The organism is Streptomyces sp. NPDC005799, assembly GCF_040630525.1.
Lineage (GTDB): Bacteria > Actinomycetota > Actinomycetes > Streptomycetales > Streptomycetaceae > Streptomyces > Streptomyces griseorubiginosus_B.
The window spans coordinates 57,466-102,539 of the sequence record NZ_JBEXXQ010000040.1 but is presented as its reverse complement, the minus strand read 5'-3'; the positions used below and the strand labels follow the sequence as shown (position 1 = coordinate 102,539).

The following is a 45,074-nucleotide window of genomic DNA, read 5'->3' as shown; positions in this document are numbered from 1 at the left end:
ACGTTCGGCTGCGTCCGCCTCGTCTACAACAAGGCGCTGGAGGACCGCACGCGGGCCTGGTACGGCGAGCAGCGCCGGATCTCCTACGTGCAGTCCTCGGCCGCGCTGACGGAGTGGAAGAAGACGGAGGAACTGGCCTTCCTGACCGGGGTGTCCTCCGTGCCGCTGCAGCAGGCGCTGCGGCATCTGCAGGCGGCGTTCGGCAACTTCTTCGCCAAGCGCGCCCAGTACCCCCGCTACAAGAGCCGCAAGACCTCCCGGGCGTCGGCGGAGTACACCCTCAGCGCCTTCACGTGGCGTGACGGGAAGCTGACGCTGGCGAAGATGGACGAGCCGCTGGACATTCGCTGGTCGCGTCCCCTCCCCGAAGGGGCGGAGCCGACCACGGTGACCGTGTCCCGTGACGCGGCGGGCCGCTGGTTCGTGTCCCTGCTGTGCCAGGACACCCTCATCCCGGCGACGACGAACACGGTCGGCCTGGATGCCGGGATCACCTGTCTGGTCACCCTGTCCACCGGAGAGAAGATCACCAACCCCCGGCACGAACGCAGGGACCGCGCACGGCTGGCCCGCGCGCAGCGGCAGATGTCGCGGAAGGCGAAGGGCTCGGCCAACCGGGAGAAGGCCCGGCGCAAGGTCGCCAAGGTTCACACGCGGATCGCCGACCGACGCCGCGACTTCCTGCACAAACTGTCCACTCGACTCGTCCGTGAGAACCAAACGGTCGTGATCGAGGACCTGACCGTCCGCAACCTGCTGACAAACGGCAGGCCCGCGCGCGCCATCTCGGACGCGGCCTGGACGGAGCTGCGCATGATGCTGGAGTACAAGTGCGCCTGGTACGGGCGCGAACTCGTCGTGATCGACCGCTTCTTCCCCTCCAGCAAGCTGTGCGGGGCCTGCGGCACGGTCCGCGGGAAGCTGCCGCTGAACGTGCGTGAGTGGACGTGCGAGTGCGGCGCGGTGCATGACCGGGACGTGAACGCGGCACGCAACATCCTGGCCGCCGGGCTGGCGGCGTCTGCCTGTGGAGATGGTGTAAGACCTCAACGGGAGTCCTCCCGGACGGGGCGGTCGTCGGTGAAGCAGGAACCCCAGCGGGCGACCGCTGGAATCCCCCGCCTTTAGGCGGGGGAGGAAGTCAAGGCAGGTCTTCCTCTTCTTCGGTCGGATGGCCGGGGGGTGCGCTCGTCGGCGGCGCGTTGTTTGTCGGAGGGATGCCGCTCAGTCGGCGGGTACGCCGACGTCGCTCCGCTCCGGCGCGTCGGTGCTCTGGTCGGGGAAGTCACGTCGCCGCATCAGGGCGAAACCGAGAAGCCCGCCCACGATGGCGACGATCCCGCCGACTCGCATGACCAGGTCGAGCCCTGCGATGAAGGCATCGTTGGCGGTCTTGGCGACGAGGGCGCGCTGTTCGGGTGGCACGGCGCCGGCCACCTCGGTGAGCCGGCCGGCGGAGACCATGTCCGTCAGCTTGGCCGTCTCCGGTGCGGGCAACCGGCCCGCGGCGTCGATGGCGCCCGAGAAGTCGTGCGCCATCCGGTTGTGGGCCATGGAACCGAAGGCGGCGATCCCCAGGGCGACGCCGCCCTGCTGGAAGGTCTCGCTGATGCCGGACGCCATGCCGGCCCGGGACAGCGGCACCAGGGACACGGCCGCCGAGGCACGCACTGGGTTGAACACGCCCATACCGAATCCGGCGAGCAGCATGCCGGGCAGCAGGGCCGTCCACTCGGAGTCCGCGGTGATGTCGCGGGCGGCCAACATGCCCAGCCCGAGCGCGACACAGCCGATCCCGACCAGCAGCCGGGCCGGCATCCGATCGGAGAACGTGCCCGCCACGGCCGCCGCGACGAACAGCGCGAGCGTGAGCGGCAGGTAGCGCACTCCGGTGCCGTACGCCGAGAAGCCGAGGATGTACTGCATGTACAGCACCTGGAGCAGGATGGCCACGTTCAGTGCCGCGTTGGCCGCCACGGTCGCGATCCCGAGGCCGTTGAAGGAGCGGTTGCGGAACAGGTCCAGGTCCAGCATCGGCTCCGGCGTGCGCCGTTCGATCAGGACGAACAAGGGCAGCAGGGCGGCGGCACCCACGAAAAGGGCGACGATGAGCGGGTCCGTCCAGCCCTGTGCCTCGCCGCGGATCAGGGCGAAGACGAGCATGGTGAGCGCGACCGAGAAGACGATGAGACCGAGCCAGTCGATCCGCTTGCTGTTCGGGTCGCGGGACTCGGCGGCCCGGGCCAGCATGACCGCCATCACCAGGAAGCCGATGGGTACGTTCAGCAGGAAGATCCACCGCCAGCTGACGGCGGTGAGCGCGCCGCCGATCAACGGCCCGAGTGCGACGGCCAGTCCCGTGACGCCGCCCGAGATGCCGAAGGCGATGCCGCGCTGCTTGCCGTGGAAATGGTTGGCGATCAGCGCGGGTGAGACGGCGTACATCACCGCACCGCCGACGCCCTGGACGGCCCGGGCGGCGTTGAGCATCCCCGTGCCGGTGGCCAGGCCGCACGTCAGAGAAGCCAGAGCGAAGATCCCGAGCCCGATGACGAAGACGCGACGTCGCCCGAGCCGGTCGGCCAGGGTGCCGGCCGCGAGCAGGAACGCCGCCAGCGTCAGGGCGTAGGAGTCGATGACCCACTGAAGGTCGAAGAAGCTGGAGTCCAGTGAGCGCTGCATGTCGGGCAGGGCAACGTTCACGACCGTCACGTCGAGCAGCAGCATGAACGTCGCCACTGAGACGGCGCCGAGCATCCACCATTTGTTGGGGCGCGCAAAGGAGTTGCGGGGCGGGTCCGGCGTGGGCTTGGTCGTCGTACCGATGTCGCTGTCGGCCATCTAGGGCACTCCGGAGGGGGGAAGAACACGGAGGGAGACGTGGACACACCTGGGGCGTGCACACGTGGCCGAGACTAGGGAGCCGACTGACAGCGGCAGACCAGCCCAGCTGCAGGGGAACTTCAAGAATCTGTGCGGCGGACATGACGTCCGCGACTGAACGGCTGCGGGTCTCCGTACGTACTAAGGACGTCAGTAGATAAGAAGACATCAAGGGAGAACCCAGTGTCCCGCCACCGTATCGCTCTCGCCCTGGCCGCCGGCGCGGCCTCGACGCTGCTGCTCGCCGCCTGTGGCTCGTCAGCCGGCAGCTCTGCCGACACCAGTGGCGCCGCGCCCGCGGCCGGGGTCGGGTCCACCGCTCCGGCGGGCGGCGGCACCACCGCTGCGGCCGGCAACGGCGGGAGCGGCGACATGGTCAGTACGAACATGCTGATGGCCAAGCAGATGTCCGGCATGGGGACGGTCGTCACCGACGCCAAGGGCTGGACGCTGTACCGCTACGCCAAGGACCAGGTGAACATGTCGATGTGCACGGACAGTTGTGCCCAGACCTGGATGCCGGTGATGGCGGACGGCAGTGTCCAGGGGATGGGCGTGCAGGCCAAGATCGGCACGGTGGCCCGGAATGACGGGATGAAGCAGGTCACCCTGGCCGGCTGGCCGCTGTACCGCTACATGGGTGACACCAAGGCCGGGGACATGAACGGACAGGGCAAGAACGGCGCATGGTCCCTCGTCACACCGGCCGGCAAGATGATGGCCATGTCGGACGGTGCGTCTTCCTCGCCCGCGAACGGCTCGGGCGCGAGCCCCAGCATGTCAGGCATGCCCGGGATGTAGGGGTCGGCTCCCTGTGTCACCGTGGCGGGGATTAGTACGAGGCGGGCCACGCGGCACCAGGGGTCCGCTCTCGTGCTCTGGAAGCAAGTGCACGAGATACCCCGCCCGGGTATAGTGGCGGTCATGGTCGAAACAGGTGGACGCGGAAGGCGATGAGGGCAGCGACGAACCGACGCCCCGTAGCCCGCGGCGGCGCAGTGCGCTGGACGTGGGCCGCTGTCGTCGCGCTCCTGGCCGCACTCGCCGTGCTCGCGCACCATGACATGACCGCCGCTGCCCTGCGTGGCCCGGCCATGAGCGCGATGCCCGGCATGGACCACACCTTTGCGGCCATGACGTCGACGGCCGCCGAAACCGACCACGGCGAGGCCCTGCAGACCGAAGCCCCGGCCACGGACGACGACGGCGGCGCCTGCTCGGGCCCCGCGATGCAGCACTGCTCGTCCGGAGACGTGGGCACGCCCCAGTTGCTCGTGCCGCCTTCCGCCGTGCCTCGGGTCGGCCATGGCGACGCCGCGTACGCCCTGCCGGCCGGTCACGGGCCTCCCACCGTGTCGCACCACGCGCCCCCTGACCTCTCCGTCCTCTCCCGGCTGTTGATCTAGGCCGTACCCCGAGGGCTCATCCGCTGCGTTCGCCATCCGTATGCGAGCGGAGCCGCCCTGACGTACCCCGATCAACGGCACATCGTGAAGAGGACTCCCATCATGAACAGCATCAACCGCCGCTCCGTCCTGCTGGCCGGAATCGGCGTCGCCGGTGCGGGCGCGCTCGCCGCGTGCAGCAGCGGCTCCGGCGACTCCGGCTCGGGCGCCCTGGTCAACCCCTCGGGCTCTGCGGTCGCCGCGGCCGAGAAGAAGCGCAGGAGCACGGGCCGGACCCGGAACGTGACCCTCACCGCCGCCCGCGCCATGCTCGACCTCGGGGGCGGGATCATGGCGAACAGCTGGGCCTTCAGCGGCCGGACGCCGGGCAAGGAACTGCGCCTGTCCGTCGGCGACACCCTCGCCGCCGAGCTGTCCAACCAGCTCCCGGACAAGACCACCACCTCCATCCACTGGCACGGCATCGCCCTGCGCGCCGACATGGACGGCGTGCCCCCGGCCACCCAGGCCGCCGTGCGCTCCGGCAGCAACTTCACCTACCGGTTCATCGCCGACGCCCCCGGCACGTACTTCTTCCACCCGCACGTCGGCGTCCAGCTCGACCGGGGCCTGTACGCCCCGCTGATCGTCGAGGACCCCAAGGAGCCGTTGTCGTACGACGACGAGTGGGTGGTCGTCCTCGACGACTGGGTCGACGGCGTCACCGGCACCCCCGACGAGGTCTTCGCCGAGCTCAAGCAGGGCATGGGCGGCATGGACATGGGGGACATGGACACGGGAGGCATGGACATGGGCGGCTCCAGTCCCAGCCCGAGCAGTTCCTCCGGCGACATGGGGGACATGGGCGGGATGGACATGAGCAGCATGAGCATGAACGGCGGGACCTCCGATGCGGCGGGCGCCTCGCCGTCCGCCTCCGGCGGCATGTCGATGAGGTTCATGCTCATGGGCGCCGAGAGCAAGCTGCTCGGCGGTGACGCCGGCGACGTCAGGTACCCGTACCACCTGGTCAACGGCCGCGTCCCGGCCGACCCCGACATCTACACCGGCAAGCCGGGCAAGCGGGTGCGGCTGCGCATCATCAACGCGGGCGGCGACACGGCGTACCGGGTGGCGCTCGGTGGTCACCGGCTGACCATCACCCACACCGACGGCTTCCCGGTCCGGCACCAGCAGGTGGACGCCCTGCTGGTCGGCATGGGCGAGCGGTACGACGTGCTGGTCACCCTCGCCGACGGTGTCTTCCCGCTGGTCGCCCTCGCCGAGGGCAAGGCCGCGAGCGGCATGGCACTGGTCCGCACCGGCTCCGGCAGCGCGCCGAAGCCCACGGTCCGTCCGCAGGAGCTGGACGGCATGATCATGACCGCCTCGCAGCTGACGGCGGCGGACGACGTCCGGCTCGACTCCAAGAAGGCCGACCGGGTGCACCGCATCGAGCTGACCGGCAGCATGGGCAGGTACGACTGGGGCATCAACGGCAAGCGGTTCGACATGAACAGCCCGACCGCGAACCCTGTCCTGGTGAAGCAGGGCGAGCGGGTCCGGCTGGACTTCGTCAACAAGACCACCATGTGGCACCCGATGCATCTGCACGGTCACACCTACCAGCTCGGCACCGACGGCCCGCGCAAGGACACCACCATCGTGCTGCCGAAGAAGACGGTGTCCGTGTTCTTCGACGCGGACAATCCCGGCCAGTGGATGATGCACTGCCACAACGCCTACCACGGCGAGTCGGGGATGATGGCGCTGGTGGCCTACCAGGCCTGACACGTCCCGATGGGCTCCTCCCTCCGCACGGTTCAAGCGGTGCGGAGGGAGGAGCCCTGGGCCGGGAAGGGTGTTGTCAGACGCGGACGCCGAACATGAAGGGCCCGCCGATGGTGCCCATCGACTCGTAGCGCACGTTGGTGCCGGTGCGCGGGGCGTGCAGGATCTGGCCGTTGCCCGCGTAAAGACCCACGTGGTGCAGGTCGTTGAAGAAGAAGACCAGGTCGCCGACCTTGAGGTCGCTGACCGAGGTGATCCGGGTGCCTATGGTGGCCTGCGCCTGCGAGGTGCGCGGTATGGAGACACCTGCCTGGGCGTAGGCCCAGGACGTCAGTCCCGAGCAGTCGAAGGAGGACGGGCCGGTGGCGCCCCACACGTAGGGCGTGCCGATCCTGCCCTGGGCGGCCTGGAAGGCGGCGGCGGCCCGGCCGGAGGCGGACGGGGTGCTGCCGAGGTTCACGCGCTCGGTGGAAGAGCGGTTGGCGCGGTCCTCCTCGGCGGCGAGCGTCGCCTTCTCCTGGGCGGTGAGGCTGTTGAGGAGCTTCTGTGAGGCGGCGAGTCTGCCCTGGACCTCCTTCTTCTTCTTGCCCAGTTCGGTGCGGGTGGCCGCGAGGTCCTTGAGTTTCTCGGTGGCCTCGGCGCGCTGCTGGGCCAGTGCGCGCTCTTTCTCCTGGATCTGCTTCAGCGTCGCGACCTGCTTGCCGCTCACCTGGTCGAGGGCCGACGCCTTGTCGAGGTAGTCGTCCGGGTCGGAGGAGAGAAGGAGCTGTACGGAGGGATCGATGCCGCCGCTGCGGTACTGGGCGGTGGCCATGGCGCCGATGCTGTCGCGCAGCGCGTTGAGCTCGCCCTGACCGCGGGCGACCCTGTCCTGGAGGGCGGAGATCTCCTTCTGCAGCTTGTCCTGCTTCTCCTTGGCCCCGTCGTACTCCTCGGTGGCCTTCTCGGCCTCCTCGGACAGAGCGTCGACTCTGGCCTTGACTTCGTTCTTGCTCGGCTTGACGCCCGGCGCGGCGGTGGCGGCCTGGGCGCTGAACGCGACGGCAGCGGCGGCGGCCGAGGTGAGCACGGTCACACGGGTGCGACTGGGTTGCTTCGGTCGACGATGCGTTGTCATCCTCTGACGACTCCTCCGAGATGCGCTGCCACATGTGATCATGTCTTCGTTGCAACTTAGTAGATTCGTAGATTGGCTGGCAAGCCGCACCGGTGAGATGCAGCGCGTGGGTGGCCGAGGAGGATGGGAGCGCCGTCAATCGTCCGTGCGTTTACCTGCGTTGCGCAGGGCCTTGCGGAGTGCGGCGAGTTCGCCGGGTGCCATCTTGTTGATGAAGTGGGTGAGTGCCACGGGGCGGTCCTCGCTGGCCTCGAGGGCGTCCTCCATGAGGGCGGCCGCGTACTCCTCACGGGTGCGCACGGGCTCGTACAGCCAGGCCCGGCCCTCCTTCTCCTCGCGCAGCAGCCAGCCCTTGGTGTGGAGGATGTTGGCCACGGTCATCACCGTCGTGTACGCGACGGGCCGGGTGCGGTTGATGTCGTCGACCACCTCGCGCACGGTCGCCGGCCGCCGCCATCTCCAGAGGCGGTCCATGATTTCTGCCTCCAGCTCCCCGAGCCGCCGCATGACCGTGTCTCCCTCTCCGCTGTGAATCCCACGCCAATCGTAGAGTGCGGGCGCGCTGCCGGGAGTGTGAAGGGTGCGCACGGCCGACCGTGGCCTCGGGGGGTGTGCGACTCCCGTCCAGCAGCGCGAGCACCGGTCCACCGGCCAGGCCGGGTACCACGGAAGCCGGCCACCGGTGACGCGGCTTTTCATCGCCTTCCGGCCACTGCCGCGCTGTCGCGCAGGAAATCCGCGAAGGCCTCGGCGGCCGGGGTCAGGGCGTGGTCGCTCATGCGGACCAGGAGGATGCGGCGCACCGGGGCGGGGGGTAGCAGGGGAAGGACGCTGACGCCTCCTCGGATGCCCTCCAGGGCCAGGGTGGGGGCGAGGGCGACGCCGATGCCGGCGGCCACCATGGCCTGGGCCTCCTGGTAGTCGTGGGCCTCGTAGGCGATCTGCGGCTCGAAGCCGGCCGCGCGGCAGCTGCGGGTGAGGGCCTCGGCCACCGGGTGGTGGTCGGCGCGGGTGATCCACGCGTCGTCGGCGCAGTCGGCGAGTGCGGCCGACGGGCGGCCGGCGAGGGGGTGGTCCTGGCCGACGAGGAGGGCGGGAGGGTCGTCGGCGAGCGAGGTGACGACGATGTCCTCGCGGTCGATGCGGTTCCAGTCGTAGTCCCACATCAGGGACATCTCGATCTCGCGGTTCTCCAGCATCGCCCAGAGCCCCGCGATACGGGCGCTGCGCACCGTCAGCCGTACCTCGGGGTGCGTCCGGCGGAAGGCGATCACGGCGCGGGGGAGGAGGGAGGCGCCGACGGTGGGGAAGGTGCCGACGCGGAGGGTGCCGGCACGCAGTCCGGCGAAGTCGGCGAGTTCGTTCTCCGCGGCCGTCAGTTCGCGTTCGATCCGCTCGCCCCGCTCGGCCAGCGCGCGTCCCGCGTCGGTGAGGGTGACGCCCCGCGCATGGCGCTCGAGCAGCGGCTGCCCTGCTTCCGCTTCCAGGCGGCTGACCTGCTGCGACACCGCTGACGGCGTGTAGTTGAGGGCACGGGCGGTCGCCGTGACCGAGCCCCGTCGGGCGACCTCGGTGAAGAGCAGGATGCGCCGGACGTCGAGCACCTCGCCACCTCCAGCATTCACTTCAGCTTAATACCCATGCAGATTTCCGAGATTGTACTTCACGCTAGCCGCGGCCACTGTGGATCGCACCAGGCACGGAAGTGCCGTAAGGCTTTCCCCAAGGAGTCTGTTGTGTTGCGTCTGCAGGGCGAGATGATCCGCGGAGGTACCAGCAAGTGCTGGATCTTCGACCACCACGACGTGGTGGCGACCGGCGTCGACGCCGACACCCTGCTGCTCGCTGCCTACAACGCCGCCGACCCCCGCCAGATCGACGGCGTCGGCGGTGCATCCTCCACCACCTCCAAGGCAGCGATCGTCCGCACCTCGACGAGGCCGGGCGTCGACGTCGAGTACGCCTTCGCCCAGGTCGGCATCGGCGACGAACGCGTGGAGTGGGCCAGCAACTGCGGCAACTGCGCCACCGCCGTCGCCCTGTACGCCGTCCACAACGGCCTGGTACCGATCACGCCGGACTCGACCACGGTCCGGATGCTCAACGTCAACACCGGTGCCCGGCTCAGCGGCACCATCCCCACCCCCGGACAGGCCGCCCCCGACGCGGGAACGGCCCGGGTGCCCGGCACCGCAGCGCTCGGAGTGCCGGTGCTCCTCGGCTTCGAGGACCCCGCGGGCACCTCGACCGGCAGGGTCCTGCCCACCGGCCATGCCGTGGACACCCTGACCGGGCCCTCCGGCACCGTCGAGGCGTCCCTGGTCGATGCCGGCGCGCCGGCGGCGTTGCTGGAGGCCAAGGCGTTCGGACTCGACGGCAGCGAGTCCCTCGCCGACTTCGCCACGACGGTGCCCGCACTCACCGTGCTGCGCCGGCAGGCCGCCCTGGCCATGGGACTGGCCCGGGAGACCGACCCCGTCAGCCACGCCGTCCCGAAGGTCGGAGTGGTCGCCCGTCCTGTCGCCTACCGCACCACCGACGGCACCCTCGTCCCACAGGACGAGTACGACCTGGCCGTCCGCATGGTCTCCATGCACGCGCCCCACCCGGCGATCGGCCTCACTTCGGCCGTCGCGCTGGCCACCGCAGCCGCCATCCCCGGCACCCTCGCCCACCGCGTCGCCCGGCAGACCGCCGACGGGACGCTGCGCCTGGGCACCCCGGCCGGTGTCATCACAGCCCGAGCCGTCCCCGCCGCGGACGGCGCGTCCCCCACGGTGCTGCTGCACCGCGCCGCCCGCCGCATCGCCCGAGCCGAACTCCTCGTTCCCGTCCTGGAAGGACGCCCCGCATGAGCCGCAACGACGCCGCCCCGGGTACCGCCACCGCTCCACCCGGCCGCCTGCGCAGGCTGCTGTCCCTGCTCTACGTCCAGTGTCTGATCGGCGTCCTGGCCGGGGCCGCCGTCGGCTGGCTGTGGCCGTCGTTCGGAGCCGATCTGAAACCCCTGGGCGACGGGTTCATCGCGCTGGTCCGCATGATGATCGCACCCGTCATCTTCTGCACCGTCGTCCACGGCATCGCCTCCATGGGCAACGCGCGCGCCGTCGGCCGGGTCAGTCTCAAGGCGCTGATCTACTTCGAGGTCCTGACGACCGTCGCCATGGTGACCGGTCTGGTGGTCGTGAACGTCGTCCAGCCCGGCAGCGGGCTGCACGTCGACCCATCGAGCCTGTCGGTCAAGGGTCTGCCGCCGGAGGCGACGGCGAGCCACGAGAGCGTCGCCGCCTTCGTCCTCGCCATGATCCCTGACACCCTGCTCAGCGCGCTGACCGGCCACGAGATCCTGCCCGTGCTGCTGGTGTCGGTGCTGTTCGGCTTCGGCCTGAACGCCGCCGGCGGGACGGGCCGGGGAATCACCGAGGGCGTCGAGAGACTGTCGAGGGTCCTGTTCACGCTCATCCGCTGGATCATGCGGCTGGCCCCGATCGGTGCCTTCGGTTCCATGGCCTTCACCATCGGCAACTACGGACTGGAAACGCTGCGCCACCTCTTCCTGCTGGTCGGCTCCTTCTGGCTCACCGCCCTGTTCTTCGTCCTGGTCGTGCTCGGCGCCGTCATGCGCGTCAACGGCCTGCGCCTGCTGCCCTTCCTCCGCTACATCAAGGAGGAACTGCTGATCGTGCTCGGCACGTCGTCCTCCGAGCCGGTGCTGCCCCGCATGATGGCCAAACTGCAGCACGCGGGCGCCTCGAAGCCAGTCGTCGGAATCACCCTGCCGGCCGGGTACTCCTTCAACCTCGACGGCACCGCCATCTACCTGACCATGGGCTCCGTTTTCCTCGCCCAGGCCCTCGGCATCGACCTCAGCCTCACCCAGCAACTCTCCATGCTCGCCGTCATGCTGCTCACCTCCAAGGGCGCGGCCGGTGTCACCGGCTCCGGCTTCATCGCCCTGGCGGCCACCCTCAGCGCCGTACCGCACGTGCCCGTCGCCGCCCTGGCCCTGATCTTCGGCATCGACCGCTTCATGTCCGAGGCCCGCGCCCTGACCAGCGTGGTCGGCAACGGGGTCGCCACGCTGGCCGTGGCCAAATGGGAGGGTCAGCTCGACGAGGAGCGTGCCAGGGCCGTCCTGCGCGGCGACCTTCCGTTCACGCCAGTGCCCGAGGCCGAGCACACCGCCGTCCCGCAGACCGACCCCGCGGCCGGAGCGAAGCCCGAAGCGACCGATCCCGAGGCTCCGGCCGGAAGGGACCGCGAACCGGTGCCCGCCGCGGGCTGACACCGCCTCACCGCCGGTCCGGAGCAAGAGCTCCGGACCGGCCCTTGCTCACCGTTCCTCACGGCCCGGCCGGATGACACGTGCAGTCCCCCCGGCCGAGCAGCCGGGCGCGGTGCAGGGTGTCGCGCAGGTGGACCTGGGTCCACAGCCGAGCCACGTGTCCACGGGAGCCGAAGAATCCGCTGAGGAGGATGCTCGCGTCGAGGTTGACGACTTCGTGCCACCAGCGGGCCGGTACGTAGAGCACGTCGCCGGAGTCCAATTCGACGAAGAAGAAGTCCTCGCCGTGCGTCCCGACCGACCTGTCGGCCGCCAGTTCCTCGATACCCGTGCGCGACAGACGCGCCCAGGCGTCGTACTTGGGGGAGAGCGCACCGGCGCGTTCGACGGTGCCGGGGCGCGCGAGGAGGAAGCGTTTCGTACCGGTGATCTGGACCGCGCAGTTGTCCAGCAGGTCCTGGTGGAGGCCGGTCCGAGCGCGGGCCGGATCGATCCAGAAGCTGCTGGAGGTGACGGTCCCGCGCGGCAGGAAGGGGAGGTCCTCGATGTCGTCCCAGAGGGCTGGGTGTTCTCCCTCGATCGCAGCGGGCGGGCCGCGGTCATCCCGTGGCTGCGGCGGCAAGCAGTCTGGACGCACCCCGCCGACGATGGGGGGTGTCGATCAGCCGCTGTGTCCGTGTCGTGACCGCGGCTCCGCCCCCGGCCCGGTCGTGGCGCCGCCGTACGTCTCGTGGCGGTGGCTGTGAAGCGGGCCGTACGAGACGGTTTGCCGCGCAGTGGGCCGCTTGCGGCGATCCGTCGCGGAATTCGCTGAACAGTTGAGCGCTTGTCATCCGCTCATCACGATGTGCCTGTCAAGTGCCCGACGGCAGACCTCGGGCCTCAGCGCTGCAGAAGCGAGTCCAGCATGGTGCATGTCCGTGCGTCCCTGTCTCAACTGCCCGCCTACGTCCCGGGCCGCAAACTGCCCGGGGCCATCGTTCTGGCCAGCAACGAATCGCCCTTCGGGCCGCCGCCCGGGGTAGCCGGCACCCTCGCGGAGGCGGCGGGCGGTGTGTCGCGGTATCCCGATCTGAACGCCACCGACCTCGTGCAGGCCCTGGCCGCGCGCCACGGGGTCGATCCGGACCGGATCGCTGTGGGCGCCGGATCCTCCGAGGTCTGCGGACAGTTGCTGCACACGGTCGTCGGCCCCGGCGACGAGGTCGTCTTCGGCTGGCGCTCCTTCGAGGCGTATCCGATCCTCACCGCGGTCGCGGGCGGAACGGCCGTGAAGGTGCCCCTGCGTGGTCACACGCTCGATCTCGACGCCATGGCCGCGGCGATCACCGACCGGACCCGGCTGGTGTTCGTGTGCAACCCCAACAACCCCACCTCCACCGCGCTCGGTGAGCGGGAGCTGCTCGACTTCGCCGACCGGGTGCCGCGGGAGGTGATGATCGTCGTCGACGAGGCGTACCGGGAGTACGCCGATCCCGCCCTCGTCCCCGACGCCCTCGCGCTGTTCGGCGACCGGCCCAACGTGGTGGTGCTGCGGACCTTCTCCAAGGCCTACGGCCTGGCGGGGCTGCGTGTCGGCTACTGCGTTGCGCCGCCCGACGTAGCCGCCCATGTGCGCAAGACCCAGGTGCCGTTCAGCGTCGGCGCCCTCGCCCAGCGCGCTGCCGTCGTCGCCCTCGGTGAATCCGCCGAGGTCGCCCGACAGGCCGCGCTGACGGTCGCCGAACGCGAGCGTGTCACCCGGCGGTTGCGTGCGCTGCATTACAACGTCCCCGAGTCCCAGGCCAACTTCGTCTGGCTGCCGCTCGGCGACGACAGCGCGGACTTCGCCGTGCACTGCCTGGCCGGGCGGGTGGTGGTCCGCCCGTTCTTCGGCGAGGGCGTCCGGGTGACGATCGGGCTGCCGGAGGAGAACGACGCCCTGCTGGCACTCGCCGCCACCTGGAAAGGCTGAAGGCCGTGCGCCCCAGCGCCTACGAACGGCATCGCGAACTGCTCCAGAGCGTCGTCACCGCCCTCGCCGCCGGAGAACGCCGACGGCCCTTCACCGAGTCGACCGGCCAGGACGCGGGGATGAGATCGACCCGCACCGCCGGAAAGGTCTTCGACTCCCTGCTGGGACGACCCTTCGACCTGGGGCAGCCCGGCGCACACGGCCACGTGCGCACGGAGTCGTCGCCGTACGGCATCGGCCTGGACATCGCCTATCCCCGCTGCGAACCGGCCGAGCTGGTCGCCGCGGCCGCACGGACCGCGGCCGGATGGCGGGCCGCGGGGCCCTACCAGCGCGCGGGGCTCGCCGTGGAGATCCTGCGCCGGCTGAACACCCGCAGCCACGAGCTGGCCCTGGCGGTGCACCACACCACCGGCCAGCCGCTGGCGACCGCCCTCGGCGCCGCGGGGCCGCGCGCCCAGGACCGTGCGCTTCAGGCCGTCGCGCAGGCCTTCGCCGAATCGGAGCGCGTCCCGGCCGACCTGCCCCCGGAGAGTGCCGGACCCCGCGGACGGCCGCTGGCCCTGCGAGGCACCTGCACCCTCGTGCCCCGCGGGGTGTCGTTGCTCATCGGCTGTCCCGACTTCCCGCTCTGGAACGGGCTCCCCGGGCTGTTCGCCAGTCTGGTGACCGGCAATCCCGTCGTCGTGGCTCCTCACCCGCGCTCGGTGCTGCCACTGGCGATCACGGTGCGAGTGGCCCGGCAGGTGCTGGCGGAGGCAGGACACGACCCGGACGTCGTCACCCTGGCGGTGGCGGAACCGGAGCGCCGGCTGCACCGGCGGCTGGCCACGGACCCGGCCGTGCGCATCGTCGACTTCACCGGCTCCGCGCGCATCGCGGGCTGGCTGGAGCAACACGCCCGCCAGGCAGCCGTGTTCGCCGACCGGACGGGACTGAACACCGTGGTCGTGGACTCCACCGACGACTACCGGGGCCTGGTCCGCCACCTCGCCCTCTCGCTGTGCCTGTGCAACGGCACGGTGCGCACGACCCCGCAGAACATCCTGGTGTCCGAGCAAGGCTTCGAGACCGATGACGGTCGTAAGACGCTGCGGGACCTCGGCTCCGACCTCGCCGACGCCGTGGACCGCCTGCTCGCGCATCCCACACGCGTGGCACGGGTACTGGGCGCGATCACTGCTGACGAGGTGCGTGACGCCCTCACGGAGGCCGCACGCCGGGCCGGTCCTGCACGCCTCCGCCGCCGTGGTCCATCCCGACCATCCGCGTGCCGACACACGCAGCCCGCTCCTGGTGCGGCTGCGCGCCGCGGACGAGGCGGTCTACACCCGGGAATGGCCCGGACCGGTCTCTTTCCTGGTGGCGACCGAGTCGACCTCGCACGCTCTGGCGCTGTTGCGCCGTACCGTGGCACGGCACGGCGCGCTGTACGCCGCGGTGCACTCCACCGACCCGCTGGTGCTGGCGGCCGCCGAGGCGGCGGCACTGGACGCCGGGGTGGATCTGGTGGCGAACCTCAGCGACCTGCCCGCCGGCCCCTCCTCGGCGCTCACCGAACTACCGGGCGCCGGCGCCCACTTCGTCACCGGACGCTTTCGCGTACTGCGCTCCCGCTGGCACGCCTCGCCGGTCGCATCCGCGCCCGCTCCGGCGCCGGAAGCGTTCACGGTTGCCTTACCGGCGCCCGAGGGGGAGGCCGTGCCCGACCACGGCCTCGTCGTCGAACTCATCGACGTGTGAACGTCCCCCTGCTCAGTCGGTCCAGGTGGCGCCGCGCCCGCGTACCTCGTCGAAGACGAGCCAGGTGCGGCTGGAGCGCACTCCCGGTACCGCCTGGATGCGCTCCAGTACGACCTGGCGCAGCGCGATGTTGTCCGGTGTGCGCACCAGCACCAGGACATCGAAGTCGCCCGTCACCAGGGCGACATGCTCCACGTATGGGATCTCACGCAGCTCGCGCGAGATGTCGCGCCAGGCGTTCTGCTCGATGCCCAGCATCACGTAGGCACTCGTTCCGAGACCGGCCCGTTGTGCGTTCAGCTGTGCGGTGAAGCCGGTGATGACGTCCTCGGCCACCAGTCTGCCAATGCGGGTGTAGGCGTTGGCTCTGGAGATGTGGACCTGCTCGGCGAGGGACCGGACCGAGATCCGGCCGTCGTCGAGGAGCCGGCTGAGGATCTGCCGGTCGATGTCGTCGAGCTGCACGGCAGTTCGTCCGGCCGTCACCCCCGGCGGCACGCTTTCGTCGGACACATTGCTCTCCCGTCATGCTCAATTCGACAGTTCATCGCCTATTCGGCGGAGCTATTGAACACATATTCCGTGATAGCCACCATTCTCCTGTCAAGTGTCCAGAGAAAGCGAGTGCCCTCCATGTCCGTGAAGAGCCTCCGCCAGACCGTCCAGGGCCTCCTGCCGGCGCCGGCGCCGGTACGGTTCGTGGCCGAGGACGGCACGCCGGTCGCCCGACGGCCGGCCGACTACGCCGAGCCCCCGGTCGAGGTACTGCGCGAGGGCTACCGGCGGATGGTCATGGGACGCCGGTTCGACACCCAGGCGACGGCCCTGACCAAGCAGGGCCGGCTCGCGGTCTACCCCTCCAGCCGCGGCCAGGAGGCCTGCCAGATCGGTGCCGTCCTCGCGCTGCGCGCCGACGACTGGCTGTTTCCCACCTACCGGGACTCGGTGGCTCTGGTCACCCGGGACATCGACCCGATCGAGGTGCTGACGCTGCTGCGCGGCGACTGGCACTGCGGCTACGACCCCGCCGCCACCCGGGTCGCCCCGCAGTGCACCCCGCTGGCCACGCAGGTGCTGCACGCCACCGGTATGGCCGAGTCCCTGCGCCGCACCGGCACCGACGGCGTGGCGATGGCGCTCGTCGGTGACGGCGCCACCAGCGAGGGCGACTTCCACGAGGCGCTGAACTTCGCGGCCGTCTTCCGCGCGCCGGTCGTCTTCTTCGTTCAGAACAACAAGTACGCGATCTCCGTGCCGCTGGCCCGGCAGACCGCGGCGCCCGCGCTGGCGTACAAGGGCATCGGCTACGGCGTGCGCTCGGAGCAGGTCGACGGCAACGACCTGGTGGCCGTCCTGGCGGTGCTGACCGCCGCGGTGGAGCACGCACGGGCCGGGGGCGGTCCGGTCCTGGTCGAGGCGCACACCTACCGCATGGACGCGCACACCAACGCCGACGACGCCACTCGCTACCGGGGGGACGACGAGGTCGAACGGTGGCGGGCCGCCGACCCGGTCGACCGGCTGGAGGCGTACCTGCGATCGCGGGACGCACTCACCGACGAGGACGTCGCGGCGCTGCGGGAGGAGGCCGAGGAACTGGCCGCACGCGTGCGCACGGGCATGAACGCGGACACCGAGATGGACCCGATGGAGCTGTTCGACCACGTCTACGCCGAACCGACGCCGCAACTGCGCGAGCAGCGTGCCCAGTTGGCGGCCGAACTGGCGGCGGCCGACGCCGCTCCGCACGACCAGGAGGACTGAACCCCGATGACCAAGGTCACGATGGCGCAGGCGCTCAACACCGCCCTGCGCGACGCGCTGCGCGAGGACGAGAAGGTCCTCGTCTTCGGTGAGGACGTCGGTCCCCTGGGCGGGGTGTTCCGCATCACCGACGGGCTGACCCGCGACTTCGGCGAGCAGCGCTGCTTCGACACCCCGCTCGCCGAGGCGGGCATCGTCGGGCTGGCGGTCGGCATGGCGATGGGCGGGTACCGGCCCGTGGTGGAGATGCAGTTCGACGCCTTCGCCTACCCGGCCTTCGAGCAGATCGCCTCCCACGTCGCCAAGCTGCGCAACCGCACCCGCGGACGGATCGGCCTGCCGATGGTGATCCGCATCCCCTACGCCGGCGGGATCGGCGGAGTGGAGCACCACTGCGACTCCAGCGAGGCTTACTACGCGCACACCCCTGGACTGAAGGTCGTCACCCCCGCCACGCCGCAGGACGCGTACTGGCTGCTGCGCGACGCGGTGACCGACGCCGACCCCGTCGTCTTCCTGGAGCCGAAGAAGCTGTACTGGTCGCGCGAGGAGGCCGACCTGAAGACACGACAGGCACCGCCGTTCGGCCGGGCCGCGGTACGGCGCGCCGGCCGCGACGCCACGGTGATCGCCTACGGTCCGTCGGTCCCGGTGGCCCTGGCGGCGGCCGAGGCGGCCGCCGACGACGGCATCGACCTCGAAGTCGTGGACCTGCGGACCCTGGTCCCCTTCGACGACGAGACGGTCACGGAGTCCGTCCGCAGGACGGGACGCTGCGTGGTCGTGCAGGAGGCCCAGGGCTTCGCCGGAGTCGGCGCGGAGATCGCCGCAAGGGTCCAGGAGCGCTGTTTCCACTCCCTGGCCGCGCCCGTTCTGCGGGTGGCCGGGTTCGACATCCCGTATCCGCCGCCGAAGCTGGAGCACGCCCACCTGCCCGGCATCGACCGGGTCCTCGACGCCGTCGACCGTCTGCAGTTCGCCGACGAGCCGGACACCCGCCACCTGCCGAAGGGAGCGGTCGCATGAGCACCGCGACGGCGCAGGAGCAGCTGTTCCGGCTGCCCGACCTCGGGGAGGGACTGACCGAGGCGGAGATCATCGATTGGAAGGTCGCCGTCGGCGACACGGTGAGCATCGACCAGATCGTGGTCGAGGTGGAGACCGCCAAGGCAGCCGTCGAGGTGCCCGTGCCCTACGCCGGCACCGTGCTGCGGCTGCACGCCGAGTCCGGCAGCGCGCTGGGGGTGGGCGAACCCCTCATCACCGTGGGAGCGAGCGCCTCCGGCGGGGCAGAGAACACCGGCTCACGTCCGGGCGAGAAGGCCGCCGAGCGCTACCGCGAGGAGGAGCAGGCCGGATCCGGCAACGTGCTGATCGGCTACGGCACCGGTCATGAACCGGCGCCGCGCCGTCGCCGCCGGCGCGCGGCCACGACGTCCGCCGGCGGCCCGACGGTCGCGCCCGCCGAGCACGCGCCCCGCGCCATCTCACCCCTCGTACGGCGCATGGCCCGGGACCACGGCATCGATCTCACCGCCTTGCGGCCGTCCGGTCCTGCCGGAGTCGTCCTGCGACGGGATGTGGAACGCGCCCTCGCCCAGGGCGCCCGGAACCCGCAGGAAGCCGCCCCCCGGGAGGAGCCCGTCTCGAGCGGTCCCGTGCGCATCCCGTTGCGCGGTGTCCGCCGGGCCGTGGCCGACAAGCTCTCCCGCAGCCGGACCGAAATCCCCGACGCCACCACCTGGGTCGACGTGGACGCCACTGGACTTCTCCAGGCCAAGAAGGCGCTGGAGGCAGCCGCACCCGGCCGTCGCATCGGGCTGCTGGCACTGCTGGCCCGCATCTGTGTCGCGGGCCTGCGCCGCCACCCCGAGCTGAACTCCTCGGTCGACACCGAACGGCGGGAGATCCTGCGCCACGACGAGGTGCACCTCGGCTTCGCCGCCCAGACCGACCGCGGGCTGGTCGTCCCGGTCGTCCGTGACGCCCACCGGCTGACGACCGTCGAACTCGCCGTGGAACTGGCCCGGTTGACCGAGCTGGCCCGCGAGGGGAACCTCCCGCCCGACCGGCTGACCGGCGGAACCTTCACCCTCAACAACTACGGCGTCTTCGGTGTCGACGGCTCCACGCCCATCATCAACCACCCCGAGGCCGCGCTCCTCGGCGTGGGCCGCATCGTCGACAAACCATGGGTCGTCGACGGCGCCCTCGCCGTACGCAAGGTCACGCAGCTCTCGCTCAGCTTCGACCATCGGGTCTGCGACGGCGGAGTGGCCGGCGGCTTTCTGCGCTTCGTCGCCGACTGTGTGGAGCGACCGGCGATCCTTCTCGTCGACGTCTGATCCGACGCGCCGTCTCTTCCTCCTTCCGCCTGGGCCCACCACACCCACCTATCTACCGAACGTTCGGCCTGGAGAGTCATGTCCACCGACCATCACCCCGACTTCTACGCACGCCACGCGGACCTCCTGCACCAGGCGGTGGAACGCACCACCGACCGCTGCTACTGGACGCCCTACCCGGAAACCCCCACCGACTCCGCGTACGAAGGCGGAGCCTCCGACCGCGGCGAGGCCCTGTTCCGCGATCTCCTCGACCGGCACTTCGCGCTCGACGGACACCCGACCACCGGCACCGTCCCGGCCGCCGAAGTCTCGCCCTACGGCTTTCCCCTCGGCATCAGTTACCCACACCTGGTGCCCGAGTTCGCCGTGGCCACCGCCAGGACGGCGGCCACGGCCTGGCGCGCCGCGAGCCCCGACGTCCGCGCCGGAGTGGCAGCCGAGATCCTGGCCCGCCTGAACGCCGCCAGCTTCGAGATCGCCCACGCGGTCCAGCACACCACCGGCCAGCCCTTCGTCATGGCCTTCCAGGCGGGTGGCCCGCACGCCCAGGACCGGGGACTGGAAGCAGTGGCCCACGCCTGGGAGGCACAACGCCGCCACCCGGCCACCGCACGCTGGAGCAAGCCCCGGCGCCGCGGCGGCCCACTGGTCATGGAGAAGACCTACACGCCGGTCGGCCGCGGCGTGGCGGTCCTCATCGCCTGCAACACCTTCCCCACCTGGAATGGATACCCCGGCTTCTTCGCCAGCCTGGTCACGGGCAATCCCGTGGTCGTCAAGCCGCACCGGCGGGCGGTGCTGCCGCTGGCGATCACCGTGCGGATCGCCCGCGAGGTGCTGACCGAGGCCGGCTTCGACCCGGACGTGGTCCTGCTGGCCGCCTCGGGTCCCGAGGAGCGCACCGCTCCAGCCCTGGCCACCCACCCCGAGGTACGGATCGTGGACTTCACCGGTTCCAGCGAGTTCGGCGACTGGCTGGAGGCCAACGCCCGTCAGGCCGCCGTCCACACGGAGAAGGCCGGCCTGAACACCGTCGTCGTCGACTCCACGGACGACTACAGCGGAATGCTGCGCAACCTCGCCTTCTCCCTGGCGCTCTACAGCGGCCAGATGTGCACAACCCCGCAGAACATACTCGTCCCCCGCGACGGCTTCCCCACCGACCAGGGACCGCGCACGGCGGACGACTTCACCGCCGATCTGGGCTCGGCCCTGGACGACCTGCTCGGCGACCCGGCCCGCGCGGCCGCCACCCTCGGAGCCATCGCGAACGGCGGAATCCTCGCGCGCCTGGAAGAAGCGGCAGCCCTGGACCGTACTGCCCATCCCTCGCGCGCCGTGGCCCACCCCGACCACCCCGACGCCGTCGTCCGCACCCCGCTGGTGGCCCGGCTCGACGCGGAGGCCGACGTCAAGACTTACACGAGTGAGTGGTTCGGACCCGTCTCCTTCGTCATCGCCACCGACGACACCCCGCACTCCCTGCGCGTCCTGCACGACACCGTACGACGCCACGGCGCCCTCACCGCCTGCGTCCACACGACGGACGACGGCGTGCTGGCGGCGACCCGCGCGACGGCCCTGGAAGCCGGGGTGCACCTGTCGGAGAACCTCACCGGGGGCGTCTTCCCCAACCAGTCCGCGGCCTTCAGCGACTTCCACGGCACCTCGGCCAACCCGGCCGCCAACGCGGCGCTGACCGACCCGGCGTTCGTCCACGGCCGGTTCTCGGTCCTGCAGTCCCGCCGTCACCCAACCGCAGAGGAGCACGACGATGTCTGACGAGGTCTATCTGATCGACGGCGCCCGCACCCCGCTGGGGCGCCACCGTGGTGCACTGGCCTGCGTACGCCCCGACGACCTGGCCGCCCTCGTCGTCGGCGAGGCGGTGCGGCGCTCCGGCATCCCGGCCGAAGCCGTCGACGAGGTGATCCTCGGCGCCGCCAACCAGGCCGGCGAGGACAACCGCAACGTGGCCCGCATGGCGGCACTGCTGGCCGGTCTGCCCCACCGTGTGCCCGGATACACCGTCAACCGGCTGTGCGCGTCCGGCCTGACGGCCGTGGCCTCCGCCGCCCAGACGATACGGGCGGGCGAGGCCGACCTCGTGGTGGCCGGGGGAGTGGAGTCGATGACCCGCGCCCCCTGGGTGATGGCCAAGCCGGGCACGCCCTGGTCCCGGCCGCCCGAGATGCACGACACGCCCCTCGGCTGGCGCTTCACCAACCCTCGCTTCCCCGCCGACACCACCCTGTCGATGGGCGAGACCGCCGAGGAACTCGCCGCCCTGGACGGCATCACCCGCCTTGAGGCGGACGCCTTCGCGCTGCGCAGCCACCGGCGGGCACAGGCCGCCCAGCGAGCCGGCCGCCTGGACCGGGAGATCGTCCCGGTGGCGGTGACGGACGGCGAGGCGACCCGGGACGAGGGACCGCGGCCGGACACCACGCTGGAGAAGCTCGGCGCGCTGCGCACCTCCTTCCGCAGCAAGGGAATCGTCACCGCGGGCAACTCCTCGCCCCTGTCGGACGGGGCGGCGGCCCTGCTGGTGGCGAGCGGGGCAGCGGTCGAGCGCCACGGGCTGACTCCCCGCGCCCGGGTCGTCACCGCCGCCTCGGCCGGAGTCGAGCCGCGCCTCATGGGGCTCGGCCCCGTGCCGGCCACTGCCAAGGCGCTGGACCGGGCGGGCTGGAGCGTGGACAACGTGGACACGATCGAGGTCAACGAGGCGTTCGCCTCCCAGACCCTGTCTGTCATCCGCAGGCTGAAGCTGGAGGAGGACCGCGTCAACGCCGACGGCGGCGCCATCGCGCTCGGCCATCCGCTGGGCTGTTCCGGCGCCCGCATCGTGCTCACCCTCCTCGGCCGCATGGAACGAGAGAACGGCCACCGGGGCCTGGCGACCATGTGCGTGGGCGTCGGAATGGGCGTGTCGATGCTGGTGGAACGCGTATGAGCACGAGCGCCGACACCACCTACGACACCCTGCTCGTCGAACGGCGCGCGGACCGGGTCGTCGTCACCCTGCATCGCCCCGAGGCGCGCAACGCCATCAGCGGCCGCATGGTCACCGAACTGCACCGGGTGTGCGAGGAGTTGGAACACGACCCCAAACTCCTGCTGCTCACCGGCCACGGCGGGGTGTTCGCCGGCGGCGCCGACATCGCCGAACTGCGCGAGCGCGGTCGGCACGAGGCGATGCAGGGCATCAACAGCCGCCTCTTCGAGCGGATCCGCAGACTGCCCATGCCCACACTGGCCGCCGTGCCCGGCTGGGCGCTCGGCGGCGGCGCCGAACTGGCCTATTCCTGCGACCTTCGTATCGCCGGACCGGAGGCGGTCTTCGGCAACCCCGAGCCCGGTCTGGGCATCCTCGCGGCCGCCGGTGCGTGCTGGAGACTGCGGGAACTGGTCGGCGAGTCGGTGGCCAAACAGGTCCTGCTGGCCGGCCGCACGCTCGACGCGCCGGCCGCGCTCGCCTGCGGACTGCTCATGCACGTCGTACCGGCGGACCGGCTGATCGCCGAGGCGCACGCCCTGCTCGACCGCATGGCCCGTTCCTCGGCACTCGCCCTGCGGCTCACCAAGCTCGTCACCGACGCCCCCGGCGCCCATCCCGTGGCGGACGACCTCGCCCAGGCAGTGCTGTTCGAAGGCAGCGACAAGAAGGAGCGCATGACGCGCTTCCTGGAGAAGAACGGAGGACGGACATGACCACGGCAGCGGTACCGCCCGCCAGGGTGGGGGTACTCGGCGGCGGGCGGATGGGCGCCGGGATCGCCCAGTCCTTCGCAGCCGCCGGATCGTCCGTGACGGTCGTGGAACACGACGCCGCCGCAGCAGCCACCGCCCACGACCGCATCGCCGCCGGACTGCGGCTGGCCGCCGAGCGCGGGGGGCTCGACGGATCCGCTGCCCGGGCGGCCACGGGCCGGGTCACCGCCGTGGCCTCGGTCGCCGAACTGCCCCACGGCACCCAGCTCGTCGTCGAGGCGGTGCCGGAGGACGTGGCGCTCAAGGCCGGCCTGCTCGCCGACGCCGAACAGGCCGTGGCGGCGGAGTGCGTACTGGCCAGCAACACCAGCTCCCTGCCGGTGACCGAACTGGCCGCGGCTCTGAAGCGCCCCGCGCGGTTCCTGGGAATGCACTTCTTCAACCCCGTGCCCGTCTCCACCCTCGTCGAACTGGTCACCGCGCCCGACACCAGCGAGGAGACCCTGACAGCGGCGACCGGCTGGACCCGCGCGCTCGGCAAACAGGAGATCGTCGTCAGCGACTCGCCCGGCTTCGCCAGCAGCCGCCTCGGTCTCGCACTCGGCCTCGAAGCGATCCGCATGGTCGAGGAGGGCGTCGCCGACCCGGAGGCCATCGACACGGCCATGCGCCTGGGCTACAAGCACCCGATGGGCCCCCTGCGCCTCACCGACGTGGTGGGACTCGACGTACGTCTCGCCATCGCCGAACACCTGCACACCACCCTCGGACAGCGCTTCGCACCACCCCGGCTGCTGCGCGAGAAGGTCGCCCGCGGAGAACTGGGCCGCAAGACCGGACAGGGGTTCTACTCATGGCACTGAACGACAGCCCCGCCGCCCCCGCCCAGGAAGGCGAACAGCACCACCCCGACACCTACGGCGTGGCGTACGACATCACCGACGCCGTGGCCGTCATCGAACTGCGCGGCCCCACGGGCGCCAACGCGCTCGACGCGCACCTGCGCAGCGCACTGCTCACGGCGGCCCGCCGCCTGACCACGGACGCCGCCCGCGGAGTGAGGGCGGCGCTCATCACCGCACGCGGCAAGAACTTCAGCGTCGGACAGGACCTCACCGAACACGCCCGGCTGCTGAAGACGGCGCCCACCCGGGCGTTCGCCAACCTTCCCAACGACTACAACCCCCTGGTGAAAGAGCTGACCGCGCTGCCCATCCCGCTCGTCGCGGCCGTCGAGGGCACCTGCGTCGGAGCCGGACTCGGCATCGCGCTCTGCGCCGACCTGCGCGTCGCCGCCGAGAGCGCACGCTTCGCCACCGCCTTCACCGGCCTCGCACTGGCCTCCGACTCCGGAGTCGCCCGCGCCCTGGCCCGCCAGCTCGGCCCGTCACGCACCGCCGCACTCATGCTCCTCAACGAGCCCTTCTCCGCCCGGGACGGCGAACGCTGGGGTTTGGTCCAACGGGTCGTACCCGACGGCACGGCCAGGGCCGAAGGCCTGGCCATGGCGCGCTCCCTGGCCGACGGACCCACCGCCGCCTACCGGGAGATCAAAGCACTGCTGCGAGGCGCGGGCTCAACACCTCTGCAGGCGACGCTGGAACGCGAGGCCGTCGTCCAACGGCGCCTCGGCGCCACCCAGGACCACCACGAAGCCGTCACAGCCTTCCTCGAACGCCGCGGCCCCATCTTCCGCGGCCGCTGACCCACCCAGCCATCACGTACGACGGGACAGAACTCCCATGAACAATCCCACGGGCACGCCCCCCGGGGCCCGCACCCCCGAGTCGGCCTTCGAGGACACCATCGCCCGCGACCAGCGCATCGAACCCCGCGACTGGATGCCCGACGGCTACCGCGCCACCCTCATACGGCAGATCGCCCAGCACGCCCACTCCGAGATCATCGGCATGCAGCCGGAAGGCGAGTGGATCACCAAGGCACCCTCGCTGCGCCGCAAGGCGATCCTGTTCGCCAAGGTGCAGGACGAGGCCGGCCACGGTCTGTACCTCTACTCGGCGGCCGAGACCCTCGGCGCCGACCGCACCGAGCTGACCGAGCGGCTCTGCGAAGGCCGCCAGAAGTACTCCTCCATCTTCAACTACCCCACCCGCACCTTCGCGGACGTAGGAGTGATCGGCTGGTTCGTGGACGGCGCCGCCATCTGCAACCAGGTACCGCTGTGCCGCACTTCCTACGGCCCCTACGGCCGCGCGATGGTGCGCATCTGCAAGGAGGAGTCCTTCCACCAACGCCAGGGCTACGAACTCCTGCTGACCATGATGCGGGGCACCGACGAGCAGCGGGCCATGGTGCAGGACGCCGTCGACCGCTGGTGGTGGCCGTCCCTGATGATGTTCGGGCCGCCCGACGACGACTCGCCCAACTCCGTTCAGTCCATTGCCTGGAAGATCAAACGGCACTCCAACGACGAACTGCGCCAGCGCTTCGTCGACATGACCGTCCCTCAGGCCGCGAAGCTGGGCGTCACCCTGCCCGACCCGGAACTGAAGTGGAACCAGCAGCGCGGGCACCACGACTTCGCCACCCCCGACTGGACGGAACTGCGGCGCGTGATCTCCGGAGACGGGCCGTGCAACGACGAACGGATCGCGCGACGAAGAGCCGCGCACGAAGGCGGCGCCTGGGTGCGCGAGGCAGCGGCCGCCCATGCCGCCAAGCAGGCCCACCGGGCACGGGAAGGAGCGGCGGCATGAAGGAGCCCAAAGCCACCGACACCCGATGCTCGGAGCCGGCGCGGGGTGAGTGGCCGCTGTACGAGATCTTCGTCCGCGGCAAGCGCGGCCTCAACCACGTCCACGTCGGCTCCCTGCGCGCCGCCGACGACGACATGGCTCTCCTCCACGCCCGCGACCTCTACACACGACGCAACGAGGGAGTGAGCATCTGGGCGGTGCGCTCGCGCACCATCGCCGCCTCCACCCCCGACGAGAAGGACGCCTTCTTCGCACCCAGCGGCGACAAGGTCTACCGCCACCCCACCTTCTACGCCATCCCCGACGACGTCCCCCACATCTAGGAACCGCACCATGAGCGACGAGGACCTGCACGCCCACCACGACGACACACGGTGGGCGTTCGGTACCGGATTCACCGATCCGCTGCACGGGATGGACCAGGCCGTGCCCGACGGTGTCGACGCGAAAGCCCTGGCGGCCTGCTGCCTGGCACTGGCCGACGACGCCCTCGTGTCCGCCCAGCGGCTCGCCGAGTGGTGCACCCGCGCCCCCGAACTGGAGGAGGAACTGGCCCTGGCCAACATCGGCCTGGACCTCCTCGGCCAGGCCCGCCTGCTGTACGCGAGGACCGGTCGAGCCGACGGGTCGGGCCGCGGTGAGGACGCCTACGCGTACTTTCGTGACGCGGCGGACTTCCGCAACGTACGCCTCGCCGAACTACCGGGCGGCGACTTCGCGTTCACCATCGTCCGGCTGCTGATCCTGTCCAGCTGGCGGCTCGCCCTCTTCGAGGCCCTCACCAGCGCACCCGACCCGGTCCTGGCCGCCATCGCCGCCAAGAGCGTCAAGGAACTTGCCTACCACCGCCGTTACGCCGCCGAGTGGACCCTGCGGCTCGGTGACGGCACGCCGGAGTCGCGGCAACGCGTGGAAGCGGCCCTGGACTCCATCGCACCCTGGCTGCCGGAACTGCTGGCCGACCGCACCGCGGCTCAACTCGGCGCCGCTCCCGCCGCCATCGCCCACCGCACCCGGTCGGAACTCACCGAAGTGCTTCAGGCGGCCGGACTCAACCGAAACGGGGCCGACCTCCACGACCAGGCCCCTCTCACCGCCCTCGCCGGCTCCGGCCGGGACGGAGTCCACACCGGGCACCTGGCACCCCTGCTCGGGGAGTTGCAGTGCGTCGCCCGCGCCCATCCCAGCGCGACATGGTGACGCCCGCGGAACGCGCCTGGCGCACCGCCCGCGAGGTACCCGATCCCGAGCTGCCGATGCTGACGCTCTACGACCTCGGCGTGCTGCGCGACGTCGAGGTGACACAGGACGGCAGGGTCGTCGCGCGTCTGACGCCGACCTACTCGGGCTGTCCGGCCATGGCGGAGATGCGCGCCGAGGTCGCCGCCCGGCTGCGAGCGGACGGCTTTCGCGAGGTCGAGGTCGTCACGGTGCTGGACCCGCCGTGGACCACCGACTGGATCAGCCTCGAGGGCCGCCGCAAGCTTGCCGAACACGGCATAGCACCACCGGGGCCGATGGGCGGCGGGGAACCTGTCGTGCTGCCAACGCCCGTCTTCCGGCCGTTCACGCCGCAGACCGTGACCTGCCCGCGCTGCGGCTGGCCCGACACCGAGGAGATCTCCCCTTTCGGCTCCACCGCCTGCAAGGCGCTCAGGCGATGTCGCGCCTGCCTCGAGCCGTTCGAGCACATCAAGGACTTCTGACTTGGCTTCTCCCCCAGCTGAAGCAGGGAGATTCTTCCCTCGCGGGTTGAGTTTTCTGGTTCTCAGACAGCAGCTGCCCCGAACCAACGGCAAGGGACGTGGGTACGCCCAGCAGTCTTACGCCAGCTCCACAGACCTGACATCCCGCCAGCCCGGCGGTAGGCCCGGCCAGCTTGGCTATCGCCGACCGGACGCCAAACAAACTACCACTTACCTGCGGCCGGTTGGCAGTGAACGCCGATCCGCCCTGGCGGCGAATCGGCTTGCCCTGCCCTGCTCCGCAGAAGTCCGTTTCCTCCCCCGCCCCAAGGCGGGGGTATCCACGGAGGAATCCCGATGACCGACTCCGCCATCACCACCGCTGCACGGGCCCGCCGCCGTCCGGCCTTTCACGCCCTGCGCGTCGCCGCCGTCGAGCCGCTCTGTGCCGACGCAGCCGTCCTCACCTTCGACATCCCCGACCAGCTGGCGGGGGAGTTCGCCTTCCGCCCCGGACAGTGCCTCACCCTGCGCCGCGAGTTCGACGGCCGTGACGAGCGGCGCTCGTACTCGATCTGCTCACCGGCCGGGACGCCGCCCCGCATCGGTGTGCGCGCCGTCCCCGGCGGGCTGTTCTCCTCCTGGCTCGTCCACGGCGTACGACCGGGGGACACCCTGCATGTGATGGGTCCGGCCGGTGCCTTCACCCCCGACCTCCGCGACCCCGGCCGTCTCGGCCACCATGTACTCGTCGCCGCCGGCTCCGGCATCACGCCGATGCTCTCCATCGCCGCTTCCGTCCTCGGCGCGGACGACACCTCACGCGTCACCCTGCTGTACGGCAACCGTCGTACCGGATCGGTGATGTTCGCGGACGAGCTCGCCGACCTCAAGGACCGCCATCCGGCCCGCTTCCATCTCGTGCACGTCCTCTCCCGTGAACCGCGCGAGGCGGACCTGCTCTCGGGACGCCTCGACACCGGGCGGCTCACCGCGCTGATCGACGGCCTCATCGACGCCCGGGACGCCGGCCACTGGTGGCTGTGCGGCCCGCACGGCATGGTCCGCGACGCTCGGGCCGTCCTGTCCGGACTGGGTGTGCCGGCCGACCGCGTCCACCAGGAACTGTTCCACGCCGACGAGGAGCCTCCCGCGCGGACCACGGGCGACGAGGACGGCACCACGGACGGCCAACCGACCAGCGAGGTCACCGTTCTCCTGGACGGCAGAGCCACCACCTTCCCCGCCTTGCGCCGGCACAGCGTTCTCGACGGCGCCCAACAGGTCCGCCCCGACCTGCCCTTCGCGTGCAAGGGCGGAGTCTGCGGCACCTGCCGTGCCCTTGTCACCCATGGCCGGGCCGACATGCGCCGCAACTACGCGCTGGAACCGGCGGAGGTCTCCGCGGGCTACGTCCTCACCTGCCAGACCTTCGCGGCCTCCGACACGCTGACGGTCGACTTCGACAGCTGAGACACGACGCCGGTCGCCGAGGTCGACAGGGTGTCCCAGCCGTGGGGGAGGAGTGTCTGTGAGATACGCCGATGGCCCGAGCGTGTCCTGTGAGGTCCACGTCGAAGCGGCTCCGTCGCGGGTCTGGCACCTGGTGACCGACATCGCCCTGCCGGCCCGTCCGAGCCCAGAAGTGCAGCGGGCGGAATGGCTCGACGGAGCGGAGCGGCCGACTGTGGGGGCGCCCTTCGTCGGGTACAACCGCCACCCCCTGGTCGGCGAGTGGCGGACCGTCTCGCACGTCGTCGAGCTGGCGGACCAGCGGGTGTTCGGCTGGGCGGTCGTCGATCCCCACGGCCGGTTCGGCTCCCGGACGCCGGCGTCGGCGAGGCCGATGGCCACGTGGCGCTTCGAACTCGTACCCGCAGCGACCGGTACCAGACTGCGGTAGGTCGCCCGTATCGGGCCGGGCCGTTGCAGCTTGGCGATCGACCGCGCCCCGGAACGGGAGGAGGCGATCGTGGCCCTTCGCATGAGCGAGCTGCGCACCCACATGGAAGCGATGTTGCGCGGAGTCAAGGCACTCGCCGAACCGCGACCCAGGCCGCCGACCGGTCCCGCGCCCTGACGAACCGAGCCAGGCTGTCACCGGCCGGCAGCGCCGGCCGGCCGACTCACCAACTGGCCTTGCGGTGCAGCTCCCACATCATCATGATCGTCGAAGGGTCGAGGGCCTGCTCGCCACCGGCGATGTCGTCGCTGGCCGCGATGTACTGCCGCCCCTGCCACAGCGGGATCAGGCGGGCGTCGGCGACCAGGATCTGCTGGGCCTTCTCGAAGTCCTCGACGACCTGGGCGCGATCGCTCTCGGCGCGCGAGTCGGGCAGCAACCTGCCGGTGATCACGGGGGAGGTGTAGGGCGTACCGAGGGTGTTGTGGGTGCCGACGAAGGGGTCGATGAAGTTGTCGGCGTCGGGGAAGTCGGGGAACCAGCCGCGCCCGAACACCGGGTACTCGCCTCTCTGGTAGCCGGCGACGTACGTCTTCCACGGCCGGCTCCTGAGGGTGATCGCGAACAGGCCCGAGGCGTCGAGCTGCCGCTTGAGCTCCTGGAACTCCTTCGCCGTCTCCGAGCCGTAGCGGTCGGTCGTGTACCAGAACGTGAGCGGGACGCGCCGGGTGATGCCGGCACCGGCAAGGATCTTGCGCGCTTTCGAGATGCTGGGGTTGCCGTATGCGTCGAAGTAGCCGGCGGTGTGGCCGGTCAGTCCGGCGGGGACCATGGAGTAGAGCGGGTCGACGGTGCCCTGGTAGACCTTGAAGACGATGGCGGGACGGTCCACGATCTGGGCAACGGCCTTGCGTACGGCGGGGATTCCGGCCCATGGGGCCTTGGGGTTGAACACCAGATAGTTGATGTTGATGCCGGTTCCGTCGATCAGTTGCAGGTCGGAGGAGTGGTAGGCCTGCAGGGCGACGATGTCGGACGCGGCGAGACCGCGGTAGGTGACATCGATCGCACGCGAGCGCAGGGCTGCGACCATCGTGGCCGAGTCATGGAAGTAGCGGATGGTCACCGCGTCGTTCTGCGTGTCGGCGAAACCCTGGTAGTGGCCGTTGCGGATCAGTTCGGCCTGCTTGCCGTCCTGGTAGGAACTGAGTGTGTACGGGCCGGACCCGACCACCGACTGTCCCGTGCGCAGCGATGTGGCGGGGTAGTCGTCCGGGTCGACGATCGACATGGCCGGGGTGGCCAGCACGAACGGGAAGGTGGCGTCGGGCTTGTTGAGGTGGAAGACCACCTCGTGATCGCCGAGCGTCTGCACCTGGTCGAGGCTGCCGAGGAGCCCGGCCGGGCCGCTGGGTGCGTTGATGGTCCGTATCCGGTCGATGGAGTACTTGACCGCCCGTGCGTCGAGCGGGTCGCCGTCGCTGAACTTCAGGCCGGAGCGCAGCTCACATCGGTAGGTGCGGTTGCCCGAGTCCGTGAAGGCGCAGTGCTGGGCGGCGTCGGGTTGGGGGGTGATGGCGCCGTTGGGGTAGGCGAGCAGGGTCTGGTAGATGTTCCGGAACAGTTCCCAGGAGCCGTCCCAGGATCCGGCGGGGTCCAGGGTGCTGGGGGCGCTGGTCGTCCCGACGACGATGGGCCTGCCGGCCCCCGCGCCGCTGCCGGAGGCCATTGCGCACCCCGTCGCCAGGGACAGGGCCGCGACAGCGGCCACTCTTCGCAGGAATCGGTTCTGCTTGCCCACACGCGCACACTCCTCGGGCCCGCCGTTCAAAGGTCGGCAGAACGTACTGAGCGCCGCCACGGCCCGGACCACCGCAAAGGGGCCCTGTTGCCGGAATGTGCTGTGTGGGCACCGCCGTCCCGGTGTGTCCGCCACCGCTCGCCCCAGGAAGCGCCTGCTGGATCGCCCCTGTGACGTTTCCGTGACCGCCGGGTGTGGGATCGTGCTCCCTCGCTTCAGAGCCTGCGCATCTGCCAGCCCCATGGGCACCGGTGCATGGAAGTCCACGTCCGGTGCGTGCGCAGGGCTCGTGGGTGTCTGGTCCGGCTCGGGACGGGGCAGTGTGGACGCGAGACCTGGTGCGGAGGGGAGGCGGGGCCGGTGCGGGTGGTCGTGACGGGTGCGTCCGGGTTTCTGGGCGGCATGCTGGCTGAGCGTCTGGTGCGGGCGCGGGAGTTGGGGGGTGTTCCGGTCGACCGGCTGGTGCTGGCCGACCAGGTGACGCAGCCCGACCGCGCGCTGGTGGCCGACCCGCTGGTGGAGGTGGTCCGCGGGGACCTGGCCGCCTGCTGCCAGGACCTGTTCGCCCAGCCGGTGGACGTGGTCTTCCACCTCGCGGCCGCGGTGTCCGCGGCTTGTGAGGCGGACTTCGAGCTGGGCCTGTACGCCAACGTGGACGCCACGCGAGCCGTTCTCGACGCGGCCCGGGCGCAGGCGGCGGCGGGCGGGCCCGTGGTGCGGCTGGTCTTCGCCAGCAGCATCGCCGTCTACGGCTCCAGTCCCGACCTGCCGCTGCCATCGGTGGTCAGCGAAACCACGCTTGCGTTGCCGCAGTCGAGCTACGGCAGCCAAAAACTGATGTGCGAGCAGCTGATCACCGACATGACCCGCCGTGGCCTGCTCGACGGCCGGGTCGCTCGGCTGATGACGGTGGCGGTCCGCCCGGGTGCCCCCAACGCGGCCGCCTCCAGCTTCATCTCCGCCCTCATCCGCGAACCGCTCGCCACCCGGCCGACGGTCTGTCCGGTCGACCCGGCCCTGCGCGTGGCGGTCGCGTCCCCGCGCCGCACCATCCAGGCGCTGACGCATATTGCCGAGGCCGAACGCGGCACCGGCCCCGGCCGGCTGAGCTGTGTGCTGCCCGTCAACCTGCCCGCGCTGACCGTCTCCGTGGCCGAGATACTGGCCGCGCTGCGAGAGGTCGCCGGAGGGGACGTGGTGGACCTGGTGAGCCTGGCACCCGATCCGGCCATCGAAGCCATCGTCGGCTCGTGGCCGGCCGTCTTCGATTCGGGGCGCGCTGCCGCACTGGGCCTGCGGCCTGATCCGAGCTTCTTGAGCGTGGTCAGGGACTACGTCGCCGATCACCGAGACGCCGTAACCGCGGTCCTGCTGTGATCACCGCAGGTGAGAAATCCGGCGACGGTCCCTGACATCCCGCGGATACTGGTCGGCCATGGATGAGGTCGAGGTCGTCGTCGCCCATTCCGAGCGCGCGACCTTGCGCGTCGGCGATGTGTTTTTGAAGGTGGACGCCGATCAGGCGCGCATCGACGCCGAGGTCGAGGCGATGTCCATCGCGCCGGTGCCGACCCCGCAGGTCCTGTGGCGCAAGCCGCCCGTGCTGGCGCTCGCCGCGCTGACCGGGACGACGCTGGGACGCCTCGGCGGGCCGTCGACCGGGTCGCCGACGGCATGGGCCGCGGCGGGCGCCGCCATCCGGAAGGTGCACGACGCGCCCCTGCCGCCGAAGCTCGGCAGGGCCGGCCGGAGCGTCAGTGCACTGGTGGCGGAGCTGGACGACGAGTGCGAGTGGCTTGTGGCGAATGGCGTCCTGCCGGGGGACCTGGTCACTCGCAACCGCCAGGTCGCCGAGGCCGCGCTGCGGCCGTGGACTCCGGCGTTCACCCACGGCGACCTGCAGATCGCCCACGTCTTCGTCGACGGAGACGAGGTCACGGGCATCATCGACTGGTCCGAGGCGGGGCGGGGTGACGCCGTGTACGACCTCGCCACCTTCACGCTCGGACACGAGGAGCATCTGGAGGACCTCATGGCCGGTTACGCCGCCGACGTCGACCTCGACGTGATCCACGCGTGGTGGTCGTTGCGCAGCCTGCTGGCCATCCGCTGGCTGCTCGAGCACGGTTTCGACGCGTTCGCGCCGGGGTGCGAGGTCGACGTCCTGAGATCCCACATGTGAGGACGTCCGGGCCGGTACTGATCACTCCTCGTGCCGGCCGGCTGAATCTCGGCTTCGGATTCGCCGGTTGCGGCTTCGGCGCACTCGGATGGGTCGGCCCACGGCGCGCCTGCTCCTGGTGGCGGTGGGTGTCCTGGACGCGGAGGGCGACGGCTTCTCTTGCCTAGGCTATCGATATTCGATAGATTCCCATCGTGATTCGATGGGAGGACAGGTTGTGGGAAAGCTGACAGTGGCCGCGCTGCGTGCCGTGCTCGTGATGGTGTTCGTCGGGACGCTGTTCATCCAGGCGTTGATGGTGTGGGTGTTGGTGGGCGGGAGCGATCCGGAAGACGGCACACTCCCGCTGACCGCGTTTCGCATCGTCACGATCGTGGGCATGGTGTCGGTCCAGGTCGCCGTCGTCTGCGTCGGGCGGTTGGTGGCGATGGTGCGACGCGGCACCGTGTTCTCCCACACCGCCTTCCGGTACGTGGACGGCGTGATCGGTGCGATCGTGGCCGCTGCCCTCCTGTGGTTCACGGTCACGGCCATCAACGCACCCGGACAGCGCGACGACCCGGGCGTCACCCTCATCATGGGCGGCATCGGCGTGGCCATCCTCGGCGTCGCTCTCATCGTGCTCGTGCTGCGGATGCTGCTCGCCCAGGCCGTCGCGCGCGACGTCGAGGCGACGCAGATGCAGGCCGAGCTGGACGAGGTGATCTGATGCCGATCGCCGTCGACATCGACGTGATGCTGGCCAAGCGGAAGATGTCCGTGGGCGAGCTCGCGGACCGCGTGGGCATCTCACCCGCCAATCTGGCGGTCCTGAAGAACGGCCGCGCCAGGGCCGTGCGCTTCACGACGCTGGCCGCGCTGTGCGAAGTGCTCGAGTGCCAGCCGGGCGACCTGCTGCGCTGGGAGGCCGAGGACCTGGCCGGCGGATGACCGGCGCTGGTCCCGGTGACTCGGTGCGGGGCAGTAGCGGGGGTGCTCGGCCGCGGTTCGTCGCCCCGCTTCCGTACCCTGGCGCCATGCGCATGCGCCCCACCCTGAGTTGGACTCCCTCCGAGGACCTGCCGCCCGGTACGACGGATCTGCGGCCGGTCGTCGACGCCTTGCGAGCCGGCGGTGTGCTGGTGCTCAGTGGTGCGGGCATGTCCACGGAGTCCGGCATCCCCGACTACCGCGGTGAGGGCGGGAGCCTGAGCCGGCACACGCCGATGCTGTACCAGGACTTCACGGGGAGCGCCCGGGCGCGGCGCCGGTACTGGGCGCGCAGTCACCTCGGCTGGCGCGCCTTCGGGCGGGCCCGTCCCAACACGGGGCACCGTGCGGTCGCCGAGTTCGGGCGGCAGGGGCTGCTCGCGGGGGTGATCACCCAGAACGTGGACGGGCTGCACCAGGCCGCCGGAAGCGAGGGCGTCGTGGAACTCCACGGGAGCCTGGAGCGGGTGGTGTGCCTGGACTGTGGCGCCCTCAGCCCGCGGCGTGAACTGGCCGCCCGGCTGACGCAGGCCAATCCGGACTTCGCGCCGGTGGCGGCGGGCATCAACCCGGACGGTGACGCGGACCTCAGCGACGACCAGGTCGGGGACTTCCGCGTGGTGCCCTGCGTGGGCTGCGGCGGCATCCTCAAACCGGACGTGGTGTTCTTCGGCGAGGCCGTGGCGCGGCAGCGGGTCGAGCGGTGCCGGGAGCTGGTGGGCGCCGCGGACACGCTGCTCGTCCTGGGCTCCTCGCTGACGGTGATGTCGGGGTTCCGGTTCGTGCGCCAGGCCGCGGAGGCGGGGAAACCGGTGCTGATCATCAATCGGGACGTGACGCGGGGGGACCGGTATGCCCTCACCCGGATCGAGCTCCCGCTGGGGCGGGCACTCGCCACGGTGAGCGGTCAGCTCGGTCTCTCCGGCGACAGCCTGGCGGCGCCTTCGCTCTGACGTGCTGCACCGGCCGGGCCGCTTCCCGGGCTCGCGCCCGGGAAGCGGCTGCGCGCTAGTCGCAGGTCAGGGTCGGCATCGCCCAGTCGCCGTGGTCGTTGCCGTTGCCGTCGCCGGCGTCACCGACCCTGAGGTCGATCACCTGGGCGCCGCTGACGTCGACGTCGATGGGCACCGTGGCCTGTTTGCCGCGGATCGTCGGCGTGGTCACCAACGTCCTGCCGTCGGCGATCACGGAGAACGTCACCGTTCCCGCGCCGCCGGTCTCGTCGTCGACCCCGACATCCGCCGTGAACCGCGAGCAGGTGCCGGCGAGATAGAGCTCGACGTCGCTGACCGAGTTGGTGCCCAGACCCTTGGTGTAGCCGACTCCGGCGATGGTGATCGGCCGGCCGTCGCCGGCCGCCTGCTCGCCGACGCTGCTGTCGCGTTCCACGGGACCCCAGCCGTTGGTGGACGACAGGAACGTCAGGTCGCTCACCGCGCTCTTGCCGGACGGCGGAGCGGGCGGGATTCCGCCGACGATCCGCTCGTCACCGCCGACGGCCTGGCGTCCGTTCTGCCGGTAGTGCACCGTCGCCGTGATCGCCGAGGCGGACGGCAGCGTCCCGGTCGGCGGCTGGACCTTCCAGGTGAAGGTGGCCGAGCCGCCCGGTGGCACCCGCCGGACGGACGAGGGGCTCGTGGCGCTGACACTCCAGCCGTCGGGTGCGGCGAGCGAGCCCGTCAGCTCGGACGCGGACGACCGGTCCTTCGGTACCCGCACCGTCGCCTCGGCCGTGAAGGCCTGGGCCGGCTGAGCGGTGTCGGGCACGCTCAGGGTCACGTCCGCTCCCGGACGCTTCGGCATCGCGTACCTACGGGCGTCGTAGCGCGGGCTGTCGTTCTGTGCGACGCGCAGGGACGAGGCGTAGCTGCCGTAATTGGTCAGTGACACCTTGCCCAGCCCGCCGGTGCTGCCGTCCAGGTTCCACACGGCGATGGCGATGCTGTTGCGGCCGTTGGGATTCAGGATTCCGTTGGGTACGGGGAAGGTGTGCTGCGGGCCGAGGTAATTGACGTAGTTGCCGACCTGCCAGCCATTGACGAAGATCGTCGCACGGTACTTGCGTGACGGGTCGTCGGTGAACGTCAGCCCGAGTGAGGTGTCCTGGCCGTGGGGCAGGTCGAGGGCGACGTCGGTCCGGTACCAGGAGACCCCGGGACGGGTGTCGGTGGTCGGCAGGGAGACCCGGTCCCAGCTCTTGTCCGGGTAGCCCGGCAGGGACCAGCCGGCCCGCTCGCCGTACAGGCCGCCCGTCGAGAGCGGCCCGCGCACCGTGTCCAGCAGGTCCTCGCCGCCGCGTACACCCTGCAGCCGCCAGGTGACGGAGGTCAGGGGTGCCCCGACCAGGGAGGCGCTGGTCAGGCCGCGCGCGGTCTTGTTGCCGTTGGTGGAGTTGTAGTCCTCCTCGTGTCCCATGTTCACGGTGAGCACGGAGAGGACGTTGTCGCCCTTGGACTTCACCGAACCGTCCGAGAAGGTGAAGTCGGCGCTGCCGGTGGTGGAGCTGCCCAGGAAGGTGCCGTTCAGCCAGGCGGAGAAGGCCTGCGCGCCGCCCCCTGAGTCCGACACCAGGTGGATGCCGGTTTCCTTGCCGGTGGCGTGGAAGCGGCCGCGGTACCAGGTGTTGCCGGTGTGGAAGCCGTAGTCGTCGGCGTAGAGGACGGGCAGCGAGTTGACGCCGGAGACGCTGTTGGTGGTGGTCTTGTCGGCCACCTGCCAGCTGGAGTCGTCGAACGCGGGGGCCGCTTCGGGGGACTCCTCGGCGTGCTTCCAGTTCGTCAGGTCCGGCAGATGTACCGCCGCGGCCACCGGGATCTTCCCGGTGAGGCTTCCGGTGTCGCCGGCCCGGGTCTTCAGTTCCCTGCCGTTCCAGGTGACGTGGGTGGCGGAGGTGAACGCCTCGATGTTCTTGTCGTCGGCGTTGTCGCCGCTCAGGGCCACGGTGCGGCCGCCGTTGAGGCTGGTCGCGGTGCGCAGCAGATGGGTGCCGCGGACGAGCACCGGTCCGCTCGCCGTGTCCTGACGCCAGAACGTCTTGGCCGTGGCCTTGTCTCCGACGAGCAGGAGCAGCGGGGGCTTTCCGCCGCCGCTGATGCTGATACGGATCAGGCCCTTGTGGGTGTAGTTCAGCCGCAGGTCACCGGTGGCCTCGTCCCAGGTGGTGGTGGCCGAGCCGCCGCTGGTGGTGACGGTGGGCTTTGAGGAGTAGCGCAGCACGGTCTCTCCGTCGCTGCCCGGGTCGCCGTAGAGCACGGCGACATCGCGGTCGCCGATGGCCGCACTGGTCATGATCTCGGAGGTGGAGTACTGCAACTGCGCGTGTCCGAGCTGGTAGTCGGCGACGATCACGTGGGAGTCGCGGCCGTCGAGCGTGATCGCGGTGCCCGGCTGCTGGGGCACGACCGGGTAGGTCGGCTCGTCGGCGGCGGTGCCCGTCGGTACGTCGATGGCGTCGATGGCCACGTAGTTGTCGGTGGAGGCCGAGCTGTGGCTGCCGGCGACGACGATCTTCAGGGTGTGGGATCCGGCCGGCAGACCGGTCTTCTGGAAGATGACGGCCTGGTTCTCGCCGCCGGAGTCGTCGACCGTCGCCACCTTGGTGCCGTCGAGGTAGACGTCGGCGTAGCCGTGGTTGTTGGTCTTCGACCCGATCCAGCGGATCGCGGTGCCGTCGAAGGGGACGGTGAGGGAGTCGCCGGCCTTGTTGGAGAACGACTCGGTGTGCTTGTAGTCGCCCCCGGTGTAGCTCTGGTTGGCGACGTGCGACCACGAACCGGTGTACTGCAGCGCGGAGTCGGGGTCGTCCCAGGTGTAGGTGGTGTCCGCGGCCGGCTGGGCGTTGAAGTCCAGCGAGATGTGGGTCTTGTCGACCGCCGTGGACGTGGAGTTCCCGTGCCGCAGCACATGGAACTGCGTCTTGGTGTCGGGGTTCATCCGGGCGGTGTCGACGACCGCGGAGTCGTCCGGCGGAGTGGTCCTGATCGCCTCGGTCTTGGTCAGCGGCGCGACCGACTGGGTGAAGTACCCGATCAGCTTGTCCTCGTCGTACTTGGCGTCGAGCTGGCGGGTCTCACGGATCGCCGCTCCGTAGTCGTACGACGTGTAGTTCTCCGGCATGCCCAGCCAGCCCCAGTTGGTGCCGCCGTAGGTCATGTAGAAGCTCTGCGCGGTGGCGCCGACGGCTATGTTCTGCTTGTAGAACACGTTGGCGAACTGATCGTTGATCAGCTGGGCGCACTTGTCGTAGCCCGGCCCGCCCCAGGGGTCGAAGGCGCCGCCCTGGAACTCCGGGGAGTACAGCGGCTTGCCGGCCGGGTGGTCGTAGCTGATGTCGGGGACGCCGTTCCACTTCGTGGGGTTGGAGCAGTCGAAGCCCTGCGGGTAGGAGTCCGGGCCGTCGACGTCCAGGGCGCCGGCACCGGAGTTGAAGGTGCCGTTGTTGTTGCCGGTCAGCGGCACGGTGATGCCGTCGGCGCGGGCCTTGTCCTCCAGGTGCTGCATGTAGGAGCGGCCGGCGGCGGAGCCGTTGTAGTACTCGTTCTCGACCTGGTAGGCGATGACCGTGCCGGTACCGTTGGTCAACTGGTGGCGGGCGATGATCCGGTCGATCTGCGTCAGCCATTCGTCCGCGTACTTCAGGAACCGCGGGTCGTCGCTGCGGTTGTTCCCGGCCTTGGTGGTCAGCCAGCCGGGCAGACCGCCGCTGTCGACCTCCGCGTTGATGTACGGCGCCGGGCGCGCGATGACGTAGAGCCCGGCCTCCTGGGCCATGTCGAGCAGCTTGTCGACATCACGCACTCCGCTGAAGTCGTACACGCCCGGCTTGGGGGAGTGGTAGCCCCAGTCGAAGTACAGCGAGGTGGAGTTGAAGCCGGCGGCCTTCATCTTCTGGAAGATGTCCCGCCACAGGTCCGGGCTCGGGAGCCGGAAGTAGTGGAATTCGCCGGACCACAGGTAGGTGCGCTTGCCGTCGACGAGGAACGAGTATCCGTCAAGACTCACGGTGTGCGCCTGCGGACCGGCGTCAGGGGCGGTGGCGGTCGCCTTCCCGCCACTGTCCTGCGCCACGGCGGGCGCGGTCATGCCCGCGGCCAGGGCGATGGTCGCCGCGGTCGAGAGGACCGCCTTCCACCACCGGCCGCGGCCGGGTCTCGCAGCTCTTGAACCGATTCGATTACTCCGCACTGCGGCCTCCATACCGCCTGAGCAATCAGCATCAAACAGACTCAGGCAAAGTCGAACAGTAGAGCCGCGCAAGGAGCAACACAATGGGTCGGAAGCACACGGTCGAGACGGCAGGGGCCGGCGCGAAATGGGCACGAGGGCAGGCCACTTGACTGCACGTCACGCCACCCGGATCAGGCCCGGTGATGGCCTGTGCGGACGGTCGCCGTCACGGGAGCGGTCACCGGGCCGGTACCCAGGCGGTCCTTCATCGGGGTGATGTTCTTCCCCGACCGGTCCGCCGCCTGCGTCGGGCGGGTTGAGCACGGGGTGCCTTGGCGGGATGCTGGAGGCAGTGCCCGTCATCGGTGACGTAGCGCCGAGCCGCGGCGCGATTCGTGCTGTGGCGCGAGAGGAACGATGCCGGACACCGCCCATGGACCAGGAACCCGACACGAGCGCAGCGGCGAGGGACTCGGGGACGCCCGAGGACTTCGCCGTCGTCATCGACGCCCGCGGGGCTGTCATGGCCTGGAGCGCCGGAGCGAGCAGACTGCTCGGGTACGAGGCCGAGGAGGTCGTCGGCCGTCCCGCCGCCTCCCTGCTCGCCGCGAAGCTGCCTTTCGCGATGCGCCGCCGCTTGGCCGCAGGGCAACCGTGGACGAGCGATCTGGCGCTGCACAAACGCGACGGAGACCGCGTCAAGGTGCACCTGCGGGGCTTGCCGCTGGCGCACTCCGAGGCCGGAACCCCTTGGGTCGTCGCCCCGGCGGCGACGGCGTACCCCGCCGCGCCTGCCGACGCGGAGACGGCCGAACTGTGGGGCCTCACCCTCGCCCAGCTCCCCCTGCCCGTGGCCGTCTACGACCGCGATGCCCGGTTCGTGGCCTGCAACCAGGTGATGAGCCGGGCCATGGGACTCACACAGGAGGAGATGAGGGGCCTGACCCTGTGGGAGATCTACCCCGCCCCGCCCCTGGACGAGATCGACCGCCTCCAGCGCCAGGTCGTGGCCACCGGCAAGCTGATCTTCCGCGAGGAGCAGCCGTTCCGGGCCTCCGGCGAGGTCCGCGATCACGCCTGGTCGGTCTATCTCTCCCCGCTCAAGGACCGGGCGGGCGAGGTGCTCGGGGTGTCGGCCGTGGTGATCGACATCACCGGGCAGTACTGGGCCCGACGCCGTCTGGCGGTGCTCAACGAGGCCGGCACCCGTATCGGCAGCACCTTGGACGTGACCCGGACAGCCGAAGAGCTGACCGAAGTGGCGGTGGACGGGTTCGCCGACTTCGTCACCGTCGATCTGCTGGAGTCGGTCGTCCAGGGCCACGAGCCGCAGCCCATACCGCCTGGCGCACCGGTGCAGTGCCGTCGGGCCGCACAGCGGTCGGTGCTCTCCGGCTGCCCGGAAGCCGCGGTCCGGGCGGGCGACGTCGACGTCTACCCCCCAGGAACACCTCCGGCACAGGCCCTCATCACCGGCCAGGGCGCCTACTACCGTGCGAGCGACCCGAAGCTGCGCGAGTGGACGACGGCCTCCCCGGCCCGTGCCGAGAGCATGCGCCGGTTCAAAATGCACTCGGTGATGATGGTGCCGCTGCGCGCACGGGGCATCACCCTGGGCGTGATGCACCTCTTGCGGCACCGGACGGCGGACACGTTCGGCGAGGACGATCTGCTGCTCGCCGAGGAGATCGCCGCCCGGGCCGCGGTGAGCATCGACAACGCCCGCCGCTACACCCGCGAACGCCGCACCGCGCTCACCCTCCAGCGCAGTCTCCTGCCCGCGCGGCTGCCCCGCGCCGAGGCCATGGACCTCGCCTACCGGTACTTTCCCGCCGGTTCGGGGGAGGAGATCGGCGGTGACTGGTTCGATGTGATCGCGCTGTCCGGCGGGCGGGTCGCGCTGGTGGTCGGGGACGTCGTGGGCCACGGCGTGCACGCCTCCGCGACCATGGGCCGCCTGCGCACCGCGGTACGGACCCTCGCCGACGCCGACTTCGCGCCCGACGAGCTGCTCACCCGGTTGGACGACCTGGTCATCCGCCTCGACCGGGAGGAGGGCCCCGACGCGCGACGCGACACCGACGAGGCCTCGGGAGAGGTCGGTGCCACCTGCCTCTACGCCGTCTACGACCCCGTCGCCGGCGTCTGCGATCTGGCCCGGGCCGGACACCCGCCACCCGTCCTGGTCACAGCCGACGGCACCGTACAGCTCCTGGACCTGCCCGCCGGGCCACCGCTCGGCCTGGGCGGACTGCCCTTCGAGGCCGCCCGGATCGACATGAGCGAGGGAAGCGTCCTCGCCTTCTACACCGACGGCCTGATCGAGACCCCCGGTCGCGACATCGATGTAGGACTGGAGCTGCTGACCGAGGCACTGCGCCGCCCGGCCGCCGATCTGGAGGAAGCCTGCGACGAGGTGATGCGCAAGGTACGGCCCGATCCGCCGGCCGACGACATCGTCCTGCTGCTGGCCCGCACCTCCGGACTCGGGGCGGACCGGGTGTGCACCTGGCGGCTGCCCGCCGACCCCGCCGCCGTGGCCGGCGCTCGCCGGACGGCGAGCGAACAGCTGACCGCCTGGGGCCTGGCCGAACTCGACTTCTCCACCGAGCTGATCGTCAGCGAACTGGTCACCAACGCCATCCGCTACGGCAGCGAGCCCATCGAGCTGCGGCTGATCCGAGCCGACGTACTGATCTGCGAAGTCTCCGACTCCAGCAGCACCGCGCCTCACCTGCGACGGGCCCGGGTCTTCGACGAGGGCGGACGCGGACTGCTGCTCGTGGCGCAGGTGGCCGAGCGCTGGGGCAGCCGCCACACGTCCACCGGCAAGACCATCTGGGCCGAACAACCGCTGCCCGACTGAGCGTCCCGGAGCCATGGCGCTGACGCCGCGCACACCTCCCGGCATGGCAAGCTGTCCTCGCAACAGCCCGAGCCCCAGGAGGACACGATGACCGCAGAGTCCGCATCCCAGCAAGGTTCGGAGCCGGCTGACGCCGAGACATCCGCTCCTGTTCCCGCAGGCGACGGCCAGGACGACATCAAGCGCAAGTTCCGCGAGGCCCTGGCACGCAAGCGCGGTGCGCAGGCGGACTCCGCCGACGCTGCCGCGAACGGCGACGCGTCGAAGATCCGCGGCGCGCACGGTCCGGCCGCGCACCAGCGGTCGTTCCGGCGCAAGAGCGGCGGCTGAGCGGCTGACGTACCCGGCTCAGCGCAGTCGGCGTACGCGCAGCACCAGATCGTCGGTGTGGTGCGCGCCGGCGCCGCCGTCGGGCACCACACGGGGCCGCTGTTCGTGCACCTCGACCTGCCAGTCGTCGTCGAGGAGGTCGACGACCATCGAGGGCCAGACGTAGTCAGCCGGGTCGAAGCCGCTTTCGTGGTCCTGCTGGGTCTCCATCCCCGCGTGGTGCACGACCAGCAGCATGCCGCCCGGCGCGACGGCGGAGAGCAGTGCCCGCTCCGCCGCGGCGTCAGGAGTGCGCAGCAGGGCCGGGTACTGCGCCGACACCAGGTCGAAGGAGGCCGGCGGGAGCATCGCGTCGGTCAGCGCCGCGTGTACCCAGTGAACGGCGAGGCCGGCGTCCCGTGCGTGCCCGGCCGCCCGCCGCAGTGCCACGCCGGAGACCTCGAGCGCGGTCACGTCCCAGCCGCGGCGCGCGAGCCAGACGGCGTCCGCGCCCTCGCCGCAGCCGACGTCGAGCACCCGGCCGGGGGTGAGCCCCGCGACCTCGGCCACGAGCGCACCGTTGGGCCGGCCGCTCCACAACTGCTGTCGGTCGGAGTACCGGTCGTCCCATTTCGCCCGCACCGCCGGGTCCCCGAGATATCCATCGGCAGGCCGGGGGGTGTGGGACGCGGGTGATCCTTCTGCGATGTCGTTGTCGGTCACGGATCCACCGTCGCCCAACCGGGTCCTGGCCTGCCACTTCTGTTGCCGGTCCGGCAAAACGGCAGTTGTCGCGCCGCGTCCGCACGTTCACGTCCTGGGGGCACGGTTCCACGGGGCGGGCGCTGTCGTGTGTGGGCGTCTACCGGTGCGTGCTCAGGCCGTCGAGGATGAGCCCGAGCATGTGGGGGGCGCGGTCTTCAGGGGTGGACGCGGCGCGCCACAGTGCCCCGGTGAGTTGGAGGAAATCGCCGGGGTCGGCGTCCTGGCGGATGGTGTCGTCCTTCTTGCCGGCGTCCAGGAGTTGGGTGAGGGCGGCGATGACGGGGCCGTAGCTCTCCTCGGCTATCGCCTGGTGCGCCCCGGCGCTGAGGGCGTCACCCAGGCCGTGCTTCTTGCGCATGGCTTCGACCAGGTCGGTCGTCCAGTGGCGCAGCGCTTCCAGTGGCGGCATCTCGGCCAGCAGGTTCGGCACGGTGCCGGTGATGCGTGCGACCTCGTCCTGGTAGACGGCCAGGACCAGGGCCTCGCGGGTCGGGAAGTTGCGGTACAGCGTGCCCGCCCCGACTCCGGCGCGCTGGGCCACCTGGTTCATCGAGGCGTTGCCGTCCTCGCTGAACGCCTCGCGGGCGGCCGCGAGGATGCGTGCCCGGTTCTCGCGAGCGTCGGAACGAACCACGGGACCTCACCTTGCTAAGTGGAGAACTCTCCACTACGTTATTCGGAGAGCTCTCCACTTACTTTAGAGGGGCGTCATGCACTACATCAAGCTCGGCACCACCGGCATGGACGTGTCACCGATCGCGATCGGCGCGATGACCTACGGCGAGCCCGACCGCGGGCACCCCGTGTGGTCGAAGGGCGAGCAGGAGGCCCGGCCGCTCATCCGGCACGCGGTGGAGGCGGGGATCAACTTCTTCGACACCGCGAACATGTACTCCAACGGTTCCAGCGAGGAAATACTCGGCCGTGCGCTGAAGGACTACGCCGACCGCGACGCCGTGGTCATCGCCACGAAGCTGCGCCACCCGATGCGCCTCGGCCCGAACGGACGAGGGCTGTCACGCAAAGCGATCATGACCGAGGTCGACCACTCCCTGCGCCGTCTGGGAACCGACTACATCGACCTCTACCAGATCCACCGCAACGACCACTCCACTCCCTGGGAGGAGACGCTCGAAGCACTCAACGACCTCGTGAAGGCCGGCAAGGTCCGCTACCTCGGTGCCTCGTCCATGCACGCATGGGAGTTCGCCAAGGCCCTGCACCTGCAGAAGCAGAACGGCTGGGCGCGCTTCGTGTCGATGCAGAACCACTACAACCTCCTCGCCCGCGAGGAGGAGCGCGAGATGATCCCGCTGTGCCTGGACGAGGGTGTCGGCACGGTCATCTGGTCGCCCTTGGCGCGCGGACGCCTGGCCCGCGTGTGGGACGACGCCCGCGCCACGGCACGCTCCGAGACGGACGGAGCGTACGCGGACCTCCTCTACTCGCCCGAGCAGGAGGCATCCAACAAGGCGATCGTCGACGCGGTGGGTCAGGTGGCGCAGGCTCACGGCGTCAGCCGCGCCCAGATCGCGCTCGCCTGGCTGCGACACCGACCGGTCGTCACCGCACCGCTCGTCGGCGCCGGCTCGATCCGGCAGATCGACGAGGCCGTGGCCTCCCTGGAGGTCGAGCTCACCGACGACGAGGTGCGCGCCCTGGAGGCCCCGTACACGCCGCGGTACGACTGGCAGGGCGTATCCGACGAAGCCGAGATGGAGGCCATC

The 45,074-nt window shown here is 70.7% G+C and carries 40 protein-coding genes and 1 pseudogene (1 of these 41 running past the window's edge); 31 read left to right on the top strand and 10 right to left on the bottom strand.

Translation table 11 applies throughout. The features are described from left to right. On the top strand, positions 1 to 1,128 hold a 1,128-nt coding region (locus tag ABZ453_RS33675; RefSeq protein WP_359020935.1), incomplete at its 5' end, for an RNA-guided endonuclease TnpB family protein. A 96-nt stretch (positions 1,129 to 1,224) separates the two neighbouring features. Here the strand turns inward: ABZ453_RS33675 and ABZ453_RS33670 are convergent. Beyond that, the gene (locus tag ABZ453_RS33670) at positions 1,225 to 2,841 is read right to left on the bottom strand and encodes a DHA2 family efflux MFS transporter permease subunit (RefSeq protein ID WP_359020933.1); all 1,617 of its coding nucleotides are present in this window, start codon (positions 2,839 to 2,841) and stop codon (positions 1,225 to 1,227) included. 225 nt (positions 2,842 to 3,066) lie between these two features. Between ABZ453_RS33670 and ABZ453_RS33665 the strand changes: the two genes are divergently transcribed. The 3 genes from ABZ453_RS33665 (at position 3,067) to ABZ453_RS33655 (ending at position 6,059) form a co-directional block, all read left to right on the top strand. Beyond that, positions 3,067 to 3,684, top strand: coding sequence for a hypothetical protein (locus tag ABZ453_RS33665; protein WP_359020931.1), 618 nt, complete (start codon positions 3,067 to 3,069; stop codon positions 3,682 to 3,684). Between the two features lie 152 nt (positions 3,685 to 3,836). Further along, the gene (locus ABZ453_RS33660; protein WP_359020929.1) at positions 3,837 to 4,289 is read left to right on the top strand and encodes a hypothetical protein; all 453 of its coding nucleotides are present in this window, start codon (positions 3,837 to 3,839) and stop codon (positions 4,287 to 4,289) included. Between the two features lie 102 nt (positions 4,290 to 4,391). After that, positions 4,392 to 6,059 carry a multicopper oxidase family protein gene (locus tag ABZ453_RS33655; RefSeq protein ID WP_359020927.1) on the top strand — a complete coding sequence of 556 codons (1,668 nt, stop codon included), beginning with the start codon at positions 4,392 to 4,394 and terminating at the stop codon, positions 6,057 to 6,059. Between the two features lie 76 nt (positions 6,060 to 6,135). Here the strand turns inward: ABZ453_RS33655 and ABZ453_RS33650 are convergent, their stop codons facing one another. The 3 genes from ABZ453_RS33650 to ABZ453_RS33640 form a co-directional block, all read right to left on the bottom strand. Next, positions 6,136 to 7,176 carry an NlpC/P60 family protein gene (locus tag ABZ453_RS33650; protein WP_359020925.1) on the bottom strand — a complete coding sequence of 347 codons (1,041 nt, stop codon included), beginning with the start codon at positions 7,174 to 7,176 and terminating at the stop codon, positions 6,136 to 6,138. Positions 7,177 to 7,311: 135 nt separating this feature from the next. Continuing rightward, the gene (locus ABZ453_RS33645) at positions 7,312 to 7,683 is read right to left on the bottom strand and encodes a BlaI/MecI/CopY family transcriptional regulator (RefSeq protein ID WP_359020923.1); all 372 of its coding nucleotides are present in this window, start codon (positions 7,681 to 7,683) and stop codon (positions 7,312 to 7,314) included. 188 nt (positions 7,684 to 7,871) lie between these two features. Further along, a complete protein-coding gene (locus ABZ453_RS33640; protein ID WP_359020941.1) occupies positions 7,872 to 8,780 on the bottom strand; it encodes a LysR family transcriptional regulator in 909 nt (302 codons plus the stop codon). A 132-nt stretch (positions 8,781 to 8,912) separates the two neighbouring features. On the opposite strand from ABZ453_RS33640, the gene ABZ453_RS33635 reads away from it, so the two are divergent. Together ABZ453_RS33635 and dctA are read left to right on the top strand one after the other, a co-directional pair. Then, positions 8,913 to 10,031, top strand: a complete 1,119-nt coding sequence (locus ABZ453_RS33635) for a PrpF domain-containing protein (RefSeq protein ID WP_359020921.1) — start codon at positions 8,913 to 8,915, stop codon at positions 10,029 to 10,031. Continuing rightward, positions 10,028 to 11,461 carry a C4-dicarboxylate transporter DctA gene (dctA, locus tag ABZ453_RS33630; RefSeq protein WP_359020919.1) on the top strand — a complete coding sequence of 478 codons (1,434 nt, stop codon included), beginning with the start codon at positions 10,028 to 10,030 and terminating at the stop codon, positions 11,459 to 11,461. Before ABZ453_RS33635 ends, dctA begins: the two co-directional genes overlap by 4 nt. Before the next feature lie 58 nt (positions 11,462 to 11,519). On the opposite strand, the gene ABZ453_RS33625 is transcribed toward dctA, so the two are convergent. Continuing rightward, positions 11,520 to 12,098: a cupin-like domain-containing protein gene (locus tag ABZ453_RS33625; protein WP_359020917.1), complete on the bottom strand. Its 579-nt coding sequence runs from the start codon at positions 12,096 to 12,098 to the stop codon at positions 11,520 to 11,522. Positions 12,099 to 12,368: 270 nt separating this feature from the next. On the opposite strand from ABZ453_RS33625, the gene hisC reads away from it, so the two are divergent. The 3 genes and pseudogenes from hisC (at position 12,369) to ABZ453_RS33610 (ending at position 15,158) form a co-directional block, all read left to right on the top strand. Further along, positions 12,369 to 13,415, top strand: coding sequence for a histidinol-phosphate transaminase (gene hisC / locus ABZ453_RS33620; RefSeq protein WP_359020915.1), 1,047 nt, complete (start codon positions 12,369 to 12,371; stop codon positions 13,413 to 13,415). A gap of 119 nt (positions 13,416 to 13,534) precedes the next feature. Further along, positions 13,535 to 14,419 (top strand): annotated as a pseudogene (locus ABZ453_RS33615) (aldehyde dehydrogenase family protein); the annotation flags it as partial. Positions 14,420 to 14,609: 190 nt separating this feature from the next. After that, the gene (locus tag ABZ453_RS33610) at positions 14,610 to 15,158 is read left to right on the top strand and encodes a hypothetical protein (protein WP_359020913.1); all 549 of its coding nucleotides are present in this window, start codon (positions 14,610 to 14,612) and stop codon (positions 15,156 to 15,158) included. Positions 15,159 to 15,170: 12 nt separating this feature from the next. Here ABZ453_RS33610 and ABZ453_RS33605 read toward each other — a convergent pair whose 3' ends face one another. Then, on the bottom strand, positions 15,171 to 15,671 hold the full coding sequence (locus ABZ453_RS33605) for an Lrp/AsnC family transcriptional regulator (RefSeq protein WP_359020911.1): 501 nt from the start codon (positions 15,669 to 15,671) through the stop codon (positions 15,171 to 15,173). Positions 15,672 to 15,791: 120 nt separating this feature from the next. On the opposite strand from ABZ453_RS33605, the gene pdhA reads away from it, so the two are divergent. The 14 genes from pdhA (at position 15,792) to ABZ453_RS33535 (ending at position 29,289) form a co-directional block, all read left to right on the top strand. Beyond that, positions 15,792 to 16,922: a pyruvate dehydrogenase (acetyl-transferring) E1 component subunit alpha gene (pdhA, locus tag ABZ453_RS33600; protein ID WP_359020909.1), complete on the top strand. Its 1,131-nt coding sequence runs from the start codon at positions 15,792 to 15,794 to the stop codon at positions 16,920 to 16,922. A gap of 6 nt (positions 16,923 to 16,928) precedes the next feature. Beyond that, entirely contained in the window at positions 16,929 to 17,948 is a 1,020-nt protein-coding gene (locus ABZ453_RS33595) for an alpha-ketoacid dehydrogenase subunit beta (RefSeq protein WP_359020907.1), read from the top strand. Continuing rightward, positions 17,945 to 19,267 carry a dihydrolipoamide acetyltransferase family protein gene (locus tag ABZ453_RS33590; RefSeq protein WP_359020905.1) on the top strand — a complete coding sequence of 441 codons (1,323 nt, stop codon included), beginning with the start codon at positions 17,945 to 17,947 and terminating at the stop codon, positions 19,265 to 19,267. The genes ABZ453_RS33595 and ABZ453_RS33590 overlap by 4 nt, the downstream gene beginning before the upstream one ends. A gap of 78 nt (positions 19,268 to 19,345) precedes the next feature. Then, a complete protein-coding gene (gene paaN / locus ABZ453_RS33585) occupies positions 19,346 to 21,052 on the top strand; it encodes a phenylacetic acid degradation protein PaaN (protein WP_359020903.1) in 1,707 nt (568 codons plus the stop codon). Continuing rightward, positions 21,045 to 22,226, top strand: a complete 1,182-nt coding sequence (locus ABZ453_RS33580) for a thiolase family protein (RefSeq protein WP_359020901.1) — start codon at positions 21,045 to 21,047, stop codon at positions 22,224 to 22,226. Before paaN ends, ABZ453_RS33580 begins: the two co-directional genes overlap by 8 nt. Beyond that, positions 22,223 to 22,984, top strand: a complete 762-nt coding sequence (locus ABZ453_RS33575) for an enoyl-CoA hydratase/isomerase family protein (RefSeq protein WP_359020899.1) — start codon at positions 22,223 to 22,225, stop codon at positions 22,982 to 22,984. Before ABZ453_RS33580 ends, ABZ453_RS33575 begins: the two co-directional genes overlap by 4 nt. Then, a complete protein-coding gene (locus ABZ453_RS33570) occupies positions 22,981 to 23,847 on the top strand; it encodes a 3-hydroxyacyl-CoA dehydrogenase family protein (RefSeq protein WP_359020897.1) in 867 nt (288 codons plus the stop codon). The genes ABZ453_RS33575 and ABZ453_RS33570 overlap by 4 nt, the downstream gene beginning before the upstream one ends. Beyond that, positions 23,838 to 24,689: an enoyl-CoA hydratase-related protein gene (locus ABZ453_RS33565; RefSeq protein WP_359020895.1), complete on the top strand. Its 852-nt coding sequence runs from the start codon at positions 23,838 to 23,840 to the stop codon at positions 24,687 to 24,689. The genes ABZ453_RS33570 and ABZ453_RS33565 overlap by 10 nt, the downstream gene beginning before the upstream one ends. 37 nt (positions 24,690 to 24,726) lie before the next feature. Continuing rightward, positions 24,727 to 25,701, top strand: a complete 975-nt coding sequence (gene paaA, locus ABZ453_RS33560; RefSeq protein WP_359020893.1) for a 1,2-phenylacetyl-CoA epoxidase subunit PaaA — start codon at positions 24,727 to 24,729, stop codon at positions 25,699 to 25,701. Further along, entirely contained in the window at positions 25,698 to 26,024 is a 327-nt protein-coding gene (gene paaB / locus ABZ453_RS33555; RefSeq protein ID WP_359020891.1) for a 1,2-phenylacetyl-CoA epoxidase subunit PaaB, read from the top strand. The genes paaA and paaB overlap by 4 nt, the downstream gene beginning before the upstream one ends. 10 nt (positions 26,025 to 26,034) lie before the next feature. Beyond that, complete coding sequence (gene paaC / locus ABZ453_RS33550) at positions 26,035 to 26,901, top strand: 1,2-phenylacetyl-CoA epoxidase subunit PaaC (protein WP_359020889.1); 867 nt, start codon at positions 26,035 to 26,037, stop codon at positions 26,899 to 26,901. Next, entirely contained in the window at positions 26,895 to 27,407 is a 513-nt protein-coding gene (gene paaD, locus ABZ453_RS33545) for a 1,2-phenylacetyl-CoA epoxidase subunit PaaD (RefSeq protein ID WP_359020887.1), read from the top strand. Before paaC ends, paaD begins: the two co-directional genes overlap by 7 nt. 336 nt (positions 27,408 to 27,743) lie before the next feature. Further along, the gene (gene paaE / locus ABZ453_RS33540) at positions 27,744 to 28,859 is read left to right on the top strand and encodes a 1,2-phenylacetyl-CoA epoxidase subunit PaaE (RefSeq protein WP_359020884.1); all 1,116 of its coding nucleotides are present in this window, start codon (positions 27,744 to 27,746) and stop codon (positions 28,857 to 28,859) included. 58 nt (positions 28,860 to 28,917) lie between these two features. Next, positions 28,918 to 29,289 carry an SRPBCC family protein gene (locus tag ABZ453_RS33535; RefSeq protein WP_359020882.1) on the top strand — a complete coding sequence of 124 codons (372 nt, stop codon included), beginning with the start codon at positions 28,918 to 28,920 and terminating at the stop codon, positions 29,287 to 29,289. Between the two features lie 223 nt (positions 29,290 to 29,512). Here the strand turns inward: ABZ453_RS33535 and ABZ453_RS33530 are convergent, their stop codons facing one another. Beyond that, complete coding sequence (locus ABZ453_RS33530; protein ID WP_359020880.1) at positions 29,513 to 31,090, bottom strand: ABC transporter substrate-binding protein; 1,578 nt, start codon at positions 31,088 to 31,090, stop codon at positions 29,513 to 29,515. A gap of 360 nt (positions 31,091 to 31,450) precedes the next feature. On the opposite strand from ABZ453_RS33530, the gene denD reads away from it, so the two are divergent. From denD to ABZ453_RS33505, 5 genes are all read left to right on the top strand, one after another. Continuing rightward, positions 31,451 to 32,467 (top strand): D-erythronate dehydrogenase, encoded by a 1,017-nt coding sequence (denD, locus tag ABZ453_RS33525; RefSeq protein WP_359020878.1) that lies wholly within the window; start codon positions 31,451 to 31,453, stop codon positions 32,465 to 32,467. Positions 32,468 to 32,525: 58 nt separating this feature from the next. Then, the gene (locus tag ABZ453_RS33520; protein WP_359020876.1) at positions 32,526 to 33,272 is read left to right on the top strand and encodes a phosphotransferase; all 747 of its coding nucleotides are present in this window, start codon (positions 32,526 to 32,528) and stop codon (positions 33,270 to 33,272) included. Between the two features lie 217 nt (positions 33,273 to 33,489). Continuing rightward, positions 33,490 to 33,981 (top strand): DUF2975 domain-containing protein, encoded by a 492-nt coding sequence (locus tag ABZ453_RS33515; protein WP_359020874.1) that lies wholly within the window; start codon positions 33,490 to 33,492, stop codon positions 33,979 to 33,981. Then, entirely contained in the window at positions 33,981 to 34,202 is a 222-nt protein-coding gene (locus ABZ453_RS33510; RefSeq protein ID WP_356765513.1) for a helix-turn-helix transcriptional regulator, read from the top strand. The genes ABZ453_RS33515 and ABZ453_RS33510 overlap by 1 nt, the downstream gene beginning before the upstream one ends. 86 nt (positions 34,203 to 34,288) lie before the next feature. Next, positions 34,289 to 35,194 (top strand): NAD-dependent protein deacetylase, encoded by a 906-nt coding sequence (locus tag ABZ453_RS33505; RefSeq protein WP_359020871.1) that lies wholly within the window; start codon positions 34,289 to 34,291, stop codon positions 35,192 to 35,194. A 55-nt stretch (positions 35,195 to 35,249) separates the two neighbouring features. Here the strand turns inward: ABZ453_RS33505 and ABZ453_RS33500 are convergent, their stop codons facing one another. Further along, on the bottom strand, positions 35,250 to 39,425 hold the full coding sequence (locus ABZ453_RS33500; protein WP_359020869.1) for a beta-galactosidase: 4,176 nt from the start codon (positions 39,423 to 39,425) through the stop codon (positions 35,250 to 35,252). A 415-nt stretch (positions 39,426 to 39,840) separates the two neighbouring features. On the opposite strand from ABZ453_RS33500, the gene ABZ453_RS33495 reads away from it, so the two are divergent. Together ABZ453_RS33495 and ABZ453_RS33490 are read left to right on the top strand one after the other, a co-directional pair. After that, positions 39,841 to 42,273, top strand: a complete 2,433-nt coding sequence (locus tag ABZ453_RS33495) for a SpoIIE family protein phosphatase (RefSeq protein ID WP_359020867.1) — start codon at positions 39,841 to 39,843, stop codon at positions 42,271 to 42,273. A gap of 87 nt (positions 42,274 to 42,360) precedes the next feature. After that, on the top strand, positions 42,361 to 42,603 hold the full coding sequence (locus ABZ453_RS33490; protein WP_359020865.1) for a DUF5302 domain-containing protein: 243 nt from the start codon (positions 42,361 to 42,363) through the stop codon (positions 42,601 to 42,603). Between the two features lie 18 nt (positions 42,604 to 42,621). Here ABZ453_RS33490 and ABZ453_RS33485 read toward each other — a convergent pair whose 3' ends face one another. Beyond that, positions 42,622 to 43,305: a class I SAM-dependent methyltransferase gene (locus tag ABZ453_RS33485; RefSeq protein WP_359020863.1), complete on the bottom strand. Its 684-nt coding sequence runs from the start codon at positions 43,303 to 43,305 to the stop codon at positions 42,622 to 42,624. Positions 43,306 to 43,444: 139 nt separating this feature from the next. Then, positions 43,445 to 43,981: a TetR/AcrR family transcriptional regulator gene (locus ABZ453_RS33480; RefSeq protein ID WP_356765525.1), complete on the bottom strand. Its 537-nt coding sequence runs from the start codon at positions 43,979 to 43,981 to the stop codon at positions 43,445 to 43,447. Positions 43,982 to 44,057: 76 nt separating this feature from the next. On the opposite strand from ABZ453_RS33480, the gene ABZ453_RS33475 reads away from it, so the two are divergent. Beyond that, positions 44,058 to 45,074: the 5' portion of an aldo/keto reductase gene (locus ABZ453_RS33475; RefSeq protein ID WP_359020861.1), read on the top strand. Its footprint extends 33 nt past the window's final position; 1,017 of the gene's 1,050 nt are visible here — the first part of the coding sequence; its start codon is at positions 44,058 to 44,060; the stop codon falls past the right edge of the window.

Coding starts and splice junctions, on each gene's coding strand:
- ABZ453_RS33660 (WP_359020929.1), top strand. CDS start 3,837: ATGAGGGCAGCGACGAACCGACGCCCCGTAGCCCGCGGCGGCGCAGTG.
- paaD (WP_359020887.1), top strand. CDS start 26,895: ATGGTGACGCCCGCGGAACGCGCCTGGCGCACCGCCCGCGAGGTACCC.
- ABZ453_RS33580 (WP_359020901.1), top strand. CDS start 21,045: ATGTCTGACGAGGTCTATCTGATCGACGGCGCCCGCACCCCGCTGGGG.
- ABZ453_RS33590 (WP_359020905.1), top strand. CDS start 17,945: ATGAGCACCGCGACGGCGCAGGAGCAGCTGTTCCGGCTGCCCGACCTC.
- ABZ453_RS33595 (WP_359020907.1), top strand. CDS start 16,929: ATGACCAAGGTCACGATGGCGCAGGCGCTCAACACCGCCCTGCGCGAC.
- hisC (WP_359020915.1), top strand. CDS start 12,369: ATGGTGCATGTCCGTGCGTCCCTGTCTCAACTGCCCGCCTACGTCCCG.
- ABZ453_RS33510 (WP_356765513.1), top strand. CDS start 33,981: ATGCCGATCGCCGTCGACATCGACGTGATGCTGGCCAAGCGGAAGATG.
- paaN (WP_359020903.1), top strand. CDS start 19,346: ATGTCCACCGACCATCACCCCGACTTCTACGCACGCCACGCGGACCTC.
- paaE (WP_359020884.1), top strand. CDS start 27,744: ATGACCGACTCCGCCATCACCACCGCTGCACGGGCCCGCCGCCGTCCG.
- ABZ453_RS33570 (WP_359020897.1), top strand. CDS start 22,981: ATGACCACGGCAGCGGTACCGCCCGCCAGGGTGGGGGTACTCGGCGGC.
- ABZ453_RS33495 (WP_359020867.1), top strand. CDS start 39,841: ATGGACCAGGAACCCGACACGAGCGCAGCGGCGAGGGACTCGGGGACG.
- dctA (WP_359020919.1), top strand. CDS start 10,028: ATGAGCCGCAACGACGCCGCCCCGGGTACCGCCACCGCTCCACCCGGC.
- ABZ453_RS33575 (WP_359020899.1), top strand. CDS start 22,223: ATGAGCACGAGCGCCGACACCACCTACGACACCCTGCTCGTCGAACGG.
- paaA (WP_359020893.1), top strand. CDS start 24,727: ATGAACAATCCCACGGGCACGCCCCCCGGGGCCCGCACCCCCGAGTCG.
- paaB (WP_359020891.1), top strand. CDS start 25,698: ATGAAGGAGCCCAAAGCCACCGACACCCGATGCTCGGAGCCGGCGCGG.
- ABZ453_RS33645 (WP_359020923.1), bottom strand. CDS start 7,683: ATGCGGCGGCTCGGGGAGCTGGAGGCAGAAATCATGGACCGCCTCTGG.
- ABZ453_RS33490 (WP_359020865.1), top strand. CDS start 42,361: ATGACCGCAGAGTCCGCATCCCAGCAAGGTTCGGAGCCGGCTGACGCC.
- ABZ453_RS33670 (WP_359020933.1), bottom strand. CDS start 2,841: ATGGCCGACAGCGACATCGGTACGACGACCAAGCCCACGCCGGACCCG.
- ABZ453_RS33655 (WP_359020927.1), top strand. CDS start 4,392: ATGAACAGCATCAACCGCCGCTCCGTCCTGCTGGCCGGAATCGGCGTC.
- pdhA (WP_359020909.1), top strand. CDS start 15,792: ATGTCCGTGAAGAGCCTCCGCCAGACCGTCCAGGGCCTCCTGCCGGCG.
- ABZ453_RS33520 (WP_359020876.1), top strand. CDS start 32,526: ATGGATGAGGTCGAGGTCGTCGTCGCCCATTCCGAGCGCGCGACCTTG.
- ABZ453_RS33565 (WP_359020895.1), top strand. CDS start 23,838: ATGGCACTGAACGACAGCCCCGCCGCCCCCGCCCAGGAAGGCGAACAG.
- ABZ453_RS33505 (WP_359020871.1), top strand. CDS start 34,289: ATGCGCATGCGCCCCACCCTGAGTTGGACTCCCTCCGAGGACCTGCCG.
- paaC (WP_359020889.1), top strand. CDS start 26,035: ATGAGCGACGAGGACCTGCACGCCCACCACGACGACACACGGTGGGCG.
- ABZ453_RS33650 (WP_359020925.1), bottom strand. CDS start 7,176: ATGACAACGCATCGTCGACCGAAGCAACCCAGTCGCACCCGTGTGACC.